At 69.5% G+C, this 56,644-nt stretch carries 50 protein-coding genes and 1 pseudogene (2 of these 51 cut by a window edge); 38 read left to right on the top strand and 13 right to left on the bottom strand.

Features of this window, described 5'->3' with window-relative positions; translation table 11 throughout:
* Both HUW53_RS12035 and HUW53_RS12030 read left to right on the top strand, forming a co-directional pair.
* Positions 1–62 carry the final stretch of an NrtA/SsuA/CpmA family ABC transporter substrate-binding protein gene (locus HUW53_RS12035; protein WP_237346003.1) on the top strand. Its footprint begins 940 nt before the window's first position, so only the last 62 of its 1,002 coding nucleotides appear in the window; its start codon lies beyond the left edge, outside the window; the stop codon is at positions 60–62.
* 38 nt (positions 63–100) lie between these two features.
* Positions 101–1,339: an acyl-CoA dehydrogenase family protein gene (locus HUW53_RS12030; RefSeq protein WP_237346002.1), complete on the top strand. Its 1,239-nt coding sequence runs from the start codon at positions 101–103 to the stop codon at positions 1,337–1,339.
* Between the two features lie 66 nt (positions 1,340–1,405).
* Here the strand turns inward: HUW53_RS12030 and HUW53_RS12025 are convergent, their stop codons facing one another.
* From HUW53_RS12025 to HUW53_RS11985, 9 genes are all read right to left on the bottom strand, one after another.
* The gene (locus HUW53_RS12025) at positions 1,406–2,008 is read right to left on the bottom strand and encodes a nitroreductase family protein (protein WP_237346001.1); all 603 of its coding nucleotides are present in this window, start codon (positions 2,006–2,008) and stop codon (positions 1,406–1,408) included.
* Between the two features lie 27 nt (positions 2,009–2,035).
* Positions 2,036–3,223, bottom strand: a complete 1,188-nt coding sequence (locus HUW53_RS12020) for an LLM class flavin-dependent oxidoreductase (protein ID WP_237346000.1) — start codon at positions 3,221–3,223, stop codon at positions 2,036–2,038.
* Between the two features lie 115 nt (positions 3,224–3,338).
* Positions 3,339–4,709, bottom strand: a complete 1,371-nt coding sequence (locus HUW53_RS12015; protein WP_237345999.1) for an LLM class flavin-dependent oxidoreductase — start codon at positions 4,707–4,709, stop codon at positions 3,339–3,341.
* A 53-nt stretch (positions 4,710–4,762) separates the two neighbouring features.
* Positions 4,763–5,884 carry an aldo/keto reductase gene (locus HUW53_RS12010; RefSeq protein WP_237345998.1) on the bottom strand — a complete coding sequence of 374 codons (1,122 nt, stop codon included), beginning with the start codon at positions 5,882–5,884 and terminating at the stop codon, positions 4,763–4,765.
* A gap of 11 nt (positions 5,885–5,895) precedes the next feature.
* Positions 5,896–6,846, bottom strand: a complete 951-nt coding sequence (locus HUW53_RS12005; protein ID WP_237345997.1) for an ABC transporter ATP-binding protein — start codon at positions 6,844–6,846, stop codon at positions 5,896–5,898.
* Positions 6,827–7,843 (bottom strand): ABC transporter ATP-binding protein, encoded by a 1,017-nt coding sequence (locus HUW53_RS12000; protein WP_237345996.1) that lies wholly within the window; start codon positions 7,841–7,843, stop codon positions 6,827–6,829. Before HUW53_RS12000 ends, HUW53_RS12005 begins: the two co-directional genes overlap by 20 nt.
* Positions 7,844–8,884, bottom strand: coding sequence for an ABC transporter permease (locus HUW53_RS11995; RefSeq protein WP_237345995.1), 1,041 nt, complete (start codon positions 8,882–8,884; stop codon positions 7,844–7,846).
* Entirely contained in the window at positions 8,884–9,876 is a 993-nt protein-coding gene (locus HUW53_RS11990) for an ABC transporter permease (protein ID WP_237345994.1), read from the bottom strand. The genes HUW53_RS11995 and HUW53_RS11990 overlap by 1 nt, the downstream gene beginning before the upstream one ends.
* Positions 9,873–11,513: an ABC transporter substrate-binding protein gene (locus HUW53_RS11985; RefSeq protein ID WP_237345993.1), complete on the bottom strand. Its 1,641-nt coding sequence runs from the start codon at positions 11,511–11,513 to the stop codon at positions 9,873–9,875. Before HUW53_RS11985 ends, HUW53_RS11990 begins: the two co-directional genes overlap by 4 nt.
* A 191-nt stretch (positions 11,514–11,704) precedes the next feature.
* Between HUW53_RS11985 and HUW53_RS11980 the strand changes: the two genes are divergently transcribed.
* The 12 genes and pseudogenes from HUW53_RS11980 (at position 11,705) to HUW53_RS11925 (ending at position 24,504) form a co-directional block, all read left to right on the top strand.
* Positions 11,705–12,679, top strand: coding sequence for a TauD/TfdA dioxygenase family protein (locus tag HUW53_RS11980; protein WP_237345992.1), 975 nt, complete (start codon positions 11,705–11,707; stop codon positions 12,677–12,679).
* An 89-nt stretch (positions 12,680–12,768) separates the two neighbouring features.
* Positions 12,769–13,113, top strand: a complete 345-nt coding sequence (locus HUW53_RS11975) for a DUF3088 domain-containing protein (RefSeq protein WP_024279056.1) — start codon at positions 12,769–12,771, stop codon at positions 13,111–13,113.
* Between the two features lie 60 nt (positions 13,114–13,173).
* A pseudogene (locus HUW53_RS11970) lies at positions 13,174–14,229 on the top strand (aldo/keto reductase).
* 173 nt (positions 14,230–14,402) lie between these two features.
* Complete coding sequence (locus HUW53_RS11965) at positions 14,403–15,755, top strand: LLM class flavin-dependent oxidoreductase (RefSeq protein WP_237345991.1); 1,353 nt, start codon at positions 14,403–14,405, stop codon at positions 15,753–15,755.
* Between the two features lie 31 nt (positions 15,756–15,786).
* Complete coding sequence (locus tag HUW53_RS11960) at positions 15,787–17,043, top strand: acyl-CoA dehydrogenase family protein (RefSeq protein WP_237345990.1); 1,257 nt, start codon at positions 15,787–15,789, stop codon at positions 17,041–17,043.
* A 29-nt stretch (positions 17,044–17,072) separates the two neighbouring features.
* Positions 17,073–18,530: an FAD-dependent oxidoreductase gene (locus HUW53_RS11955; protein WP_237345989.1), complete on the top strand. Its 1,458-nt coding sequence runs from the start codon at positions 17,073–17,075 to the stop codon at positions 18,528–18,530.
* A gap of 40 nt (positions 18,531–18,570) precedes the next feature.
* On the top strand, positions 18,571–19,461 hold the full coding sequence (locus HUW53_RS11950; RefSeq protein WP_237345988.1) for an ABC transporter permease: 891 nt from the start codon (positions 18,571–18,573) through the stop codon (positions 19,459–19,461).
* The gene (locus tag HUW53_RS11945; RefSeq protein ID WP_272904207.1) at positions 19,448–20,245 is read left to right on the top strand and encodes an ABC transporter ATP-binding protein; all 798 of its coding nucleotides are present in this window, start codon (positions 19,448–19,450) and stop codon (positions 20,243–20,245) included. The genes HUW53_RS11950 and HUW53_RS11945 overlap by 14 nt, the downstream gene beginning before the upstream one ends.
* Before the next feature lie 34 nt (positions 20,246–20,279).
* Positions 20,280–21,296: a PhnD/SsuA/transferrin family substrate-binding protein gene (locus HUW53_RS11940; RefSeq protein ID WP_237345987.1), complete on the top strand. Its 1,017-nt coding sequence runs from the start codon at positions 20,280–20,282 to the stop codon at positions 21,294–21,296.
* Positions 21,297–21,320: 24 nt separating this feature from the next.
* Complete coding sequence (locus HUW53_RS11935) at positions 21,321–22,340, top strand: type 2 periplasmic-binding domain-containing protein (RefSeq protein WP_237345986.1); 1,020 nt, start codon at positions 21,321–21,323, stop codon at positions 22,338–22,340.
* A gap of 17 nt (positions 22,341–22,357) precedes the next feature.
* Complete coding sequence (locus tag HUW53_RS11930; RefSeq protein ID WP_237345985.1) at positions 22,358–23,740, top strand: MmgE/PrpD family protein; 1,383 nt, start codon at positions 22,358–22,360, stop codon at positions 23,738–23,740.
* 38 nt (positions 23,741–23,778) lie between these two features.
* Complete coding sequence (locus HUW53_RS11925; RefSeq protein WP_237345984.1) at positions 23,779–24,504, top strand: SDR family NAD(P)-dependent oxidoreductase; 726 nt, start codon at positions 23,779–23,781, stop codon at positions 24,502–24,504.
* 59 nt (positions 24,505–24,563) lie between these two features.
* On the opposite strand, the gene HUW53_RS11920 is transcribed toward HUW53_RS11925, so the two are convergent.
* Complete coding sequence (locus tag HUW53_RS11920; RefSeq protein WP_237345983.1) at positions 24,564–26,201, bottom strand: rhodanese-like domain-containing protein; 1,638 nt, start codon at positions 26,199–26,201, stop codon at positions 24,564–24,566.
* Positions 26,202–26,334: 133 nt separating this feature from the next.
* On the opposite strand from HUW53_RS11920, the gene HUW53_RS11915 reads away from it, so the two are divergent.
* The 15 genes from HUW53_RS11915 (at position 26,335) to HUW53_RS11845 (ending at position 44,433) form a co-directional block, all read left to right on the top strand.
* Complete coding sequence (locus HUW53_RS11915) at positions 26,335–27,783, top strand: LLM class flavin-dependent oxidoreductase (protein ID WP_237345982.1); 1,449 nt, start codon at positions 26,335–26,337, stop codon at positions 27,781–27,783.
* A gap of 18 nt (positions 27,784–27,801) precedes the next feature.
* Positions 27,802–27,996 carry a hypothetical protein gene (locus HUW53_RS11910; protein WP_237345981.1) on the top strand — a complete coding sequence of 65 codons (195 nt, stop codon included), beginning with the start codon at positions 27,802–27,804 and terminating at the stop codon, positions 27,994–27,996.
* A gap of 17 nt (positions 27,997–28,013) precedes the next feature.
* Entirely contained in the window at positions 28,014–29,393 is a 1,380-nt protein-coding gene (locus HUW53_RS11905; RefSeq protein WP_237345980.1) for an LLM class flavin-dependent oxidoreductase, read from the top strand.
* 289 nt (positions 29,394–29,682) lie between these two features.
* Positions 29,683–30,627, top strand: a complete 945-nt coding sequence (gene epsC, locus HUW53_RS11900) for a serine O-acetyltransferase EpsC (RefSeq protein WP_237346030.1) — start codon at positions 29,683–29,685, stop codon at positions 30,625–30,627.
* Complete coding sequence (locus HUW53_RS11895; protein ID WP_169124038.1) at positions 30,620–31,567, top strand: family 2A encapsulin nanocompartment shell protein; 948 nt, start codon at positions 30,620–30,622, stop codon at positions 31,565–31,567. The genes epsC and HUW53_RS11895 overlap by 8 nt, the downstream gene beginning before the upstream one ends.
* Positions 31,542–33,536 carry a family 2A encapsulin nanocompartment cargo protein cysteine desulfurase gene (locus HUW53_RS11890; RefSeq protein WP_370877850.1) on the top strand — a complete coding sequence of 665 codons (1,995 nt, stop codon included), beginning with the start codon at positions 31,542–31,544 and terminating at the stop codon, positions 33,534–33,536. Before HUW53_RS11895 ends, HUW53_RS11890 begins: the two co-directional genes overlap by 26 nt.
* 409 nt (positions 33,537–33,945) lie before the next feature.
* Positions 33,946–35,187, top strand: coding sequence for an acyl-CoA dehydrogenase family protein (locus HUW53_RS11885; RefSeq protein WP_237345979.1), 1,242 nt, complete (start codon positions 33,946–33,948; stop codon positions 35,185–35,187).
* A 61-nt stretch (positions 35,188–35,248) separates the two neighbouring features.
* A complete protein-coding gene (locus tag HUW53_RS11880) occupies positions 35,249–36,862 on the top strand; it encodes an ABC transporter substrate-binding protein (protein ID WP_237345978.1) in 1,614 nt (537 codons plus the stop codon).
* A gap of 1 nt (position 36,863) precedes the next feature.
* Positions 36,864–37,865 (top strand): ABC transporter permease, encoded by a 1,002-nt coding sequence (locus tag HUW53_RS11875; protein WP_237345977.1) that lies wholly within the window; start codon positions 36,864–36,866, stop codon positions 37,863–37,865.
* Entirely contained in the window at positions 37,862–38,779 is a 918-nt protein-coding gene (locus HUW53_RS11870) for an ABC transporter permease (protein WP_237345976.1), read from the top strand. The genes HUW53_RS11875 and HUW53_RS11870 overlap by 4 nt, the downstream gene beginning before the upstream one ends.
* A complete protein-coding gene (locus tag HUW53_RS11865) occupies positions 38,776–39,798 on the top strand; it encodes an ABC transporter ATP-binding protein (protein WP_237345975.1) in 1,023 nt (340 codons plus the stop codon). Before HUW53_RS11870 ends, HUW53_RS11865 begins: the two co-directional genes overlap by 4 nt.
* Positions 39,795–40,805 carry an ABC transporter ATP-binding protein gene (locus HUW53_RS11860; RefSeq protein ID WP_237345974.1) on the top strand — a complete coding sequence of 337 codons (1,011 nt, stop codon included), beginning with the start codon at positions 39,795–39,797 and terminating at the stop codon, positions 40,803–40,805. The genes HUW53_RS11865 and HUW53_RS11860 overlap by 4 nt, the downstream gene beginning before the upstream one ends.
* Positions 40,806–40,854: 49 nt before the next feature.
* The gene (locus HUW53_RS11855; RefSeq protein WP_237345973.1) at positions 40,855–42,006 is read left to right on the top strand and encodes an LLM class flavin-dependent oxidoreductase; all 1,152 of its coding nucleotides are present in this window, start codon (positions 40,855–40,857) and stop codon (positions 42,004–42,006) included.
* Between the two features lie 29 nt (positions 42,007–42,035).
* Positions 42,036–43,646 carry an ABC transporter substrate-binding protein gene (locus HUW53_RS11850; RefSeq protein WP_237345972.1) on the top strand — a complete coding sequence of 537 codons (1,611 nt, stop codon included), beginning with the start codon at positions 42,036–42,038 and terminating at the stop codon, positions 43,644–43,646.
* A gap of 55 nt (positions 43,647–43,701) precedes the next feature.
* Positions 43,702–44,433: an SDR family oxidoreductase gene (locus HUW53_RS11845; RefSeq protein ID WP_237345971.1), complete on the top strand. Its 732-nt coding sequence runs from the start codon at positions 43,702–43,704 to the stop codon at positions 44,431–44,433.
* 116 nt (positions 44,434–44,549) lie between these two features.
* Here the strand turns inward: HUW53_RS11845 and HUW53_RS11840 are convergent, their stop codons facing one another.
* Positions 44,550–46,148 (bottom strand): rhodanese-like domain-containing protein, encoded by a 1,599-nt coding sequence (locus HUW53_RS11840; protein WP_237345970.1) that lies wholly within the window; start codon positions 46,146–46,148, stop codon positions 44,550–44,552.
* 58 nt (positions 46,149–46,206) lie between these two features.
* On the bottom strand, positions 46,207–47,034 hold the full coding sequence (locus HUW53_RS11835; protein WP_237345969.1) for a class II aldolase/adducin family protein: 828 nt from the start codon (positions 47,032–47,034) through the stop codon (positions 46,207–46,209).
* Positions 47,035–47,162: 128 nt separating this feature from the next.
* Between HUW53_RS11835 and HUW53_RS11830 the strand changes: the two genes are divergently transcribed.
* Positions 47,163–48,770: an ABC transporter substrate-binding protein gene (locus HUW53_RS11830; protein ID WP_237345968.1), complete on the top strand. Its 1,608-nt coding sequence runs from the start codon at positions 47,163–47,165 to the stop codon at positions 48,768–48,770.
* A gap of 159 nt (positions 48,771–48,929) precedes the next feature.
* Here HUW53_RS11830 and HUW53_RS11825 read toward each other — a convergent pair whose 3' ends face one another.
* Complete coding sequence (locus HUW53_RS11825; protein WP_237345967.1) at positions 48,930–49,187, bottom strand: hypothetical protein; 258 nt, start codon at positions 49,185–49,187, stop codon at positions 48,930–48,932.
* Positions 49,188–49,416: 229 nt separating this feature from the next.
* Here HUW53_RS11825 and HUW53_RS11820 point away from each other — a divergent pair, with 229 nt between their 5' ends.
* The 8 genes from HUW53_RS11820 to HUW53_RS11785 form a co-directional block, all read left to right on the top strand.
* The gene (locus tag HUW53_RS11820) at positions 49,417–49,863 is read left to right on the top strand and encodes an RrF2 family transcriptional regulator (protein WP_237345966.1); all 447 of its coding nucleotides are present in this window, start codon (positions 49,417–49,419) and stop codon (positions 49,861–49,863) included.
* A gap of 125 nt (positions 49,864–49,988) precedes the next feature.
* The gene (locus tag HUW53_RS11815; RefSeq protein ID WP_237345965.1) at positions 49,989–50,555 is read left to right on the top strand and encodes a carboxymuconolactone decarboxylase family protein; all 567 of its coding nucleotides are present in this window, start codon (positions 49,989–49,991) and stop codon (positions 50,553–50,555) included.
* Entirely contained in the window at positions 50,552–51,631 is a 1,080-nt protein-coding gene (locus tag HUW53_RS11810) for an acyl-CoA dehydrogenase family protein (protein ID WP_237345964.1), read from the top strand. Before HUW53_RS11815 ends, HUW53_RS11810 begins: the two co-directional genes overlap by 4 nt.
* Positions 51,628–52,395, top strand: a complete 768-nt coding sequence (locus tag HUW53_RS11805; protein ID WP_237345963.1) for an ABC transporter ATP-binding protein — start codon at positions 51,628–51,630, stop codon at positions 52,393–52,395. The genes HUW53_RS11810 and HUW53_RS11805 overlap by 4 nt, the downstream gene beginning before the upstream one ends.
* Before the next feature lie 24 nt (positions 52,396–52,419).
* Entirely contained in the window at positions 52,420–53,622 is a 1,203-nt protein-coding gene (locus HUW53_RS11800; RefSeq protein ID WP_237345962.1) for an ABC transporter substrate-binding protein, read from the top strand.
* Positions 53,619–54,446 (top strand): ABC transporter permease, encoded by an 828-nt coding sequence (locus tag HUW53_RS11795; protein ID WP_237345961.1) that lies wholly within the window; start codon positions 53,619–53,621, stop codon positions 54,444–54,446. The genes HUW53_RS11800 and HUW53_RS11795 overlap by 4 nt, the downstream gene beginning before the upstream one ends.
* A gap of 255 nt (positions 54,447–54,701) precedes the next feature.
* Complete coding sequence (locus tag HUW53_RS11790) at positions 54,702–55,919, top strand: acyl-CoA dehydrogenase family protein (RefSeq protein ID WP_237345960.1); 1,218 nt, start codon at positions 54,702–54,704, stop codon at positions 55,917–55,919.
* A gap of 30 nt (positions 55,920–55,949) precedes the next feature.
* Positions 55,950–56,644, top strand: partial view of an ABC transporter permease gene (locus HUW53_RS11785; RefSeq protein ID WP_237345959.1) — the 5' portion only. 163 nt of this gene lie beyond the right edge of the window; only the first 695 of its 858 coding nucleotides appear in the window; it begins with the start codon at positions 55,950–55,952; its stop codon lies beyond the right edge, outside the window.

Raw genomic sequence — 56,644 nt, 5'->3', positions numbered from 1 at the left:
TCGCGGCACGCAAGATCCTGCCCGAGAAGATCATCGTCGCCGATCATCTCGCCCAATATTGATCCGCCCAAGACGTACGCGCCACATCCCGAGGATTGCCATGAACAAGCCTGTCATCCCCTTGCCCGCTGAGACCGCCGGCGCGCCCGCCACCCGGCGCTCGGCCGACCCTGCCGACTGGCGCGCGCTGTTCGAACAGATCGGCGCCGGCTCCAGCGAGCGGGAGCGCGACCGCGTGCTCCCGTTCGAGGCGATCGGCCTGCTGAAGGAGGCGGGCTTCGGCGCGCTCCGGCTCGCGCAGGCGGATGGCGGGGCGGGCGCGACCTTCCGCCAGACCTACAAGCTGGCGCTGGACCTCGCCGCGGCCGACGCCAATGTGGCGCACATCTTCCGCAACCATTTCACGGTCGCCGAGCAATACGCGCGGCGCCCCTCTGATGAAAAGAGCCGGGCCTGGCAGGCCGAGGTGGCGGCGGGCGCCATTTTCGGCCTTGCCTCCACCGAGGCCGGCTCCAACCCCGCCGGCGGCTTCGCCCCCGACACGAAGCTCGATGCGGACGGCGATGGCTTCCGCCTGAACGGGGTGAAATATTACAGCACGGGCACCCTGTTCGCCGATTCCATGCTGGTGCGGGCGGCCGCCGCCGACGGGCGGGTGGCCGCGGTCATCATCCCCACCCGCCGCGCGGGCATCGAGATCGTCGACGACTGGGACGGCGCCGGCCAGCGCCTCACCGCCTCGGGCACCACGCGCTTCCACAACGTGCGGGTCGAGGCGGACGAGGCGGTGTTCGACAGCCCCGAGCGGGGCTATGGCCTCGCTTATTCCAACACCCAGGCGCAGCTCTTCCTCACCACCGTGGTGGCCGGCATCACGCGCGGCGCGCTGGAGGATGCCATCGCGCTGGTCAAGCGGCGCAAGCGCAGCTTCTATTACGCCCCGGTGCCCACCCCCGCCGACGATCCCTTCCTGCACCAGGCCGTGGGCCAGCTCGCGGCCAATGCCTTCGCGGCCGAGGCGGTGATCCTCGCGGCGGCCGCGACCCTCGACCGCGCGAGCGATGCCCGTGACCGGGGGGAAGACGCGGAGCCGCTCGCCGCCGAGGCGGCGAAGGCGGCGGCGCAGGCGAAACTGGTGGTGGACGAGCTCGCGCTGAAGTCCGGCTCGCTTCTGTTCGAGACCGGCGGCGCCTCGGCCACCGAGCGCGCCGTCAACCTCGACCGCCACTGGCGCAACGCCCGCACCATCGCCTCGCACAATCCGGCGAGCTACAAGGCCCAGGCCATCGGCGAGCTGCTGGTGAAGGGCACGCCGCTGCCGGCGAAAGGCTTCTTCTGAAGCTCGTTTCTTCACGGATCGATCACATGATGGCCCCGCCCCCGGCGGGGCCATCGCTTTTGGCGGTCACGCGGCCGGGAAGCCGCCCTCGAACACGCTCTCGCCGAGCGGGCGGCGGCCGCTCGGGGTCTCGCCCTTGTGGAAGCTCTCCGGCAGCAGGGACTTGTCGCCGCGACGGCCCAGCGCGATGGCGATCTCCACCTCGTAATCGTCCGGCACCTTCAGCTCCGTGCGGGCCTTCTCCGCGTCGAAGCCGCCCATGCCGTGGGCGTGCCAGCCGAGCTTCGTCGCCTGCAAGGCGAGGTTCGCCCAGGCCGCGCCGGCATCGAAGGAATGGCTGCGCGCCGGCACCGCTTCGCTCGTTCCCGGCCGCACGAAGCTGCGGGCCGAAACGACGAAGACGAGGACCGCCGCATTCTGCGCCCACTGCTGGTTGAACGGCACGAGCAGGCTCAGGAAGATGTCGAACGCGGGCGTGCCGCGGCGGGCATAGAGGAAGCGCCACGGCTGGGAATTGAAGCTGGAGGGCGCCCAGCGCGCCGCCTCGAAGATGGAGTTGAGTTCGCCCTGCGGAATCTCCTCGCCGGTGAAGGCGCGGGGCGACCAGCGCTCCAGGAACAGTGGCTCGACGGGGTGCTCGCTCTGGCGGGGGGCAACGGCAACGGTCATGGGGCAAATCCTCGGGTGCGGAATGGTTCACAGCCTCAGGCCGGCCTGCTTCAGCAACGGCAGGATATCCGTGGCGAAATGGTCGAGGTCAGCGGCGAAGTCATAGAAGTTGAGCTGCACGCCGTCGATGCCGGTCTTCTTCAACGCGGCGAGCTGCTCCACCACCTCCTCCGGCGAGCCGATGATCTCGATGTTGCCGCCGAGATTGAGCCCCTGCTTGTGCGTCGCATCGCGCCGGCCGAGCCAAGCCACCGCGTCGCTGTCATAGCCGCGATGGCCGAAGGAGGTGTGGGTCGGCGCCGGCACGCCGGCGGCGATGGCGCGGGCGTAGTCGTGCGCCTCGGCCGAGGTGGGGCGACTGACGATGATGGGGTTGATGATGGCTTTCACCTCCCGCCCCTTCGCCCGCGCCCGCCCCTTGATGGCCGCGATATGGGCCGGCAGCGTCTCCAGCGCGCTGTCGATATGCGCACCGCCCGGCGAGGTGAGGAAGACGAGGTCCGAATGGCCCGCCGCGAAGTCGATGCCGGCTTCTGAGCCCGTCGCGGTGACGAGGATGGGACGGCCATAGAGCGGCTTCGGCGTGATGTAACCGTTGACGATCTTCCACGGGTTCAGCCGGCCCTCGACCGAATAATTCTCCGGATCGCTCCACAGGCGGTGGAGCACGTCGAACAGTTCGCCCGTCATGTCGTAGCGGCGGTCGTGCTCGATGCGGTTCCAGCCGAACATCTCGTGCTCGATGGCGCGGTGCCCGGTGACGATGTTGATGCCCCAGCGCCCCTTGGAGATGTGGTCGAAGGTGGCGCCGATCTTGGCGATGTGCAGCGGGTGCCACGGGCCGTAGAGCACATGCAGAGTGGAGATGAGGAGGATGTTCTTCGTGGTCGCCGCCATGGCGCCCAGCGCCACGAAGCTGTCCAGCGAGGCCTCCCCGTCATAACCGCCCTTGGGCAGCCACTGGGTGCGCGAGAAGGCGATGTCGAAGCCGAGCGCGTCCGCCTTCTGCACGAGGGCGGAATTATAGTCGTAGGTCCAGCTGTTGCTGGTGGGATGGTCGGAGAACTGGATGTCCTGAAGGTTCAGGAACAAGCCCAGCATCAGCGGCTGGCGGGCCGAGCGGGAGAGCGGGCTGTCGGGGAAGTCCAGCGGGCCGCGCAGGAGGGGAGCGTCGGCGGGGACAGCGGACACGAGAGCGGATACTGGTGCGGACATGGCAGACCTCGCGGGAGGACGGAAATAGCCCCGGCCTCTTCCTCGAGCGACCGGGGAAGAGGCCGGATCCGTGTCGCCGCCTGGGGAGCGCCGGCACGAAGGGATGGGGAAGGCCTCAGGCGGTGGCGCGCGCCGCCTCGGCGAACTGGCTCTGCGGCCGCGGCAGGCCGTAATGCTCGCGCAGGGTCCGGCCGGTGTACTCCTCGCGGAACAGCCCGCGCTTGCGCAGGATGGGCACCACCTGCGAGGCGAAGAGGTCGAAGCCGGCGGCGTACCAGGGCGGCATCACGTTGAAGCCGTCCGCCGCGCCGCTCTCGAACCAATGCTGGATCTCGTCGGCGATCTTCTCCGGCGTGCCCACCACCACGTAATGGCCGCGCGCCCCGGCGAGTCGGTCGATGAGCTGGCGCAGCGTCGGCTTCTCCCGCCGCACGATGTCCACCACCAGTTGGAAGCGGCTGGCCACGAGCTTTGCCGGGCCGGCATCCTTGAAGGCGTCCAGCTCCACCACCGCATTGAGGGGGTGGCCGGAGAAGTCCACGCCGGTGATCTGCCTCAGCTGCGAGAAGGAATATTCCGGCTGGATGAGGTCGCTGAACGCCTCGTGCAGCTGGCGCGCTTCCGCCTCGGTGGAGCCGATATAGGGGCTGATGCCGGGCAGGATCTTCACATGGTCCGGATTGCGGCCGAGCCCCGCCGCCTGCTTCTTGATGTCGGCGTAGAAGGCCTTCGCGCTTTCCACCGTCTGGTGCGCGGTGAAGATGGCTTCGGCATAGCGCGCGGCAAACGAGCGCCCGTCGTCGGAGGAGCCCGCCTGCACATAGACCGGACGGCCCTGCGGCGCGCGCGGGGTGTTGAGCGCGCCCTTCACCCGGAAGTGCCGGCCCACATGCTCGATGGGGTGGATCTTGGCATCGTCCGCGAACAGGCCGGAGACGGGATCGGCGACGAGGGCGTCGTCCTCCCAGCTGTCCCAAAGCTTGGTCACCACGTCCACGAACTCCGCCGCGCGGGCATAGCGCTCGGCATGGCCAGGGGTCTCGGCGAGGCCGAAATTGGCGGACGCCTGGGGTACGGCGGTGGTGACGATGTTCCAGCCCGCGCGCCCGCCGGAGAGATGATCCAGCGAGGCATAGAGGCGGGCGAGGTTGTACGGCTCGTAATAGGTGGTGGAGGCCGTGCCGATGAGGCCGATATGGGTGGTCGCGGCGGCGATGGCGGAGAGCCAGGTGAGCGGCTCCAGGCGGAAGCGCGAGGCGTAGCGGATGTTGTCCACCTGCGCCGGCCCGTCGGCGAAGAACACCGCATCGAGCTTCGCCGCCTCGGCCGAGCGGGCGAGGTCCTGGTAGAAGGTGATGTCGAGCAGCCGCTCCGGCCGCGCGCCGGGATAGCGCCAGCCGGCCTCGTGATGTCCACCGGGATAGATGAACAGGTTGAGGACGAGCTGCCGCCGGGCCTGCGCGGCTTGGGTCGATGCAAATGCCATGGGATATCTCCTTTGATCGCTCAAGGCGTGAAGGGGCAGAACATTCGGTTGGCTCAGCCGACGCGGGCGACCACACGCGCTTCCGCGCGCTCCTGAACGCGGGCGGCCGCATCGGCCCCGCCTGTGTGGGGCACGCGGCCTTCCACCGGGTGGCTGGGGTCGGTGTAGAATTTCGTGGAGACGTGCCCGTCCGGCACGAGGGAGGCCACCAGCGCCTCGTCGGCGGCGGTGAAGCCGTAATCGAGGGCGGCGACGTAGTCGTCCCACTGGGCTTCCGTGCGTGGCCCGGCGATGGCCGAGGTGACGAGGCTGTTGTTCAGCACCCAGGACAGCGCGAAGGTCGCCGCCGGAATGCCGGCCTCGGCCGCATGGCGGGCGATGGCCTCGGCAATGTCGATGGATTCCGCCCGCCACTCAGTCTCCAGAATGCGCCGGTCGCCGCGCCCTGCCCGGCTGTCGGCCGCAGGGGCCGCGCCGGGCGCGTATTTGCCGGTGAGCACGCCGCGCGCCAGCGGCGAATAGGTGACCACGCCGAGGCCGTAATGGTGGGCGGCGGGCAGTTGCTCCACCTCCGCCGTGCGGTCCACGATATTGTAGAGAGGCTGGCTGGCGACGGGCCGGTCGATGCCGAACTCATCGGCGAGATGCGCCACCTCGGCGATGCGCCAGCCGCGGAAGTTGGAGACGCCGAAATAGCGCACCTTCCCCGCCTTCACGAGGTCCGCCACCGCCCGCACCGCCTCGCCCAGAGGCGCGTCAAAGATGGCGCGGTGGAAATAGAGAATGTCGATATAATCGGTGCCGAGCCGCCTCAGGCTCGCCTCCGCCGCCTCGATGATCCACTTGCGGGAGATGCCCTGCCGGTTCGGCCCCCTGCCGCCGGGATTGGCGAACTTGGTGGCCAGCACATAGGCGACGCGGTCGCCCTTCACCGCGCGCCCGACGATCTCCTCGGTGCGCCCGTTCTGGTAGGCGTCCGCCGTATCGAGGAAGAAGAAGCCCTGCTCCCTCGCCTTGTGGATGATGCGGTGGGACGTGGCCTCGTCGGTCGGCCCGCCGAACATCATGGTGCCCAGAGCCAGCTTCGGCACCTTCAGGCCGCTCTTGCCGAGATAGCGATAGTCCGGCGGCGTCAGCGGGTTCACCTGGGCCTTGGGGTGGGCATGCACGGTCATGGGCGAAGTCCTCAGTGAAGCGCCTCTTCGGGCGCGTGATGGCAGGCGACGGCGCGGCCGGCCCCGAGGGGGCGCAGCGCGGGGTCGGATTGGGTGCAGAGGGGCGTCGCTAGCAGGCAGCGCGGATGGAAGCGGCAGCCTGGCGGCACGTTGCGCGCGCTCGGCAGGTCGCCGGAGAGCGGGGCGGCATGGCGCCGCCGGCCGGGGGTCGGCACGGCCTCGATCAGCGCACGGGTGTAGGGGTGGAGCGGGCGGGCGAAGATGGACTGCCAGGAGCCCGTCTCCACGATGCGGCCGAGATACATCACCAGCACCCGGTCGGCGAAATAGCGCACCACCGAAAGGTCGTGGGAGATGAAGAGATAGGAGAGCCCCAGCTCCGCCTTCAGCCGCGCCAGCAGGTTCAGGATCTGCGCCTGGATTGAGAGGTCGAGGGCCGACACCGGCTCGTCGCAGATGACGAGGCGCGGGGAAAGGATGAGCGCGCGGGCGATGCCCAGGCGCTGGCGCTGGCCGCCGGAGAATTCGTGCGGATAGCGCGTCAGCGCCTCGCGCGGCAGGCCCACCCGCTCCAGCGCATCCCCCGCCGCCGTGAGCCGCTCGCCACGCGGCACGAGGCCGTGCACCGCCAGAGGCGCGGTGAGGATTTCGGCGATGGACTGGCGCGGGTTGAGCGAGGCGAACGGGTCCTGAAACACGATCTGCGCCTGCCGGCGATAGGCCTTCAGCGGCGCGCCTTGAAGGCCGCCCACGTCCACCCCGTCGAACACCACCCGGCCCGAGGCGGGGGAGACGAGGCGCATGATGACCTTGGCGAGGGAGGACTTGCCGCAGCCGCTCTCCCCCACGAGGCCCACCGTCTCCCCCGGCTCCACGGCGAAGGACACGCCATCCACCGCGCGCAGCAGGCGCCCGCCCGATTCATAGCCGGCATGCAGGTTCTCAACCGAAAGCAAGGGCATGACGCGCCTCCCTTTGCGCTGTCGCCGTGGTGACGGGGCAGGCGACGAGATGGCCGGGCGCTACGACCTCCACCGCCGGCACGGCGGCGCGGCACAGCGCCCGCGCGTTCGGGCAGCGCGGGGCGAAGGCGCAGCCCTCCTCCCCCGCCGCCGAGGCGATGGAGCCCTGGATCTCCGCCAGCGCGCCGGCCGAATAATGCTGGCTGGCGTCGAGCCGGGGCGAGGCGGCGAGCAGGCCGCGCGTGTAGGGATGGAGCGGCGCGCCGAACAAGGTTTCGAACGGCGCGTCCTCCACCTTGCGGCCGGCATACATCACCGCCACCCGGTCGGCCCATTCGGCCACCACGCCGAGATCGTGGGTGATGAGCAGGAGGCCCATGGAGAGGTCGCGCCGCAGGGCGTCGAGCAGGTCCAGCACCTGCGCCTGGATGGTCACATCCAGCGCCGTGGTGGGCTCGTCGGCGATGAGCAGGCGCGGCGCGCAGGCGACCGCGATGGCGATCATCACCCGCTGGCGCATGCCGCCGGAGAGTTCGTGCGGATAGTCCCCCACCCGCCGCCGAGGCTCGGGGATACGGACGAGATCGAGCAATTCCACCGCGCGGGCAAAGGCAGCGCGGCGGGACAGGCCCTCGTGCAGGCGCACCACCTCGGCCACCTGCTGGCCCACGGAGAGCACCGGGTTCAGCGAGGTCATGGGCTCCTGGAACACCATGGCGATGTCCCGCCCGCGCACCCGGCGCAGGGTGCGATCCTCCAGCCGGGCGAGGTCGGTGACGCCGCCATCGCGGCCCCGGAACAGGATCTCTCCGGAGGCGATGCGCGCCGCGTCGGGCAGCAGGCGCATCAAGGCGAGGGCGGTGAGCGACTTGCCGGACCCGCTCTCCCCCACCAGCGCCACCGTCTCCCCCGCCTCCACCGTGAGGGAGAGGCCGCGCACCGGGGTGGCGCGCGGGAAGGCGATGGAGAGGTCGCGCACGTCGATGAGCGGCGCCATTCACCCCTCCCCGCCGAGGCGCGGATTGAGCGCCTCGTTGAGCCCGTCGCCGATGAGGTTCAGCGACAGCACGGTGAGCACGATGGCGACGCCCGGCACGGCGCTGAGATACCAAGCCGTGCGCAGCAGATCGCGGCCGGTGCCGATCATGGAGCCCCAGCTCACCACGTTGGGATCGCCCAGCCCCATGAAGGAGAGCGCGCTTTCCATGAGGATGGCCGTGGCCACCGTGACCGAGGCCAGCACGATCACCGGTGGCAGGGCATTGGGCAGGATCTCGCGGAAGATGATGCGCCCATGCCCGAAGCCCAGCGCCCGCGCGGCGGCGACGAAATCCTTCTCCTTGATGGCGCGGAACTGCGCCCGCACGAGGCGCGCCACCTGCGGCCACGACACCGCCGCGATGGCGAGCGCGATGGCCGGCACCGAGGGCTGGGTGATGGCCACCAGCACGATGAGCAGGATGAAGCCCGGCACCGTCTGGAAGATCTCGATGAGCTTGGTGAGCACATCGTCCACCACGCCGCCGAAATAGCCCGCGGTGGCGCCCACCAGGATGCCGGCGAGGAGCCCCGCCAATGTCGCGGAGGCCCCCACCAGCAGGCTCACCCGCGCACCGTGGACAAGGCCGGCCAGCACGTCGCGTCCCAGTGCGTCTGTGCCCAGCGGAAAGCGCGGGTTCTGGCCCGGCCACTGGAGCGGCCGCCCCGCCATCTCCAGCGGATCGTCGGGGAAGAGCATGGGGGCGGCCAGCGCCGCCCCCACCACGACGGCGAGGATGAGGAGGCCCGCCACCGCCGTGGGATTGGACAGGAAGACGAGGAGCGCATGGCGCCGGCCCACGGGCGCCAGCCGCGCCACGTCCGCCGTCACGGTGCGCGCGGCATCCGGCGCATGCACGTTGGGCCAGAACTCCGGCTCGGTCGGCGTAGCGGGCGAACGCTCGGCGCCCAGCGCCGCGGCCGCCGCGCGGTCCTCGGCCTCGGTTGCCAGGGATTTTGTCGCGCGGGCGCCGGTGGGGAAGGTGTCGGTGCCGTGCATCAGCGCACCTCGATGCGCGGGTCGAGCCACGCCTGAAGGATGTCGATGGCCGCGTTCACCGCCACCACCAGCAGCGACGACAGGAGCAGGATGCCGAGCAGGACATGGAAGTCCCGCCCCATCACCGCCTCGTAGGCGAGCCGGCCGAGGCCGGGCCAGCTGAACACCGTCTCCACCACCACCGCCCCGCCCATCAGCCCGGCGAGGTGGATGCCGGCCATGGTGGTGACGGGGATGAGCGCGTTGCGCAGCACATGGTCGCGGGTGACGGCGAAGGGCGAGAGGCCCTTGGCGCGGGCGGTGCGCACGTGGTCCTGCGTGCGCACCTCGATCATGTCGTCGCGGGTGAGGCGGGCGTAGATGGCCACGTAGAAGAGGGCGAGGGAGAGCGCAGGCAGGATCTGGTAGCGGGCTCGGTCCAGCACCGCCTCCCATCCGGTGAGGTTCGCGCCGATGGTCTCGGCCCCGCCGGTGGGCAGCCAGCCGAGCTTCACCGAGAACAGGACGATGAGCATCAGCCCGATCCAGAAGCTCGGGATGGAATAGAACAGCAGCGCGACGACGCTCAGCACCCGGTCCGTGGGCCGCCCGGCGAAGCTGGCCATCAGCGCGCCCAGCGTGATGCCGATGACGAGCGCGAAGACGAGGGCGAGGCCCATCAGGCTCAGCGTGTTGGGCAGCCGCGCGGCGATCAGCTCCGCCACCGGCTGGTTGTAGCGCGGCGAGACGCCGAGGCTGAAATGGGCGAGGTTGGAGAGATAGCCGCCGAGCTGTTCCAGCACCGGCAGGTCCAGCCCGAACTTGGATTTCAGCGCGGCGAGCGTCTCCACCGTCGCCGCCCCCGCCTCGCCCGCCAGAGCGTCGGCGGCATCGCCCGGGGTCAGGCGCAGCAGGAAGAAGTTGAGGATGAGGATGCCGATGACGGTCGGCACCGCCTGCAGCGCGGTGCGCCGTACGGCTTTCAGGATGCGGGGCAGACGGCGCGTGGTCATTTCTCGATCCACACGTCGGCGAAGGAGGCATCGACGCCGGTGACGCCGATGGTGTGGTTCTTCACCTTCCTGTTGAAGATGGTGACGCCATCGGTGGCAATCAGGCCGAGGGCGGCGACGTCCGCATAGACCACCTTCTGGAAATCAAGCCACAGCTGGCGGCGCTTGGCCGGGTCCGGCTCGATGGCCGCCGCCTCCAGCAGCCGGTCCACTTCCGGATTGGCGTAGTGGGAGGCATTGGAGAAGGGCAGGCCCACGCGGAAGTTCTTCGACCACAGGGTGCGCTGCACGCCGAGGGTGGGATCGAACAGATTCTGCAAGGATTCGAGCGTGAGATCGAAGTCACGGCCGGTATAGGCCTTCTGGATATAGGTGGAGAAATCGAAGAACTGGAAGTCCACCGCGATGCCGACCTTGGCCAGCGCCTGCTTCACGAAATCGCCCGACGCCTGGGTGTTGAACGGGTTGGCATAAAGCTTCAGCGCGAAGCGCGTGCCGTCCGCCTTGCGCGGATAGCCGGCCTCGTCCAACAGGCGGTTGGCCGCCTTCAGGTCGAAGCCGTAGGGCTCGAGGGACGGATCGAAGAAGGCCTTCAGCTTCGGGCTGATGACCGAGGGCGCGACCTTGCCGTAGCCGTAATAGACCACGTCCAGCAGCTTCTGCTGGTCGATGGCGTGGGCGATGGCGAGCCGCACACGCTTGTCCTGCAAGATGGGCCGCTCGAAGTTGAAATAGAGCTGGGTCATCCGCCCGGCATATTCATAGCCGCGCGTCTCGGCGCCGATCCCCGGCAGGGCCGAGACGCGGGCAAGGTCCGCATAGGGCACGGGCGGGCCGCCGGCGAGATCGAGCTCGCCCGCCTCGAACGCCGCCGAGCGCGCGCTCTGGTCAGCGATGAAGCGCACCACGATCCGGTCGAGATAGGGCTTGCCGTTGTCCCAGTAATCGGGATTGCGCTCCAGGATGATGTGGCTGCCCCGCACCCATTCCTTGAAGATGAACGGGCCGGTGCCGATGGGCGCCGCGCCGTTCTTGTTGGTGAGCGGATCGGTGCCCTCGTAGATGTGCTTCGCCACGATGGGGGATTCGTTGGCGTCGAGGGCGGTGAGGAGATAGGGCGCCGGCTTCGACAGGCGGATGATGGCCGTGTGCGGATCGGGCGTCTCCACCGCCGTCACCGAGGCGAAGGTGCCGCGGCCGCGCGGGTGGCCTTCCTTCAGGAGCTGGATGGAATAGGCCACGTCATCGGCGGTGAAATCCCGCCCGTCGTGCCACTTCACGCCCTCGCGCAGCTTGAAGGTGTAGGTCAGCCCGTCCGGGCTTACGCTCCATTCCGTCGCCAGCGCGGGCTTCGGATTGAAGTCGAGGTCGTAGGTGAGGAGGCCCTCCGTCACCTTGGGCGAGACACGCTGGGTCGGGCCGGCGGTGTGAGCGATGGTCACCAGAGTCGAGGGCTCGTGCTCCACCAGGAAGCGCAGCACGCCGCCTCGCACCGGCTGGGGCGCGGGCTGAGGATCCGCCGCCCATGCCGGTGCTCCGCCCGCCGCTCCCAGCACGCATGCCACCGCCAGAAGCCCCTTCAGCGCCGCCCGGCGCGATGCGAGGGAAGGGAATGTGTCAGTGGTCGGCAGGGCCATGCCAGGTCTCCTTCGATGCGGGGGATCGCTAGGCCCAAAGATATGGCCCGGCTCCGGAGCGTCAATTATCTTTTGATAAAATCTATAAAAAAACTAGAATAATGTCGGAACGGGTGCGCCGGAGGATCTTCCAGAGCACCCGCCCGCGCCACAATCGGGCGCCACAACCGCCTGCCACGAAAGGAAAACAGATGCCGAGCGCCGCGCCCGTCTCCTCCAGCGAAACCGGATTCGCCGACCTGTCGCCGCGCCATATCGCCGTGCATCCGCTCACCGGCCATATTGGCGCGGAGATCGAGGCGCCGGACCTGTCCCGCCCGCTGGCGCCGGAGGTGGTGGACGAGATCCGCGCCGCGCTTCTCAAATGGAAGGTGGTGTTCTTCCGCGACCAGCCGCTGAGCCATGCCGAGCACGTGGCGCTGGCCTCGGCCTTCGGCGCGCCCACCATCGGCCATCCCGTGTTCGGATTCGTCGAGGGCTACCCGCAGGTCTATTCCATCGGCCGCGACCGCTTCGCCACCCGCCACACCGGCGAGCCGCTGATCCGCCCCTGGACCGGCTGGCACACGGACGTGACCGCCGCGGTGAACCCGCCCGCCGCCTCCATCCTGCGCGGCGTCACCATCCCGCCCTATGGCGGAGATACCTTCTGGACCAACCTCGCTGTGGCCTATGAGGCGCTTTCGCCGACCTTGCGCGGCTTCGTCGATACGCTGCGCGGCATCCACGCCTTCGCCCCGCCCGAGGGGCAGGCCGGCACCGACGAATTCAGGGAGAAAAACAAGCGCCGGCCGCTGGTGAGCGAGCATCCCCTCGTGCGCGTCATCCCGGAGACGGGGGAGCGGGTGCTGTTCGTCAGCCCCTCCTTTCTGAAGAGCATCACCGGCCTCACCCCGCGCGAGAGCCAGCAGCTGCTGGAATTGCTGTTCGAGCACATCACCCGGCCGGAATTCACCGTGCGCTTCCGTTGGCGGCCCGGCTCCATCGCCTTCTGGGACAACCGCGCCACCGCCCACCTCGCCCCGCGCGACATCTATGCGCTCGACTTCGACCGCCAGCTCTACCGCATCACGCTCAAGGGCGACGTGCCAGTGGGGGTGGACGGGCGCCCCTCCGCCATCATCGAGGGCGAGCCGCTGGAGGCCTTCACCGCCGGCACCGCCTGACCGCCCGTCTTTCTTTTCCTTCCCGCCTTCCGGGCCTGCGCGACACCCGCGCGGGCCCGCCTTTTTCATCAGCCCGGACGCCCAAACCCATGAGCCGCGACTTCCTCATCCTCCTCGCCCCCGGTTTCACCGATCCACAGAAGCCCGGCCGGCGCTATTTCTGCCCCGACTGCAACCAGATCGAGGGAGTGCTCGCGAGCAATCCGGGCCTCGCCAGCCGCATCACCGTGAAGCGCGTGTCCTTCCTGCGGCCGCGGGCCGAGGTGGTGGCGCTGCTCGGGCCGGACAATCAGGGCCTGCCCGTCCTCATCCTCGGCGACGCGGCGCCCCTCCCGGCGGATGCGCAGGCCTATGGCACCTACCGTTTCGTCACCGACACCCGCCGCATCCTGGAGCTGATCGCCGAGCGCCACGGCGTCCCCTTCCCGCATTGACGCGCCCATCCGGCGCGGTCACCCTCCGCGCCGTTCCCTCCTCCGGATTTCCATTTCCCCATGCTTGATTATCGCCCCCTCGGGCGCACCGGCATCTCGGTGTCGTCCATCGCGCTCGGCACCATGACCTTCGGCCAGCAGAACACCGAGGCCGAGGGCCACGCCCAGCTCGACGTCGCCCGCGACCGCGGCATCAATCTCATCGACGCCGCCGAGCTTTATCCCATCCCGCCCAGGGCCGAGACGCAGGGCGCCACCGAGCGCATCATCGGCTCCTGGCTGAAGGCGCGGGGCGGCCGCGACAAGGTGGTGATCGCCACCAAGGTGGTGGGCCGCTCGGACGCTACCTATTTCCGCGCCGACGGCAGCACCACGCGGCTCGATGCGAAGAACATCAACGAGGCCGTCGAGGGCTCGCTGAAGCGCCTCGGCACCGATTATATCGACCTCTACCAGCTCCACTGGCCCGATCGCGCCGTGCCCCTGTTCGGCCAGCACGCCACCACCCGCGCCCGGGGCGGCGGCGACGACCCGGAGGTGGCGATCGAGGAGACGCTGGCGGCCCTCGATGCGTTGGTGAAGGCCGGGAAGGTGCGCCACATCGGCCTCTCCAACGAGACCGCCTGGGGCCTGTCCGCCTTCCTCGCCGGGGCGGAACAGGGCATCGGCCCGCGCGTCGCCTCGGTGCAGAACGCCTACAACCTCGTGAACCGCACCTACGAGACCGGCCTCGCCGAATTCCACCAGCGCGAGGATGTGGGCCTGCTCGCCTAATCGCCGCTGGCGCAGGGCTTTCTCACCGGCAAGTATCTCGACGGCGCCCTGCCCGCCGGCGCCCGCAAGACGCTGTTCAACCGCACCCCGCGCTACGAAAAGCCGGGCACGGAAGAGGCGGTGCGCGCGTATGTGGCGCTTGCGCGGGATGTGGGCCTGAGCCCGGCGCAGCTCGCCCTCGCCTTCGTCACCAGCCGGCCGTTCGTGACCTCCAACATCATCGGCGCCACCACCCTCGCGCAGCTCGAGGAGGATCTCGGCTCGCTCGACGTGACCCTGACGCCGGAGATCGAGGACCGCATCGGCCCCCTGCACCAGTTGCACGGAAACCCTGCGCCCTGAACGGCCCGCACCGCCGGCCCGGCAACGGCCGACGGTGCATTCAGCCCGGCGGCACGATATTTTCTATTAAATTGATAGACAAACTTATTTGTGATCGTAGAGTAGCCGGCACCGATTGGCCGGCCCCCGTTTCCAACGCGAGTCACCGGCCTCCGCCCTTCGGGAGAGACGCCATGGCCCCGCGCCAGCTGCACCTGAACGTCAACACCCTCAATGCCGGCTTCTACAGCTCGGCCTGGCGTGCGCCCTCGTCCGATCCCCGCGCCTATGCCGACATCGCCCATTATGTGAAGGTCGCCCAGATCGCCGAGCGCGGCACCTTAGACGCCATCTTCCTGGCCGACGTGCCGGCCTTTTCCGACCGGCCGGACCTGCGCCCCTTCCAGGCGCTGGAGCCCACCATCGTGCTGGCGCACGTCGCCGCCGCCACCGAGCATCTGGGGCTGATCGGCACCGCCTCCACCAGCTTCAACGACCCCTACAATCTCGCCCGCCGCTTCGCCTCCCTCGACATCGCCAGCAACGGCCGGGTGGGCTGGAACATCGTCACCACCGCAGATGCATCAGCCGCGCGCAATTTCGGCACCGACGAGCTGGAGGCCCATGCCAATCGCTACGAGCGGGCCGACGAATTCGCCGACGTGGTGACGGCCCTGTGGGACAGCTGGGAGGACGACGCCTTCGTCGGCGACAAGGCCACCGGCCGCTTCATCGACACCGCCAAGGTCCACCCTATCGACCATCGCGGCCGGCACTTCTCGGTGCGCGGGCCGCTCAACGTGCCGCGCTCGGTGCAGGGCCGGCCGGTGCTGGTGCAGGCGGGCGGATCGGCAGACGGCATCCGCCTCGCCGCACGGCATGCGGAAGCCATCTTCTCCGTCGCCCACACACTGGAGGGGGCGCTGGCCTTCGCCGGCACCGTGCGTACCCAAGCCCGCACCTTCGGCCGCAGCGGCGACGACATCGTGATCCTGCCCGGTCTCGCCACCATCATCGGCTCCACCGAGGCCGAGGCGCGCCGCCGCGAGGAGGAATTGTGGGCGCTCACCCCCGGCGATTACGGGCTGCGCCGCGTCGCTGGCATCCTCAAGGTGGACCCCTCATCCCTCGACCTCGACGGCCCGCTGCCTGAGGTGGCGCGCCCGGTGGACGGGATGCAGACCTTCTTCGACGCGCTGGTGGGCGCGGCGGACCGCGAGAAGCTCACCGTCCGCCAACTCATCCGCCGCTTCGGTGGCTCCACCGGCCACCGGGTCATCGTCGGCACGCCGGAGGCCATCGCCGACAACATCGCGGCCTGGTTCACCGCCGGGGCGGTAGACGGCTTCAATTTGATGCCGGACGTGCTGCCCGAGGGCCTCGAAGTCTTTGTCGATCACGTGGTGCCCCTGCTGCGCAAGCGCGGGCTGTTCCGCACCCATTATTCCGGCCGGACGCTGCGGGAGCATTTCGGCCTGCCCCGCCCCGCCAGCCGCTTCGCCCCCGGCACGGCGGTCTCAGCACCGCGCGTCGCCGCCGGCCGCTGAGCTGCCCTTCATCCCGAGGATCCATCCGTCCATGAGCCAGATCGAAGACGCCTGGGGCGCCGGCCCCACCGACCGCTACGAGGAACTCGCCAGCCGGTTCCGCCCCATCTTCCGCGACATCCGCGACAGCGCGGTGGAGCGCGAGCAGACCCACCGCCTGCCCCGCGCAGAGATCGCCGCCCTGAAGGAGGCTGGCTTCACCACCCTGCGCCTGCCCAAGGACGAAGGCGGCTTCGGCGCCACCTTGCCCGAGCTGTTCAACCTGCTGATCGAGTTGTCCGAGGCCGACAGCAACGTCACCAATGCGCTCCGCGCCCATTTCGGCTTCACTGAGGAGGTGCTGAACTCGCCCTTCAAGGACTATCGCGACCGCTGGGTGAAGCGCATCGCGGCCAAGGAGACCTCGGGCAGCGGCTTCACCGAGGGGGCGGACAATGCGGTCGGCCACTTCAACACCCGCATCGTGCGCGACGGCGATCGGCTGCGCCTCGACGGCCAGAAATTCTACACCACCGGCTCCCTCTTCGCCGACTGGATCAATCTCGGCGCCGAGGACGAGGAGGGCAATTTCATCCTCGCCCAGGTGCCCACCGGCGCGCCCGGCGTGAGCATCGTGGACGACTGGGACGGCTTCGGCCAGCAGCTCACCGCCTCGGGCACGGCGAAGTTCGACAACGTGACCCTCTCCGACGACCTCATCAATCCGCAGCGCAAGCGCTTCCGCTATTCGGTCGCCTTCTACCAGCTCGTCCACCTCGCCACCCTCGCCGGCATCGGCCGGGCGGCGGCGGGCGACGTGGCGCGGCTCGTCTCGGTGCGCAAGCGGGTGTTCAGCCACGGCAATGCCGACCGCGCGGGAGCCGATCCGCAGATCCTCCAGATCGTCGGCAAGGTGCGCTCCAGCGCCTACGGGGCCGGCGCGGTGGTGCTCAAGGCGGCCGAGGCGCTGCAGCGCGCCTATGACACCCGCGAGCGGGAGACCTCCGAGGGACAAGACAACTCGGGGCAGGACCTTTCGGTGGCAGTGGCGGACCTCGAGGTGAACCAGGGCGTCACGGTGGTGACCTCCCTCATCCTCGATGCCACCTCCCACCTGTTCGACGCGCTGGGCGCCTCCTCGGCGCGGCGCGGAGTGGGCCTCGACCGCCACTGGCGCAACGCCCGCACCCTCTCCTCCCACAATCCGCGCGTCTACCGCGAGCGCATCGTCGGTGACTTCGCGGTGAACGGCACCTGGCCCCCCGGCCCCTACCGCGTCGGCGACGGCAACGCCGCCAAGGCCGGCTGACCGCTCCTCCTCCGCCACGGGACAAGACCATGACCGCGCCCGCCACCCCCGACATCAACGCCCTCGCCCGCCTTGCCGCGCAGGCTCAGGCCGATCTCGCCCGCATCGGCGAGACCGGCACGGACTGGGTGCCTCCAGCCGAGGGCATCGACCACAATGTGGTGGTGGTAGGCGCGGGCCAGAGCGGCCTTTCCGCCGCCTTCGGCCTCCGGCGCGCCGGTATCGGCCGCGTCAACGTCGTCGATGCCGCGCCGGCAGGCCAAGAGGGCATCTGGCGCGGCCCCGCGCGCATGACCATCCTGCGCACCCCCAAGGTGCCGCCGGGTCCGGAGTTGGGCCTGCCCAGCCTGTCATTCCAGGCCTGGTACGAGGCCGCCTACGGCGCCGAGGCCTATGCGGCGCTGCCGACCGTGCCGCGCGAGATCTGGGCGGACTATGTGGCGTGGTTCCGCTCGGCGTCCGGCGTCGAGGTGCGCAATGGCGTCACCCTGGCGCGGGTGGAGCCGCAGGAGGGGCGCCTGCGGCTCCACTTCACGGCGGAGGGGAAGACCTTCACCGAGACCACCCGCAAGCTGGTGCTGGCCACCGGCATCGCCGGCGCGGGCGGACCGTTCATTCCCGATGTGGTGGCGAACCTGCCTGGCCACCTCTATGCCCACACCCACGCCTTCGACCCGAAGGCCCTCGCCGGCCGGCGCGTGGCCATCCTCGGCTCGGCCGCCTCCGCCTTCGATGCGGCGGGCGCGCTGCTGGAGGCCGGCGCGGGGACGGTGGACCTGTTCTCGCGCGGCGCAGACCTCGCCCGCGGCTCGGCCATGAAGCCGTTCGGCTTCTTCGGCGCGTGGGAGCATTTCCACGCTTTGCCCGATGCCGACCGCTGGGCGGTGATGGCCCATTTCCGCCGCCGCGCCTCCTTCCCGCCACCGGCGGCGGTGAAGCGAGCGGTGGCCCATGCCAACTTCCGCATCCACCTCGACGCCGGCTGGCGCGCGGCCACGCCCCACGGGGAGGGCGTGCGCATCACGCTGAATTCGGGCGCCACCCTCGACGCCGATTTCATCCTGCTCGGCACCGGCTATCAGGCCGATGCACGCCTCTATCCGCCCTTCGCCGATTTCGCCCCGGCCATCGCCCGCTGGTCGGACAAGGTGGCGGTGGACGCGGCCGACGTCGCGCTCGCCAGCGCGCCCTATCTCGGCCCGGCCTTCGAGCTGGTGGAGCGCGAGCCGGATGCCGCGCCCTTCCTCGCCGACATCCACTTCCTCGCCTTCTCGGCCATGACCAGCACCGGGCGCCCGGTGGGCGACATTGCGAGCCTGCGCCACAACATCCCGCGCGCGGTGGCCGCCATCGGCCGCGACCTGTTCGTCGCCGACCGTGCCAAGCACCTCGCCCGCTTCCTCGCGCCGGTGGGCGCCGATGACCTGCCGCGCGACCTCTATGCCGGCGCCATCGCCGCCGGCGACACCCTGGCCGCCGCCGAATGAGCCGCCACCTGGCCTCACCCATTCGCTCCGGGAAACCGAGATGACCGTCCAGCAGCCCGCGCCCACGTTCCTCGCCTCCGGCGCCGGCCAGCCGCCTCGGGGCGTCACGCTCGATCTGGTGGACCTAAGCCCGCGTGCCGGGCAAACGCCCGCCCGCTCGCGCTTCGGCAAGACCGCGCGCTTCGCCTCCCGTGCGCTGGTCCCGGCGCTGCTGCTCGCCGTCTGGCAGGCGAGCTCGAACCTGGGCTTCGTTGCGCCGGAGGTGCTGTCCTCCCCGGGCGAGATCATCGCCGCCTATGCCGAGCTGATCCGCACCGGCGAACTGCAGGCGGCCATTCCCACCTCGCTGGCCCGCGCGCTGACCGGGCTGGCGCTGGGCGCGACCGTCGGCCTCGTGCTCGGCCTCTTCGCCGGCCTGTGGCGGGTGGGCGAGGAACTTTTCGACGCGCCTTTGCAGATGCTTCGCACCATCCCGTTCATCGCCATGATCCCGCTGTTCATCATCTGGTTCGGCATCGGCGAGCAGGCGAAGATCGCGCTCATCTTGGGCGCCACCATCTTCCCGGTCTATCTCAACACCTATTCCGGCGTGCGCGGGGTGGACCAGAAGCTGATCGAGGCGGCGCGGGTGTTCGGCCTCTCCCACGGACGCATCGCCACCCGCGTCATCATCCCAACCGCTTTGCCGTCCATCCTCGTCGGGCTGCGCTTCGCCGCCGGCGTGTCGCTGCTGGCGCTGGTGGCGGCGGAGCAGATCAACGCGCGCTCAGGCATCGGCTTCATCCTCATCAACGCCAACCAGAACCAGCGCACCGACATCATCATCGCCGGCATCATCGTCTACGCCCTGCTCGGCATCGCCATCGACCTCGTGATGCGTGTTGTGGAACGCCTCGCACTGCCCTGGAGGCCAAGCCTTGTCCTTGCATAGCTCCTCTCCCACCGAGGCCGTCGCCCTCGCCGGCCTCGACCTCGCCGCTCCCAAAACGCCGGCCCAGCCCGTGGCCGTGCGCCTCGAAGGCGTGCGCCGGGTGTTCGGCTCCCGCGCGGTGCTGGACGGCATCGACCTCGAGGTCCGGCGCGGCGAGTTCGTCTCCTTGCTCGGTCCCTCCGGCACCGGCAAGACCACGCTCCTGCGCATCCTCGCCGGGCTCGACCGGGCCGATGGCGGGCGCGTGGAAGTCGCCTCCGCCCGCTCCGTCGTGTTCCAGGAACCGCGGCTCGTGCCCGCCAAGCGAGTCTGGCAGAACGTGGTGCTTGGCCATGTGCAGAACCGCGTCACCCGCCGCCTCGCCACCGCTGCGCTGGAGGAGGTCGGCCTCGGCCGCCATGTGGACGTGTGGCCCAAGACACTCTCCGGCGGCGAGGCGCAGCGCGTGGCCCTCGCCCGCGCACTGGCCGGCGAACCGAACCTCCTGCTGCTCGACGAACCCTTCGCCGCGCTCGATGCGCTCACCCGCATCCGCATGCATGATCTCGTCGCCCAGCTGTGGCGGCGGCACCTGCCGGCGGTGGTGCTCGTCACCCATGACGTGGACGAGGCCATCCTCATGTCCGACCGGGTGATCGTCCTGTCGGGCGGCGGCATCCGCTTTGATGCCCGCGTGCCGCTGGAGCGGCCGCGCAAGCGCGGCGACGCGGGTTTCGCCGCGCTGCGCGCCCGACTCCTCGCCGAGCTGGGCGTCGCCTCGCCCGAGGCCGGCGGCCACGCCTGAGCCCTTCCCCATTTCCGATCCGGAGCTTTTTGCCGTGACCTCTTCCCTGCGTCCCACCCGTCGCCATCTGCTTGCCGCCGGCGCCGCCTTCGTCGCCTTCCTTGCCGCCTCCGCCGCGTCCGCTGAGGAACGCGTGAAGCTGCTGATCGGCTACCAGGACCTCACCGTGCCCTCCACCGTCACCGCTTCCAAGGTGCTCGAGGGCGCGCCCTATGACGTGGAATGGGTGATCCTGCCCGGCCCGGCGGCCCAGCTCTCGGCGCTCTATTCCAAGAACATCGATGTGGGCCACATGGGCGACACCTCGCTCATCATCGAGCAGGGCAAGGCCAAGGACGAGTGGGTGGAGGGCAATCCCCCGCTGCAGATCATCGCCGGCTGGCGCGCCAATGACGGCAAGTATCCGCCCATCGTCACCGTGGTGCGCACGGACGCCAAGATCGACACGCTGGCCGACCTGCGCGGCAAGAAGTGGTCGTACAATTTCGGCGGCTTCAACTATCTGCAATATGTGCTGACCGGCCTGAAGGCAGGGCTCACGCCTAAGGATTACGAGGCAGTGCAGCTCGGCGACCAGAATGCCTCCGCCGCCGCCTTCAACTCCGGCCGGGTGGACGCCTTTTCCGGCTCCATCGCGCCCGTGGGTGAATCCATCGAGAAGGGCACGGCCCGCGTCCTCATCACCAGCGACGAGCTGGAGATCCCCGCCCTCAACGTCTTCACCGCCCGCGGCGACGTGCTGAAGGATCCGGCCAAGCGCGCCGCCCTGGCCGATTTCCTTGCCCGCGTGCGCACCCACTGGACCTGGTATGCGGACCATCTCGACGAGGTGCAGAAGCTCTATGAGGAGAAGGTGAAGCAGACCCCGGCGCGGGCGAAGCTCACCACCCTCTACCAGAAGGCCACTTTCCAGCCCCTCGACGACAAGCTGGTCGCCCGCGAGCAGAAGATCGCCGACATCCTCACCGAGGCGGGCGGCATCCCGAAGAAGATCAACGTGAACGTTGAGTTCTACCGCGGCTTCAATTCCTCCACCGCCGGCGGCAACTGAGTGGCGAGGAACGGGAGACGACACATGGCAGCCTCTCCTCCGCCCGCCGTCGGCCGGCTCTCGCGGCGAACCCTTCTCGCCGCCACCGGCGCGCTCCTCCTCCCCGGCCTGGGTGCCGGTCGGGCGGGCGCGGCGGATGCCAGCCTCAAGGTCGGCTATCAGGACTCGACCCTGCCCGAGCTCGCCCGCGCCTCTGGCGTGTTCGAGGGGGCGCCCTACAAGGTGGAATGGGTCGTGCTGCCCGGCCCCGCCGCGCAACTCACCGCCACCTATTCGAAGGCCATCGACCTCGCCCATCTCGGCGACACCTCGCTCATCATCGAGCAGGGCAGGTCCGCCGATGGCTGGGCGGGCGGGCCGCCGCTCCAGATCATCGCCGGCTGGCGTAATCTCGACGCGCGCTATCCGCGCATCGTCACCGCCGTGCGCTCCCGCACCGGCGCGAAGACGGCGGCCGAGCTGAAGGGCCTCAAATGGGGCTTCAATTTCGGCGGCCTCAACTATGTGCAGTACCTCCTCGCCCGCCGGGCCGGCGGCCTCACCACCGCCGACATCGACCCCATCCAGTTCGGCGATGGCAATGCCGCCGCCACCGCCTTCAATGCCGACCATGTGGACGTCTATTCCGGCCTCGGCGCGCTGGTGGGCGAGGCGGTGGAGAAGGGCCAGGCGCGGATCGTGCTCACCAGCGACGATCTGGACATTCCCGCGCTCGGCGTGTTCGCCGCCCGCACGGACGCCATCGCCGATCCCGCCCGCCGCGCCGTACTGCAGGATTTCGTCGGCCGGCTGGCCCGCTATTTCGCATGGTATGCGGACAATCTGGATGCCGCCGAGCGCATCTACATCGACAGGGTGAAGCAGAGCCCCGCCCGCGCCCGCTATTACGTGGAATTCGGCAAGGCCCGGCTGCGCCCCATCGATGCCGAGCTGATCCGCCGCGAGCAGAAGATCGCCGACGCGCTGCTGGAGGCCGGCGCCATTCCACGCGCCATCGATGTCTCGTCCGAGTTCAACACCACCTTCAACGCCGCCGTGAACTGAACGGCGCCGGAGGGACCATGAACGTCTCCGTCAGCCCGAAGGCGGCCGCAGTGCGTGCCGACGTCACCGCCGCCGTGGTGCAGGCGACCCAGCGCATCCGGTTCGACGATATCCCCGCGCGCACCATCGCCACCACCAAGCGCGTGCTGCTCGATACGCTGGCGGTTGCCTGGGCGGCGGCGGATGCGGCCGGCGTCAATGCGGCGCGGGCGCTCGCGCTGCGCGGCGCGCCGGGCCATGCCAGCCTGTGGGGTGAGGGCGAGACCCGGCGGGAGCCCTCCGCCGCCGCCTTCTACAACGGCACGCTCGCGGCGGCGCTCGACTTCGACAGCCTCGCCGGATTCGTCCATGCGGACATCATCGTGGCGCCCGCCACGCTCGCCGTCGCCGAGCAGCAGCGTCGCAACGGGCGCGAGCTTCTCGCCGCCCTCACCCTCGGCAACGAATTGGTGGTGCGGCTGGCGGCAGCGACGCGCACCAACCGGGGCTTTTTCCACACCTCCATCGCCGGCGTGTTCGGCGCCGCGCTCGCCGCCGCCCGCCTGCGCGGGCTGGATGCGGACCGCACCCACAATGCCCTCGGCATCGCCTTGTGCCACGCCGGCGGGACCCAGCAGAGCCATGTGGAGCAGCGTCTCACCAAGCGTCTGCAATCGGCCTTCGCCGCACGCGACGGCATCATTTCCGCCGATCTCGCGGCGCTCGGCACCACCGGCCCAAGTGCCGCCTTCGAAGGGCCGTTCGGCCTGTTCGCCTTGTTTGAGGACGGTCGGCCGGAAGAGGTGCTGGACGGCCTCGGCCGCCGCTTCCTGGTGGAAGAGACCGCGCTCAAGCGCTTTCCCGCCTGCGGCTGCAGCCATGCGGCGCTTGCCGCGGCGCTGGAGATCGTCGCCCGCCAGGGCATCACCGGAGCGGATGTGGCGCGGGGCGAGATCGTGCTGACGCCCTATATGGCGCGCCTTGTCGGTGGCGCCTTCGCGCCCGAGGCCAATCCGCAGGTTACGGGCCAGTTCAACGTGCGCTACGGCGTCGCCGCTGTCCTCGCGCGCGGCGGCTTCGGCCTCTCCGACATCGAGCCGGCGGCGGTGCTCGACCCCGCCATCCGGCCGCTGGTGGAGCGCCTCACCGTACGGGTGGACGAGAGCCGCGCCGGCACCTTTGCCCCTGCCGACGTGACCATCGAGACCCGCGACGGCCGCCGCCTGCATCACCGCGTGGAGGCCGTGCCCGGAAGCCCCGAGGCACCGCTCTCCGAAGACGAGATCCACGCCAAGCTGGTCGCGGCGTTCGGCTACGGCCGCAACGCGCTGCCGCCGGCCCGCATCGAGGCACTGGTGCAGCGCATCCACCGGCTGGAGGGGGTAGACGATATTTCCACCCTCTTCGACCAGGTGCTGTGAGCGGCGACCCTTTTCAAGTCACTTCGCACGAGGCCTCCATGGCGCATGATTTCAACGACCGGGTCATCTGGATCACCGGCGCCGGCGGCGCCCTCGGCCGGGCCAGCGCCGAGACGCTGGCCGCGCAGGGCGCGACCGTCATCGCCTCCGGCCGGCGGGCAGAGACGCTGCCCTCGGCCGCACGCATCGTGCCGCTGGCCGTGGACATCACCGATGCCGCCGCCGTCGATGCCGCCGCGGCAGAGATCGTAAAGCGCTTCGGCCGGCTGGACGGGGTGGTGACCTCCACCAACCTGCCCATCTTCGGCGACTTCCTGACGCTCGAGGATGCCGACTGGCTAAAGGTGATCGACGCCAAGCTGCTCGGCACCGTGCGCGTGGTGCGCGCGGCGCTGCCGCATCTCATCGCCTCCGGCAAGGGGAGCGTGGTGGTGTTGAGCGGACGCGGCGGCATCGAGCCTTCGCCGCAGCATCTGCCGGGCTCCAGCGTGAACGCGGCGCTGATCCTGCTGGTGCGGGGACTGGGCACGGTCTACGGGCCGCAGGGCGTGCGGGTGAATGCCGTGTCGCCCGGCCCCATCAAGTCGCCCCGGCTGGATGCGCTGAACGCCGCCGGCACCGGCGCGCCGCCCGACACCGCCCTCCCCGGCCCCGGGCTTCCCGCGGACGTGGCCAACGCCGTGGCGTTCCTTCTGTCCGACGAGGCGCGCTACATCACCGGCTCGAACGTGTTCGTGGACGGCGGCGGCCGCGCCCTCGCCTGATCCGATTGCGCCGCAAAAAGCAGAAGGCCACCGGATCGTGGTCCGGCGGCCTTCTCGCGTCAGGGATAGACCTTGAAGGCGATGGTGTCGTCGCGCTCGATCTGGCGGATCAGGTCGATCTCCCAGTCGAGATAGCGGCGGAAGGCGGCATGGCGGTCGCCGGCCTCCTGGTAGGGCGAGCGCCAGACGTCATCGGCGGCATGGAGCAGGGCGGTCTCGCCGGTTTCCAGCGGCAGGCCGATGGCCTTCCAGGCCGCCGTTCCGCCCTCCAGCACCGAGACCTGCCGGCCGGACCCCGCCAGTTCCGCCGCCGCCAGCGCCGCAAGCTTGCCGTCCGACGAGGTCAGCACCAGCGGTCGCGGCGGCAGCGTGTCGAGCTCCTCGGGCAGGCGGGCGCGCACCGCGAAGCGGGCGCCGGGAATGTGGCCGGCCGCATAGGCCAGACTCGTGTCGAGATCGAGCACCACCACCGCATCCCGGGCGATGAGCCGCTCCATCCCCGCCACCTGCGTCACCGCCACGGTGGGGGTGCGGCCGAGCACGACCTGCGGCTCCGGGCCCTGCTCCAGCCGGTCGGCGGCATCGAGGCCCAGCACATAGACCTCGCCGACACCGAGCTGGATGAGCCACGAGGCGGTGATGGCGGCGCGAACGCCGTCGGCGTCGTCCACCAGCACGATGCGGGCGTTGCGGGTGCCCACCCAGCGGTCGGTGGCCTGCACCAACTGGCCGCCTTCCGCCCAGAACGATCCCGGCAGGTGGCCGGCCTCGTACTCGGCGCGGGTGCGCACATCCAGCACATAGAGGGTGCGCGCATCGCGCTCCGCCTCGAAGCGGGCAAGGCCCTCGCGATCCAGCGTGCGGATGCCGAAGCGCCGGGTGAGGCGGGCGACGCTGGCGCGCGCCTTCTCCAGCTCGGCGGGACCTGGGGCGGGCACTTCCGCGCGATCGCCATGGGCGAGGTCGTAGCCCTCGAACAGCCACGCCATGGTGCCGTTCTCCAGCGCCACCACGGTGTTGCGAATGCCGGCATTGATGAGCGCCTGCGCGCCGATGATGGAGCGGGTGCGGCCCGCGCAGTTCACCACCACCAGCGTCTCGTCGGAGGGCACGAGGCCATGGACGCGGAACGGCAGCTCCGCGTTGGGCACCGCATGGGCGCCGGGAATGTGGAAATTCTCGAATTCCTGGAAGGTCCGCCCGTCGAGGATCACGATGTCCTCCCCTCGATCAAGCCGCTCCTTGACCTCGCGGGCCGGCAGGCGGGGCGTGCCATAGGCGTGCTCCACGAATTCGCCGAACGCCTTGGAGAGCACGTTCGAGCCGGTATAGGCGATGCCCCCCGCCGCCTCCCAGGCGGCCACGCCGCCATCGAGCACGGACACGTCGGAATAGCCGAGTTCGGAGAGCCTGCGCGCCGCGCGGGTGGCAAGGTCGCCGGCGCCGCCGTCCGTCACCACCACCGGCGCGCCGAAGCGCGGCAGGAGGGCGGCGGCGCGCAGCTCGATCTGGCTCAGGGGCAGCGGAACGGACTGGAGGATGTGACCGTCGCGGGAGCGCACGCCCTCCTCGCGGGCATCCACCAGCGCGACTTCTCCGCCGCCGGCCAGACGGTTTCGCAAATCCTCGACGGTGATGAGTTGGTAGGGCTCCGCCAGTGCGGCGGGCGGGGTCTGGAGCGCGGCGGTCGCGGTCATGGGCGGTCTCCGGGAAGGGGTGGGCAGCCATCCTCTCTGTCTTTTTCTATAAATTCAATTGAATTTATTGACTAACATAAGAGGTGCTGATTTTCTGCGGTCACGCCGCCCGAACGGAACCGGAAACCGACCCATGACGCAGACGCCCGCCTCGGACAGCACCGGCCCCGCCGCCGGTTCAAATAAGGAAATCCGCGTCAACGCCTTCGCCATGGCGACGCCGGTGCATCACTCGCCCGGTCTGTGGCGGCATCCCGAAGACCGTTCGCTCGACTACACGACGCTCGGCTACTGGACCGACCTTGCCCGCATGCTGGAGGACGGCGGCTTCGACGCGCTATTCGTCGCCGACAGCATGGCCTCCAACGATGTCTATGGCGGCTCCTACCATGCGGCGCTGAAGGTGGGCGCGCAGATCCCCAAGCTCGACCCCATCGTGGCGGTGTCGGCCATGGCCCGGGTGACGCGGCATCTCGGCTTCGGCATCACCAGCAATGCGCTCTACGAGCCGCCCTACCCCTTCGCCCGCCGCATGTCGACGCTGGATCACCTCACCAAGGGGCGCATCGGCTGGAACATCGTCACCGGCCACACCAGCTCCGGCTCCCGCGCCGTGGGCGAGAAGGCACTGACGCCCCACGACGCGCGCTACGACATCGCCGACGAATATCTCGATGCGGTCTACGCCCTCTGGGAAGGCAGCTGGGATGACGACGCGGCGGTGCGCGACCGCGCGAACCGCGTTTTCGCCGACCCGGCGAAGGTGCGCCCCATCGTCCATCGCGGCCAGCATTTCCAGGTGGAGGCGATCCACCTCTCCGAGCCGTCTCCCCAGCGCACGCCCGTGCTGTTCCAGGCCGGCGCCTCCACGCGCGGCCGGGCCTTCGCCGCGCGCCATGCGGAATGCATCTTCGTGAGCGGGCCGACGCCCAACGTCATCGCGCCTGTGGTGGCCGACACCCGCGCCCGCGCGGCGGCGCTGGGTCGCGACCCGAAGGAAATCATGTTCTTCTCCATGGCCACCACCATTGTCGGCGCCACGGAGGAAGAGGCGCGCGAGAAGCTGGAAAGCTACCGCCGCTTCCTCAATCCGGAAGCCGCGCTGATCCTGTTCTCGGGCTGGACCGGCATCGACTTCTCCAAGCACGACCTCGACGCCCCCATCCGTTTCGACGACCGCTCGCAGGGCCTCGTCTCTGCGTTGGAAGCCTTCTCCATCGCCGATCCGAACCGGGTGTGGACGGTGCGCGAACTCGCCGAGCACAACGCCATCGGCGGGCGCGGCCCGGTCTTCATCGGCTCGGCCGCGCAGGTCGCGGACCAGATCGAGGCCTGGGTGGAGGCCACCGACGTGGACGGCCTCAATCTGAGCTACGCGGTGACGCCCGGCGGCTATGCGGATTTCGGCGCGCTGGTGGTGCCCGAGCTGCGCCGCCGCGGCCGCTTCAAGGCCGACTACGCCGCCGGCACGCTCCGCGAGAAGCTCTATGGCCCCGGCCGCAGCCGCCTGCCGCAGAGCCACCCCGCCGCCGCCTTCCGCCCCGCCGCTGCACCCGTCGCCGCCGCGCGCGCGGCGGTCTGACTTCCCGGGAGAAAGCGCATGTCCGCCGATGCCTTCGGAGCCATGGCCCTCATGTTCGGAGCCGTCTGCCCCGGCGAAACCCGGCCCGCGCTGGCTCCAGCGCCTCGCAATGATCTGCGCCTGAGCACGGCGCCCCGCGCATCCGGGGCCACGGCACCCGTCCTGCGACAGGTCTCGCTCGGCGCGACCCTCGCGTCTCTGCTCCAGCGCTGACCCCGGAAAGGCCCGCCATGACACGCCAGATCCGCCTCAACGGCTTCATCGGTTTCAGCCCGGTGCATCTCTCGCCCGGCCTGTGGGCCCACCCCGCGAGCCGGGGCGCCGATTACAACACGCTCGATTACTGGGTGGACATCGCCAAGGTGCTGGAGCGTGGCAAGTTCGATGCCCTGTTCATCGCCGACGGCATCGGCGTGCATGACGTCTATGGCGGCAACGCGGACGCGGCGATCCGCTCCGGCGCGCAATTCCCCAAGCTCGATCCGCTGATGCTGGTATCCGCCCTTGCCCACGAGACCAAGGACCTCGGCTTCGGCATTACGGCCTCCACCAGCCACGAGTTGCCCGCCGTGCTCGCCCGGCGCTTCTCGTCGCTGGACCATTTCACGCAAGGCCGCATCGGCTGGAACATCGTGACCGGCTATTCCGACAGCGGAGCCCGCGCCGTGGGGCGCGAGAAGGTGATCGCCCACGACACGCGCTATGATCGCGCCGACGAATTCCTCGAGGTCGCCTACAAGCTGTGGGAAAGCTCGTGGGAGGACGCCGCCGTGGTGCGCGACCGCGCCTCCGGCACCTTCGCCGATCCCTCCCGGGTCCACCGCGTGCGGCATGAAGGCCGGCACTTCGACATCGACACCATCCACCTCACCGAGCCCTCGCTCCAGCGCACGCCCTATCTGTTCCAGGCCGGAGCCTCGCCACGCGGGCGGGCGTTCGCGGCGCGGCACGCGGAGGCGGTGTTCGTGGGCGGGCCGACCCCGGCAAGCATCGCACCGGGCATCGCCGACATCCGGGCGCGGGCGGCGGCGCTGGGGCGCGATCCGCGCGACATTGCCGTCTTCACCCTCGCCACCGCCATCCCCGCCCGCAGCCGGGCGGAGGCGGATGACAAGCTCGCCGACTATCGCCGCTACACCGACCCCGACGGTGTGCTGGCGCTGTTCTCCGGCTGGACCGGCATCGATTTTTCCGCCTTCGACCTCGACGCTCCGCTGACCCTCAGCGAAGTCAAGGAGAATGCCGTGCAATCTCTGCTCGAGACCTTCACGGTGGCGGAGCCGGACCGGGTGTGGACGCTGCGCGAGATCATCGCCCACAACGGCATCGGCGGGCGCGGCCCGCTCTTCGCCGGCACGCCGGCCGACATCGCCGACGAGCTGGAAGCCTGGGTGGCGGCGGCGGACGTGGACGGATTCAACCTCTCCCACGCCTTCTTCCCGGATACTTTCACCGACGTGGTGGACCTGCTGGTGCCGGAGTTGCAACGCCGGGGCCTCTACAAGCAGGACTACGAGACCGGCACCCTGCGCGGAAAGCTCTCCGGCTCCGACCGGCTGAAGGAGACCCATGCCGGCGCCGCCTATCGCAGGCTCAGCGAGGCCGCGTGAGTGGCCAAAAGGGTCGCGCAATCTGTAGCTCGGCTAATGTCTATTAATTCGCGTGATTAACTGGACAATACAGCTTGGCCGTGTCATCCATGGTGCATCGGCGCGCAAGAGGGGGCATCCGGTGACGGCCAAGGGACGCGACGGCCAGATACGAGAAGGCCAGATACGCGATGGCTACGGGGTGTTCGATCGTGCCGAACCGGTCGGCGGCGTCGCTTTCCACGATGGTGATCGGAGCGATGGGGGCGCGGGCGGCAACCCTCCACCCTCGGGCTGGAACCTCGCCCCGGTGGTCGCGGCGCTGAAGCTGTCGCGGGATGTGCAGCACAACATCCGCCATCGCGGCCTGCTGCGCCCGCCACCCTCCCGCGAGGCCATCGTTTCCGCCCTGCAGGGGCTCGCCGCGGCGTTGTTCCCGGCCCATTATGGACCGCCGGGGCTCGCCGCCGAGACCATCGACTATTTCGTCGGCGCCACCCTCAACGACGCGCTCACCACCCTCGCGGAGCAGACCCGGCGCAGCCTGCCCTTCTCCACCCGGGAGGCGCGCTCCGAGGCGGTGTTCGAGCGCGACGCCATCGACATCGTCCGCGCCTTCGCCCAGCAATTGCCGCAGATCCGCGCCCTCCTCGTCAGCGACATCCGCGCGGCCTATGAGAACGATCCGGCGGCCACGGGCTTCGCCGAGATCCTGCTGGTCTATCCCGGGCTCACGGCGGTGGTGCATCACCGCATCGCCCATGCGCTCTACGGGCTCGGCGCCGGCTTCCTCGCCCGCCTCATCTCCGACATCGCCCATTCGCGCACCGGCATCGACATCCACCCCGGCGCCGCCATCGGCGGCAGCTTCTTCATCGATCACGGCACCGGCGTCGTCATCGGCGAGACCACCATCATCGGCGAGCGGGTGCGCCTCTATCAGGCGGTGACGCTGGGCGCGCGCAATTTCCCGACGGACGCCTCGGGCGCCATAATCAAGGGCGCTCCGCGTCATCCCATCATCGAGGACGACGTGGTGATCTATTCCGGCGCCACCGTACTCGGGCGCATCACCATCGGTCGTGGTTCGAGCATCGGCGGCAATGTCTGGCTCACCCATTCGGTGCCGCCGGGCAGCCATCTCACGCAGGCGCAGAACCGCTCGGTGGGCGGCGCGGGAGACCCCGCGCCCCTATCGCCCGCGAGCAACGGGGCGCGCCACACCAGCCTTTCAACGGGGAACCCGAATGACTGAAGAGCCTGCCATCAGAAGGACATTGAACGAGGCCGCCGCCCGGCAGCTCGCCAATGCCACGAAGACCCGCGCGCAATGGTCCGGCATCACGCCGCGCTGGCTCGTTTCCTTCCTGCCGTGGACACCGGTGGAAGCCGGCATCTACCGCCTCAACCGCGTCAAGGAAGCCAACGGCGAGATCGCCGCCGACGTGGAATGCTCGCCCCGCCGCGACCAGGACCCGGACCTGCCGGAGACCTTCGTGGACTATGACGAGGCGCCGCGGGAATATTCCCTCAATGCGGTGACCACCATCCTCGACGTGCAGACCCGCGTCTCGGACCTCTATTCCCACCCCTACGACCAGATCCAGGAGCAGCTGCGCCTCCTCATCGAGAAGGTGAAGGAGAAGCAGGAGGCCGAGCTCATCAACAATGCCGAGTACGGCCTTCTGACCAACGCGGCGCCCTCACAGAAGATTGCCACCCGCACCGGCGCGCCGACGCCGGACGATCTCGACGAACTCATCACCAAGGTGTGGAAGGAGCCGGCCTTCTTCCTCGCCCATCCGCGCGCCATCGCCGCCTTCGGCCGCGAATGCACCCGCCGCGGCGTGCCGCCGCCCACGGTGACCCTGTTCGGCACCCCGTTCCTCACCTGGCGGGGCCTGCCGCTGGTGCCGTCCGACAAGCTCTATGTGGACGAGAACGGCAAGACCAACATCCTGCTGCTGCGCACCGGCGAGAAGAAGCAGGGCGTGATCGGCCTGTTCCAGCCGGGCGTTCCCGGCGAGGTGGCGCCGAGCCTGTCGGTGCGCTTCATGGGCATCAACCGCAAGGCCATCGCCTCCTATCTGGTCTCGCTCTACTGCTCGGCCGCCGTGCTCACCCACGATGCGCTGGCGGTGCTCACCGATGTCGAGGTCGGCAAGTATCATGCCTATCCTGACACCTACGCCTGAACCGGGGGGGCCCGAAGGGGTGGCGGATTTCGGCCCGGACGATTTCGGCGCGGCGGCAAACGCTGCGCCGGCATCGCCGCCGCCGGGCTGGCCCGACCCGCAGGTGCTGCAGCAGATCGCCAACGCCCTGTTCCAGGCAGGGCCGCTGCCCGGTTCCGGTACGGCTGATGCCGCGCCGCACCTCGTGACGCTGCCGTCCGCGCCGCCGAACCCGACCGACGTGCCGGGCCTGCCCGCCACCACGCTGGCTGCCCAGCATTTGCCGTCGCGGCCCCCCTTCGCCGCGCCGGACCTGCCGCCCGTGACCATCCCCTCGGTGGTGCCGACGCCCAACATCCCTGCGCCGCCGGCACCGGCGGCGGTGGCCGTTCCCGGCCTTCCCGGCTTGCCCCAGCCGGGTGGCTCACCCGCGCTGTCGCTTCCGGGCCTCGCCAGCGGCTTCAGCGCCGGGCAGGTGCCGGCGGGCCTCGGCAGCGTCATCGCTCTCGACAGCCGGCGTCCGCCCGCGCCTTCGACGGCCCCGGGGGATTTCGGCGGAGAGGCGGGCGGCCTCTACTTTCTGGACGAGGCGCGCGCCCACTCGCCCCTTCCCGCCTCTGCGTCCCTGCCGGCGGAACCCGCCCTGCCGTCAGCGCCCGCCCTCCCCGCCCTCCCGGCCGCGCCGGCGCAGGCCCCGGACTTCGGCGGGATCTCCTCGGCGCTGAGCCCGGAGCTGGTGCCGGACCTCGGCCCGCAGACGCGCCCGTTCGATCCGCACGCGATCAAGCGGGACTTCCCCATCCTGCAGCAGAGCGTGCACGGCAAGCCGCTGATCTGGCTCGACAATGCCGCGACCACGCAGAAACCGCAGGCGGTCATCGACCGCCTGACGCACTTCTACGAGCACGAGAATTCCAACATCCACCGTGCCGCCCACGCCCTCGCGGCGCGGGCGACCGACGCCTATGAGGCGGCCCGCGAGAAGGTGCGGCGCTTCCTCAATGCCGGGTCGGTGAAGGACATCATCTTCGTGCGCGGGGCCACCGAGGGCATCAACCTCGTCGCCCAGACCTATGGCCGGCGGCATGTGAAGGAGGGCGACGAGATCGTCGTCACCCATCTGGAGCACCACGCCAACATCGTGCCGTGGCAGCAGCTCGCCGCCGAGAAGGGCGCGCGGCTGCGCGTCGCGCCGGTGGACGACACGGGGCAGGTGATCCTCGAGGAATACGAGAAGCTGCTCAATCCCCGCACCCGCATCGTCGCGTTGGCGCAGGTGTCCAACGCGCTGGGCACGGTGGTTCCAGTGAAGGAGATGGTGGCCATCGCCCACCGCCACGGCGTCTGCGCGCTGGTGGACGGGGCGCAGTCCGTCTCGCACATGGCGGTGGACGTGCAGACGCTGGACGCCGACTTCTTCGTCTTCTCCGGCCACAAGGTGTTCGGCCCCACCGGCATCGGCGTGGTCTACGGCAAGAAGGACGTGCTCGCCCATCTGCCGCCGTGGCAGGGCGGCGGCAACATGATCGCCGACGTGACCTTCGAGAAGACCATCTACAATGGTCCGCCCGAGCGGTTCGAGGCCGGCACCGGCAACATCGCCGATGCGGTGGGCCTCGGCGCGGCCATCGACTATGTCGAAAGCATCGGCATGGAGGTGATCGCCCGCTACGAGCATGAGCTGCTGGTCTACGCGACGCAGCGGCTTCTGACCGTGCCCGGCCTGAAGCTCGTCGGCACGGCGGCGGAAAAAGCGAGCGTGCTCTCCTTCGTGCTCGATGGCTGCCGCACGCAGGACGTGGGCGCGGCGCTGGATCGCGAGGGAATCGCCGTGAGGGCCGGCCACCATTGCGCCCAGCCCATCCTGCGACGGTTCGGGCTGGAGAGCACGGTGCGGCCCTCCCTCGCCTTCTACAACACGACCGACGACGTGGACGCGCTGGAAACCGCCCTCAAGCGCATCCAGAGCAGCCGCGGCTACCGGCTCTGACCCCTCCCCGCCCCGGCCCCATCGCCGGGGCGGGAGAGGCCGGGCGCCAAGCCCGACGAACGTTGAGAATTCAGCCGCACTTCTGCGGCCCCGGCACGCCCCCCAAGAAACCCCTGCTCCGCCAGAGACCGCAGAAGGGGATTTCTCGTCAGCTTTCCCATCGAGCCGACGCCCTGCGCAGGGCCGCACGGCCATTCCACGTCCAACTCGTGGACATTTAATTACATTAAAACGATCGACAAACTAAGTTTAAGGGATATGCTGACCGTCTCTTCGCCCATGCGTCGCGCCGGACCGGAATTCCGGTGTTGAGCCTGACCTGCGAAGCGCTCCGCTCGAAGCGCGCCGGGTGCCCCTCCGGCCCTTTCCAACGCTCCTTTCCGTCGGACCCGCCACTTCGGACCCAGCCATGAACGAAATCGTCGTCCCCTCCGCCGCCGCGACCCTTCTCGGCGGACCGCTGCGCCCGGACGCGCCGGCGCTTGATGCCCTGTTCGACACCATCGCGGCGGGCTCTGCCCAGCGCGAGTACGAGCGCATCCTGCCGCACGAGCCGCTGGGACTGATCCGCTCTACGAAGCTCGGCGCCCTGCGCCTGCCGGTCGAGGCGGGCGGAGCCGGTGTCTCGTTCCGCGAGCTGTTCGGGGTCGTGCTGCGTCTCGCCACGGCGGACGCCAACGTGGCGCACATCCTGCGCAATCATTTCACCTTCGTGGAGCGCTACGCGCGCACCCCGCGCAATGCCGCGGAAGAGGGATGGCGCCGCGCCGTGGCGGAAGGGGCCATCGTCGGCCTCGCCAATACGGAGAGCGACGCCAAGGTGGTGGGCGGCTCCCCATTCGCCACCGTTCTGCGCCCGGACGGCGACGGCTGGCGCATCAGCGGCCGCAAATACTATTCCACCGGCACCATCTTCTCCGATCTCGTGCTGGTGCGGGTGGCGACGCCGGAGGGCGGCAACGCCTCCCTCATCCTGCCGGTGAAGCGCGAGGGCATCGAGATCGTCGATGACTGGGACGGCATCGGCCAGCGCCTCACCGGGTCGGGCACCACCATCTTCAACGACGTGCGCGTCGAGCCGGACGAAGTGGTGCCGGACGGCACCAGCGTCGGCTACGGTACGGCCTATTCCAGCACCCTGCCACAGCTTTACCTCACCACGGTCAACGCCGGCATCCTCGCCGCCGTGCTGCGGGATGCGACGGCCCTGCTCAAGAGCCGCAAGCACACCTATTTCTTCGCGCCGACGGCCGTCGCCACGGAAGATCCCATCCTCCAGCAGGCGCTCGGCGAAATCTCGGCGGCGGCCTATGCGGCGGAAGCACTGGTGCTCGCCACCGCCGATGCGCTCGATGCCGCCGATGCGCTGCGCGCGTCCGGCGCGTCTTCGGAAGAGGTGAACGCGGCGGCCCACGGGGCGGCGCTCAAGGCGGCGCGGGCCAAGGTCATCATCGATGATCTCACCCTGCGCTCGGCCAGCCAGCTGTTCGATGTGGGCGGCGCCTCGGCGGCCCACCGCGCAGTCAATCTGGACCGCCACTGGCGCAATGCCCGCACCCTCGCCTCGCACAATCCGCGGTCCTACAAGGCGCGCCTGCTCGGGCTCCACGCCATCGACGGCACGCCCCTGCCGCCCTCGAGCTTCTTCTGAGCCAGGGGCCGGCGTGGTCCGGCCCCTCAGCGCCCAACCCCATCCGAGACCCGAAAGCCCGATGACGTCCCCCTTCGAGACCCTAGCCCTGTCCCGTCGCACGCTCCTTGCCGGCGCCGGCGCCTCCCTCCTCCTGCCGGCAGCCGCGCGCCGGGCGGGCGCAGCCCCGGCCGCCGGAGGCACCCTCGTTGCCGTGCTCGATCCCGAGCCGGCAGGCCTCGTCGCCGGCCTCACCATCTCCGCGCCGGCGGTGGCGGTCTCGGCCAACATCTTCGACGGGCTCGTGGAGTATGACGAGGGCTTCAAGCTCAAGCCGAGCCTCGCCACGTCCTGGGAGACCTCGGCGAACGGCACCGTCATCACCTTCCGCCTCCGCAACGACGTGACCTGGCATGACGGCACGCCCTTCACCTCGGCGGACGTCGCCTATTCCCTCCTCGAAGTGACGAAGAAGGTGCACCCGCGCGGCAATGCGGTGTTCGCCAATCTCACCGCCGTGGACACGCCCGATCCGCACACGGCGGTGCTGCGCTTCTCGCGCCCCTCGCCAGTGGTGTGGGCGGCCTTCAACGGCACCGAGACGCAGATCCTGCCTAAGCATCTCTACGAAGGGACCAACCCCCTCACCAATCCCCTGAACGGCAAGCCCATCGGCACCGGCGCCTTTGTCTTCAAGGAGTGGGTGAAGGGCGAGCGCATCGTTCTGGAACGCAATCCCAATTACTGGGACAAGGGCCGGCCGTATCTCGACCGGGTGGTGTTCCGCATCATCCGCGATCCTGCCTCCCGCGCGGCGGCGCTGGAAACCGGAGAGGCGCAATACATCCCGCTCAATCCCGTGCCGCTTTCGGACGTGGCACGCATCAAGGCGTCCAAAGACCTCGTGGTGGAGACGCGCGGCTTCGAGGGGCCGGCGCCCATGTATTTCTTCGACTTCAACCTGCGCCGTGAGCCGTTCGGCGACATCCGGGTGCGGCAGGCCTTCGCCCACGCGCTGAACCGCAAGGCGCTGGCCGAAACCGTGTTCTACGGCCTCGCCAAGCCCGCCGCCGGGCCCGTGCCGAGCTACCAGACCCAGTTCTTCGCGCCCGATCTTCCGCAATATGACTACAACATCGCCAAGGCCGAGGCGCTGCTGGATGCCGCCGGGCTGAAGAAAGGCGCGGACGGCGTACGCCTGCGCATCGACCACATCCCCTCCGCCTATGGCGAGGATTACCGGCGGGCGGGCGAATACTTCAAGCAGGCGCTGAAGCGCATCGGCGTCGAAGTCACGCTGCGCAACTACGATCTGCCCACTTACATCAAGGTGGTCTTCACCGAATACGATTTCGACACCCACAGCGCCTGGTATTCCGCCTATCCCGATCCGCAGATCGGCGTGCAGCGGCGCTATTGGAGCCAGGCGATCAAGAAAGGTACGCCCTCGTCCAACGCCTCGGGGATCGCCGACCCGGAGATCGACGCGGTCATCGAGCGCATCCAGACCGAGGGCGACGTGGAGAAGCGCAACGCCGACATCCGCGAATTGCAGCGCCTCGCGCAGGTGAAGCTGCCCTCCGTGAATCTGCTGGAGCTCACCTTCTACCGCGCCTATTCGGCGAAGCTCTCGGGCATCGATCTCGCTCCGTTCGGCGGCTACCAGTCGCTGAAGACCGTGTGGGTGGGGGCCTGAGATGGCGCGCGCCCTTCAGCTGCCCGAGGGGCGGGTGCTGCGCTATCTCGGCCTGCGCGTGGTGCAGGTGGTGCCCACCATCCTCGCCATCGTGGTGCTGAACTTCTTCTTCCTGCGCCTCGCCCCCGGCGACCTCGCCGAGGTGATGGCCGGGGAGGCGGGCTCCGCGACGCCCGAATACATGGCCATGCTGCGCCAGCAGTTCGGGCTCGACGAGCCGCTGCTGGTGCAGTTCCTCAAATATATGGGCCAGCTATTCCAGCTCAATCTCGGCTATTCGTTCCGCAATTCCATGCCGGTGCTGGACCTCATCCTGACCCGCGCGCCCAACACCGCGCTGCTCATGCTCTCCAGCCTCGTGCTGGCGGTGGCGCTCGGCATACTGTTCGGCGCCATCAGCGCGCAATGGCGCGGGCGCTGGCCGGACGGCGTGCTCTCCGCCTTCTCCACCATTGGCTTCGCCACGCCGCTCTTCTGGGTGGGGCTGATGCTGATCGTGCTGTTCTCGGTGGAGCTGCGCTGGCTGCCGGCGGGCGGCATGCGCGACCTGCAGCAGGTCCATACCGGGCTTGCGGCGGTCGGCGACGTGGCGCTGCACATGGTGCTGCCGGTGCTGTCGCTGGCCTTCTTCTACATCGCCATCTACACGCGCCTCACCCGCTCGGCCATGCTGGAAGTGCAGGAACTGGACTTCGTGCGCACCGCCCGCGCCAAGGGCATCGCACCTTTGCCCATCGCCGTGCGCCACGTGCTGCGCAATGCGCTCCTGCCCATCGTCACCATGACCGGCCTGCAGCTCGGCACGCTGCTCTCGGGGTCGGTGGTGATCGAAACCGTGTTCGCCTGGCCCGGCATGGGCCGGCTAGCCTTCGATGCGGTGTTCCAGCGCGACATCAACCTGCTGCTGGGGGTGCTGTTCTTCTCCTCCTTCCTGGTGATCGTCTCGAACCTCGCGACCGATCTCGTCTACGCCCTGCTCGACCCGAGGATCGACGTGCGATGAGCCTCGACGCCACCGACATCCTTCCCCGCGCCGCCGCGGCTTCGGCCCCCGCCGCGCCGAAGCCGCGCCGCGCGGTGCGCACCTCCTCCTTCGGCTATCGCTTCCTGCGCAGCCGCACCGCCCTTGCCGGCAGCATTGGCCTCGCCTTGGTGGCCGGCGCCGCGCTGTTCGCGGGGCAGATCTTCCCCGGCGATCCGCTGGACATGGTGGCCCGACCGTTCATGTGGCCCTTAACCTCGGCGGAATACCCGCTCGGCACGGACATGCTGGGCCGGGACATCCTCGTCGGCCTCGTCTATGCGGCGCGCGTCTCGCTGGCGGTCGGCCTCGCCGCCGCCGGGCTCGCGGTGGCGCTGGGCGTCGTGTTCGGCGCGCTGTCGGGCTATTTCGGCGGCTGGGTGGACCAGGTGCTCACCCGCATCACCGAAGTGTTCCAGACCATGCCGCCGCTCGTGTTCGTGGTGGTGGTGGTGGCGATCCTTACCCCCTCGGTCTCGTCCATCGTGCTCGGCATCGCCGTGACCTCCTGGCCGCAGGTCGCCCGGCTGGTACGGGCCGAGGCGCTGCGGCTGCGCGATGCGGAATTCGTGCAGGCGGCGCGGGTGATGGGCATGGGACATTTCCGCATCATCCTCACCCACATATTGCCCAATGCCATCTCGCCGGTGGTGGTGGCGGGCTCGATCCTCGTCGCCTCCGCCATCCTCACGGAGGCGGCGCTCTCGTTCCTCGGCCTCGGTGATCCCAACCTCATCTCCTGGGGCAGCATGATCGGCTCCGGCCGCGAGGTGCTGCGCACCGCTTGGTACATGACCGCTTTGCCCGGCCTTGCCATCTCGCTCACCGTCATGGCGCTGAACCTGCTCGGCAACGGCCTCAACGACGTGCTCAACCCGCGGGTGTCGCTGACATGACGCGCCCTGCCCTTCTCGACGTCAAAGACCTCACCGTCCGCTTCCGCACCCCGGCCGGCCGGCTGACGGCGGTGGATCGCCTCTCCTTCAACATCGCGGCCGGCGAGACGCTCGCCATCGTCGGCGAGAGCGGCTGCGGCAAGTCGGTAACGGCCATGGCGCTACTGCGCCTGCTCCGGTCGCCGCCGGCGGAGATTTCGGGAAGCCATGTGCGGTTCGAGGGCACGGACCTGCTGGCCCTCTCCGAGCGCGCCATGCGTGACGTGCGCGGCAACCGCATCGCCATGATCTTTCAGGACCCGCTCTCCGCGCTGAACCCGGTGCGCACGGTGGCCGACCAGATCATCGAGAGCCTGAAGCGCCACACGAGCCTGCGCGGCCCCGCTCTGCACCGGCGCGCGGTGGAGCTGCTCGACCTCGTCCGCATTCCCGAGCCCCATCGTCGGGCGGACGACTATCCGCACCATTTCTCCGGTGGCATGCGCCAGAGGGTGATGATCGCCATCGCCATCGCCGCCAATCCGCGCCTGCTGATCGCCGACGAGCCCACCACCGCCCTCGATGTCACCGTGCAGGCGCAGATCCTGAAGCTCATCGTCTCGCTCCAGAAGGAGTTCGGCATGAGCCTCCTGCTCATCAGCCACGACCTCGGCGTGGTGGCGGAGACGGCGGACCGCGTGCTGGTCATGTATGCCGGCCGCAAGGTGGAAGAGCGTCCGGTGGCCGACCTGTTCGCCCGTCCGCTCCATCCCTACACCCGGGCCTTGATGCGCGCCCGCCCCACGCCCGGCCTGCGGCGCGCGCTGCTGGACGAAATCCCCGGCATCGTGCCCTCCCTGGCCGACCTGCCGCCCGGCTGCGCCTTCGCGCCGCGCTGCGCCCATGCGGACGAGACCTGCGCGCGGCTCCAGCCGGTTCTGGAAGGCGTGGGCGGTGGCGGCAGCGTCGCCTGCCTCCACCTCGATCGCCTCGCGGGGGAGAAGCCCCGCGCGCCCGTCCTGGAAGGCGTGCCGGCATGAGCGCGCCCGTGCAGACGCCCGCTTTGGAAGTGCGCGACCTCGTGGTCTCCTACCGCACCGGCCGGGGGCCCCTCTCGGCGGTGGACGGCGTTTCCTTCGCCATCCGCCCCGGCGAGACGCTGGGGCTGGTGGGGGAATCCGGCTGCGGCAAGTCCTCCCTCGCCAAGGCCATCGTGCAGTTGGTCGAGCCCACGTCCGGCGCGCTGAAGGTGGAGGGGCACGACATCACCGGGCTCAACGCCCGCGAGCGGCGGGCGCTTCGGCCCAAGGTGCAGATGGTGTTTCAGGACCCCATGGGCGCCCTCGACCCCCGCCAGCGGGCCGGCACGATCCTCGAAACCCCGCTCAAGCTCAACGGCGTGCGCGGCAAGGCCGAGCGGCGAGCCCGGGTGGCGAGCCTCATGGAGGCGGTGGGGCTGAGGCCCGAATTCATCGACCGGCTGCCGCATGAATTCTCCGGCGGCCAGCGCCAGCGCATCGGCATCGCCCGCGCGCTTGCCCTCGATCCCGCGGTGATCGTCTGCGACGAGCCGGTGTCGGCGCTGGATGTGTCGCTGCAGGCGCAGGTGCTGAACCTCCTGCGCAAGGTGCAGCGTGAAACCTCCGTCGCCTATCTCTTCATCAGCCACGATCTCTCGGTGGTGGAGCACATCGCCGACCGGGTGGCCATCATGTATCTGGGCCGCATCGTCGAGCTTGCCCCGCGCGAGACGCTGTGGCGCGCGCCGCTCCATCCCTACACCCGCGCGCTCATAGAGGCGCTGCCGCGCATGGACCCCGGCGTGAGCCGTATCGCCGACAAGACCATCGTCGGCGGCGACCTGCCGAGCCCCTTCGCGCCGCCCAAGGGCTGCCGCTTCCACACCCGATGCCCCATCGCCGTCGCGCGCTGCGCCATTGATGCGCCGGCCCTGAGCGATGCGGGCGACGGCCACCTCGTGGCCTGCCATCTCGCATCCGGCGCCGTGCCCGCGCCAAACGCCAGCGCTGCGTTGCAGCCGGCCTGACCCCCTGCCTGCCCGTCCGGCGCCGCAGCGCCGATCCGGAGACCCGACCATGACCGCACGCATCACAATCTCGCCCGCGGACTATCCCGAAAGTCCCCTCGCGCAGGCGCTGAAGCAGCCGCTGCTGCTCGGCCTGTTCCTGCCCATCCAGAGCGGCGGCTGGTCACCCTCGACCCTGCCGCGCAGCACCGACTGGACCTTCGACTACAACAAGGCGCTCACCCTCAAGGCCGAGGAACTGGGCTTCGACCTCGCCTTCGGCCTTGCCCAGTGGATCGGCAAGGACGGCTACGGCGGCGACCTGAAGTATCGCGAGCAGGCCATCGACCCGTTCGTGACCGTGGCGGCCCTGTCCTCGGTGACGAAGAGGATCATCCTCATCTCCACCATCCACATCCTCTACGGGCCGTGGCACCCGCTGCACCTCGCCAAGTTCGCGGCGACGCTGGACCACATTTCGGGCGGGCGCTTCGGCATCAACATGGTCACCGGCTACGCCCCGCGCGAGCCGAAGATGTTCGGCACCACCCAGATCGAGCATGACGCGCGCTATGCGCGGGCGGCCGAGTTCATCGGCATCGTCGAACGGCTATGGGCCTCCAGCGAGAACTTCACCATCGACGGCGAATTCTGGAAGCTGGAGGAGGCTTACGTCTCGCCGCGGCCCAGATATGGCCGTCCGATCCTCGTCAACGCCACCGGCTCGCCCGCCGGCTTCGACTATGCCGCCCAGCATTCCGACCTCGTCTTCATCACCAGCCCGGCCGGGGCGGAGATCGAGGCGGCGCTCGCCGCGTTGCCGGACCACGTGGCAAACCTCAAGGCCCGCGCCAAGGCTGCCGGGCGCGAGGTGCGCGCCATCATCAACCCGATGATCGTCTGCCGGCCGACCGAGCAGGAGGCGAAGGCGTATCACGCCGCCATCCTCGCTCATGCCGATACCGGGGCGGTGCAGGGCTTCCTCGCCCACCACGCCGCCGGCGACAGCCAGGCCTGGAAGAACCACAAGGGCGAGCACCGGGTGCTCGGCGGCAACATCCAGATCATCGGCTCGCCCGAGCAGGTGGCGGACAAGCTCATCCGCCTGAAGCAGGCCGGCATCGACGGCGTTCAGCTCGCCTTCTTCGACTTCAAGCCAGACCTCGATTTCTTCGGCGAAGCGGTGCTGCCGCTGCTGAAGCAGGCCGGGCTGCGCATCTGATCCCCACACGACCGAAACGGAGGCTGCCCATGCTGAACCGTCGCGACATCCTGCGCCTTGCTGCGGCCGGCGCCTCCCTTGCGGCCGTGCCGATGGCGCACGCTGCGGACGGCTCGCCCGTCCGCGGCGGGCACCTCGTCTCCATCGTGGTGCCGGAGCCGCAGACCCTCGGGCTCACGGTGTCCAACCCCACCATCGTCATCGCCATCAACGTGTACGATGGCCTCGTCACCTATGACGGGACGGGCGCGCCGCGTCCGCAGCTCGCCGAGAGCTACGAGCAGGCACCCGACGGCCGCTCCATCACCTTCCGCCTGCGCAAGGGCGTGACTTGGCACGACGGCGTGCCCTTCACTGCCGCCGACGTGAAGTATTCGATCCTGGAGGTGGTGAAGAAGACCCACCCGCGCGGCATCGGCACCTATTCGCAGCTTCAGGACATCGAGACGCCTGACGACCACACCGTCATCCTGCGGCTGGCGAAGCCCTCGCCGGTGATCTGGGCCGCGCTCAATTCCAGCGAGACGCAGATCCTGCCCAAGCACCTTTATGAGGGCACCGATCCGCTCACCAATCCCTGGAATACGAAGCCCATTGGCACGGGTCCCTTCATCTTCAAGGAATGGGTGCGCGGCAGCCACGTGACGCTGGAGCGCAACCCCAACTACTGGGATGCCGGCAAGCCCTATCTCGACCGGCTCACCTTCCGCTTCGTGCCCGATGCCGGCGCCCGCGCCGCGGCGCTGGAGACCGGAGAGGCGCAATATGTGCCGCTCAGCCCGGTGCCCCTCTCGGACGTGGAGCGGCTCGCCAAGCGGCCGGACCTCGTGGTGGAAACGCGTGGCTGGGAGGCGGTGGCGCCGGTCTTCTTCCTCGACTTCAATATGCGCCGTCCGCAGTTCCAGGATGTGCGGGTGCGCCGGGCCATCGCCCTCGCCATCGACAAGAAGGCGCTGGCGCGAACGGTCTGGTACGGCTTCGCCGAGCCCGCCACCGGCCCGGTGCCGGCATTCCAGACCGCGTTCGCGGCCACCGGACTGCCCCAGTACGACTATGATCCGAAGAAGGCCGAGGCGCTGCTCGACGAGGCCGGCCTCAAGCGCGGGCCGGACGGCGTGCGGCTGCGCTTCAACCACGCCAGCATCCCCTATGGCGACGACTTCAAGCGCTCGGGCGAGTTCATTCGCCAGCAATTGAAGAAGGTCGGCATCGAGGTGGAACTGCTGAATTACGATCTGCCGACCTTCCTGCGGAAGATCTACACCGAATACGACTTCGACACGCTGAACGCCTATTACGCCGCCTTCGCCGATCCGCAGATCGGCGTGCAGCGCCGCTTCTGGTCGCAGACCATCCGGCCGGGGTCGGCGTGGTCCAACGCATCCGGCTATTCCAACCCCAGGGTGGATGCATTGCTGGAGGCCGCGGCGGTGGAGCCGGACCCGCAGAAGCGCAAGGCGCTGCTCGGCGAGTTCCAGCTGATCGTGCAGACCGAGCTGCCCTCCATCTCCATCTTGGAGCTGAAGCAGTTCCGCGTGTGGTCGAGCCGGTTGAAGGGCGTGAATGTCGGCCCAATCGGGGTCTATTCCTCCTTCGCGGATGCCTGGCTGGAGCCGGCGCCCGGAGCCGTTCGGGGCTGAGCGCCGGACGTCCGCCTGTCCCGAACCCTGTCCAAGCCGCCACAAGGGATGCGTCATGTCTCAGGTTCCGCCGCGCAACTCCGCCCTCGCCGACCGGCGCGTCGTCGTCATCGGCGGCACCAAGGGCATCGGCTTTGCCACGGCAGAGGCGGCGGTGGCGGAGGGGGCCGAGGTGGTGGTGGCGAGCCGGGACGCGGCGCGTGTCGCCGGAGCGGTGGAGCGCCTGGGCGCCAAGGCGTCCGGCGCCAGCCTCGACGTCGCCGATGCCGAAGCGGTGGCGCGCTTCTTCGGGCAAATAGGGCCGTTCGACCACCTCGTGACGACGGCGGCGCATGTGGTGCGCAAGCCGCTTCTGGAGGCGGACCTCAATGAGGCCCGCGCCTCCTTCGATTCCAAGTTCTGGGGGCAGGTGAATGCCGTGCGCTCCGGTGCGCCGCTGATCCGGGCGGGCGGCTCCATCGTCCTAGTGTCGGGCATCTCCAGCCGCCGGGGCATCGGCACCATGGCCTTCCCTGCCGCCATCAACGGCGCCGTCGAGGCGCTGGCGCGCAGCCTTGCCGTCTCGCTGGCGCCCATCCGCGTGAATGCGGTTTCGCCGGGCTATATCGATACGCCCGGCCATGGCGGGCCGGAGCGGGCGGCGACGCTGGCCCGGGTCGCGGCTGCCATTCCCGCCGGACGGCCGGGGCGGCCGGAGGAGGTGGCGCAGGCCATCCTCTATCTCCTCACCAACCCCTTCTCCACCGGCACCGTGCTCGACATCGACGGCGGCCACCTCGCATCGTGAGAGGGCCGGGTTTTACGTTGCGTCCGCTCAAACGCCGCGCTGGCTGTTTCGGCTTGTCTACGCTCGGGCGCCGCGCGGGCTTTGGGGCCGGCGAAGGCCTCCGCCGGCCGGCCGCCTCACACCACCAGCCGGAAGCCGGCGCCGCCTTCCGCCGCCACTTGTCCGGGAAGCTGCTCCTCCCAGCCGAGATAGGTGCGCATGGCGTCCGGATTGCCGTCGTGGCGGTCGTGCGCCCAGAATAGGTAATCGATGCGCTCGGCATCCGGCGGGCTGGCAGGGCTCGCCTCCACCGGCAGGCCCACCGCCCGCCACGCCGCAAGGCCTCCTTCCACCGCGACGATCCGCGCCGCGGTGAGGCCGGCGAGATCGAGCGCGGCGAGATCGGCAACGCCGGGATCGGCGGCAAACAGGACAATGGCGGGCGCTGCCAGCACATCCGCTGGGAGCGCCGCAAGGCGCGGCCGGATGGTCCACAGCGCCCCGGCCGCATGGCCCGCGCGATAGGCGGCACTGGCATCGAGCGAAAGCGCCCGCGCGCCGTCCTTCAGCAAGGCCGCCGCCTCCTGAGGGGAGACACGGGGAAGGGCCGGGATCGCCGCCTTCGCCGCATCGACCACCCGGGCAATGTCGTCCGGCTTTCCATCGAACACGTGCACATCCTCGCCGAGCTGGATCAGCCAGTGGGCGGTGAGGCACGCGCGGACGCCATCGGCGTCGATCAGCACGATGCGCGCGTGCTGCACGCCCACCCATTTGTCGAGCGACTGCACCAACTGGCCGCCCGGTGCGGCCACCGCGCCCGGCACCGGCAGAGCGGTGCGGTCGGCGGCATCCCGCAGGTCGAAGAGGAAGGTGGTGCGCGCACCGGCCTCCGCGCCGCGCCAGCGGGCGAGGGTCGCGGCATCCACCAGGGGCACGCCGAACCGCGTGCGGACGGCTTCGGCGCGGGCACGGGCAGCGGGGATATCCAGAACCGGCGCGACCGGGACGACACCGGATTCCAGCGCCAGCCCGGCGAGGCGCCAGCCCTGCGTGCCGCCCTTCAGCGCTACCACGCGATTGGGCACCTGCGCATCGATCAGGCTCTGCGCACCGATGATGCCCCGCGTGCGCCCGGCGCAGGAGACGACCACCAGCTGCTCCGGCGCGCGGACGAAGGCGTCGAACTTCTCCACCAGTTCCGCCCCCGGGCAGCTGATGGCGCCGGGCACATGGAAGCGCGCGAATTCCTCGGGGGTGCGGCTGTCGAGGATCACGAGGTCCGCGCCCTCGCCCTTCAAGCGGGCGAGTTCGGCGGCCTCGATGGCCGGGGTATGGAAGGCATGCTCCACCACCTCGGCGAAAGCCTTCAAGCGGCTGTTGACGCTCTTGTAAATCTCATAACCGGCCGCCACCCACGCCGCGACGCCGCCCTCCACGGCGGCAAGGTCGCTGTAGCCCAGCGCCGCCAGCCGCTGCGCGGCCTTCACCGCGAGGCCATCGCCCTCGTCCAGCAGAACGACCGGGGTCGCAAGGCGCGGAACCAGCGCGCCGATGTCCAGCTCCAGCCGGCTGTAGGGCGCGTTGACGGCGAAGAAGGGGTGGCCCTCGCCGAACTGACCCTCCTCGCGCACGTCGAGGAAGGCGATCTCCCCGGTCCCGCGCAGGGCCGCCTGCACGTCTTGGGGGGACAGGAGGCGGACAGCGGCGGACGGCGTGACGGCGGAAAAGGTCATCGGCAGGTTCCTGGGGGCGCCGGTTGGCGCGAGATGCGGGAAGGGCTCGCGGGGACGGTCAGTCGCGATAGTCCGGCTCGCGCCGGTCGAGCAGGCGGCGCAAGGCGGCGAAATGCAGCTCCGCGCCGTGGGGCTTCTGGCCGGGCGCGGCGGTCTTCTGGCTGGCCTGCAACAGCCCGGCGCGATACTGGGCCTGCGCCTTCTCCACGAGGGGAGCCGGCACCTGCTTCAGCGGGCGGCCGGTCCACAAGGCGTAGAGCTGCACCTGGCAGGCGCGTTCCAGCGCGAACAACCGGTCATAGGCCTCCGCCGTGGTGCGGCCGGTGACGATGACGCCGTGATGGGCGAGGAACAGGATCTTCTTGTCCGGCCCCAGCAAGGCCGCCAGCCGCTCGCCCTCCTCCGGCTCGCGGGCAAGGCCGGTATAGGCGTCGTCATAGACGATCTCGTCGATGAGCAGGATCTCGGTCTGGCCCACCGGCAACAGGCGGTTGTCTTCCAGCCGGGTCAGCGCCGTCGCGTAGGGCATGTGGGTGTGCAGCACCACCTGGTGCTCGCGGTGGAGGCGATGGATCGGCGCGTGGATGCAATAGGCCGAGCGCTGGATCTCCCCCTCGCCTGCGATCAGCCGCCCGTCATAGCCCACGGTGAGCAGCCCGCTCGCCGTCACCTCCGACCAGTGCAGGCCGAACGGCGGGAGCAGGAACGCATCGTCCCGCCCCGGCACCGCGACGGTGAGGTGATTGTAGATGCCCTGGTCGAAGCCATGCCAGACGGCGAGCCGGTGGGCGGCGGCCAGATCCTCGCGGGCGGCCAGTTCCTCAGGGGAAAATTGGGGCGTGGCAACGCGTTGCGCGGCGACGGGGGAGCGTGCGGGAGCGGGCATGGAATTTCTTATTGATAATTTCGATAGACAAAATCAGTATCATGGCAATCGGCCTCATGGAAGGTCCGCTCGGCAGAATGGCGCGCGGCACCGGCCGGCCTCTCCTCCCCCATCCACAAGGCAGGGTCATGCGCTCAGGTGCCCTCAAGCTGTTTGCCGTCGCGGCTGCTTTCATCGGCTTGCTTCCCGCGACGGTCCTCGCCCAGACAGGCCCATCCGAAAGGACGCCGAAGCGCGGCGGCACGCTCGTCACCATCATCCAGCCCGAGCCGACGGTGCTGACCACCACCGTGAACAACCAGTTCTCCAACGGTGCCGTCTCGGTGAACATCTATGACGGCCTCGTCGCCTATGACGACAATCTCGGGCTGAAGCCGGCGCTGGCGGAAAGCTGGGAGATCTCGCCGGACAAGCTGACCCTCACCTTCCATCTCAGGCACGACGTGAAGTGGCACGACGGCGCCCCCTTCACGTCAGCAGATGTGCGCTTCAGCGCGCTGGAAATCTGGAAGAAGGTGCATTCACGCGGCCGCCTCACCTTCGCCGAACTGGAGGATGTGGAGACGCCCGACGCCTATACCGCCATCTTCCGCTTTCGCGCCCCTTCCCTCGTCGTGCTGTCGGCGCTCAACGCCTGGGAAGGGCAGGTGCTGCCGAAGCATCTCTATGAAAACACCGACATCCTGAAGAACCCGCACAATGTGGAGCCGGTCGGCACCGGGCCTTTCAAGTTCAAGTCCTGGACCAAGGGCGAGGCCATCGAGTTGGAGCGCAATGCGGACTATTGGGATGCCGGCAAGCCCTATCTCGACCGGGTGATCTACCGCTTCATTCCGGACGGCGGCGCGCGGGCGGCGGCGATCGAGATCGGCGACGTGGGCTATGCCGCCTTCGATCCCGTGCCATTCGCCGACATCGAGCGGGTGCGCAAGCTGCCCAATCTGAAGGTGGAATCGCGCGGCTACGAGTGGAACGCCAAATACTATTTCCTCGAATTCAACCTCAGGAACCCGATCCTGGCCGACATCCGCGTGCGGCGCGCCTTCGCCCATGCCATCGACCGGCAGGGGCTCGCCGACACCGTGTGGTTCGGGCTCGTGACCCCGGCCACCGGGCCGATCCCCTCCTTCACCAAGGCTTTCTACACGGCGGACGTTCCGACCTATGCCTTCGACCCCAAGGAGGCCGAGCGGCTTCTGGACGAGGCCGGCTACAAGCGCGGCGCCAATGGCGTGCGCTTTTCCATCAATCAGGACTTCCAGCCCTTCAACGAGAATTTCCGCAAGACTGCCGAATACATCCGCCAGAACCTGAAGCGCGTGGGCGTCGAGGTGAATGTGCGCTCGCAGGATCTCGGCGCCTTCGTGCGGCGCGTCTACGGCTCCTATGACTTCGACATCAATACGGGGCAGTTCTCCGTGTTCATCGATCCCGAGCTGGGGTTGCTGCGGCAGTTCTGGTCGAAATCCATCGCGCCCGGCATCCCCTGGACCAATGCGTCCAGCTATGCGGACCCCGGCACGGACAAGGTGATCGAGGGCATCAAGAGCGCCGCCGATCCGGAGCAGCGCGTGGCGCTGTTCCACGAGTTGCAGCGCCGCGTGCAGCGCGACTTGCCGGTGCTGCCGCTGCTCGAGCTGAAGCAGTTCACCGTCTACAACACCAACGTCCGCGGCGTTTCGGTGCGGCCGGACGGGGCCATGTCCTCGCTGAAGGACATCTGGCTCGCCGAATAGAAGCGGCAGGCAGAACGAAAAAATCCCCGGCGGGTCGCGAGGGACCCCCGGGGATAAGTTGCGGGAGAACTCTGGAAGCAGCGGCCGCAGGGGGCCGCCGGATGCCGGACCATCTCGCCGGGGCCAGGAACCCCGGCGGCGGAAACCCGGCGCGAGAGGTCACCCGGGCCAGGGCCTGAGCGCGCGTGGGCTCAGCCGTTCGAGAGAGGCGAGGCATCGCGCGGCGATCCGCATGTCGCCGATGGAGGAGAACAGGCGGCCGTCGATGTCGTTGAACAGGTGATCGCAGGCGTGGAAGAGAAAACCCTCGGAATGGCGCGAGGCGAGCCCGGCGCGCCGGCCTGCGACGGACAAGACGAGGATGCCGGCGGAAGCCTGGGCACTCGATGGGTCGCTCGATCTGTCTGCGTCGGCCATGATCGCCCTCCGGGCTTTGCGCGCCGCTCCGGTATTCCCGCCTGAAAGGGGAGACCGGTCGGGCGGCGCATTTTAAATTTACTAATTCTATCGATTCGATCAATTATAAAATGAATCGCAGCAGGGCCGCTGCGTTTTTTTCCTCGCTGGAGCGCGTCATGATCGAGCCGATCCGCACCTGGGATCTCCCGAACCTTCCTGGTCCACTCGCGCGGGCCGCCTGAGCGCCATGCTGACCAAGAAGGGCAAGTATGGCCTCAAGGCCGCGGTCTTCCTCGCGCACCAGCCCGAGGGCAAGGCGCTTCAGGTGGCCGAGATCGCCGACGCCAACCACATCCCGAAGAAATTCCTGGACGTGATCCTCGGCGAGATGCGCCACGCCGGCTTCCTCCTGAGCCGCAAGGGCAAGAGCGGCGGCTATCGGCTGGCGCGGGGGGCAGACCAGATCAATGTGGGAGCCCTCATCCGCGCCCTCGACGGCCCGCTCGCGCCCCTGCCCTGCGTCGGCGGTCCGGACTATCTGCCGTGCCCGGATTGCGATGGCCCGAACTGCACCATCCGCTTGCTGATGGCCAAGGCCTATGCCGCCATCCGGGAGGTGATGGACGACTGCTCCCTCGCGGACCTGCGCGACATTTCCGGGGATCGTCTCCAGGCCTTCGTCGACTACATCTGAGAGCGCCCCGCTCCCACGCGACAGGCGCGGACGCGCCGGCGGGTCTGCTCATATCGTAGGCACAACGCCGCCATATTGCGCATCAGAATAAAATACATAAACTGACTCGAAATTAGGAGAGTCCCATGTCGCGCCTGCCCCTTCGCTCGTTGAATGATGCCCCCACTGAGGCGAAGGACCTGCTGGCGGCGGCTGAGGCGCGCAACGGCTTCCTGCCGAATCTCCTGCGCGTCCTCGCCAATGCGCCCACCGCGCTCGAGACCTATCTGACCGTTTCCGGCATCAACGCCCGCGGCTCCCTCTCCCTCGCGGAGCGCGAGGCGGTGCAGATCACCGCGGCGGCGGAGCATGGCTGCGGCTTCTGCGTCGCCGGCCATACGGCCATCGTCACCAAGGCGGGGCTGGACCCGGCGATCATCGCCGCGCTGCGCGAGCGGGGGCATGTGCCGGATGCGCGGCTGGAGGCGGTCGCCCGCTTCACCAGGGCCGTCATCGCCAGCCGTGGCCGGGTGGAGGATGCCGACCTCGCCAATTTCCGCGCCGCCGGCTTCGACGACAAGGCGGCGCTGGAGGTGGTGCTGGGGGTGAGCCTCGCCACCCTCTGCAACTTCGCCAACAATCTGGGCGCCCCGCCCCTCAATCCGCAGCTCGAGCCGTTCCGCTGGGACGCGCCCCGCGAGAGCGCCGCATGATGGCGGACGCGCTCGATTCCTCGCTCGCCACCTGGCTGGAAGATAACGCCCCTCGGCTCGATGCCGATGTGAGCGCCGCCGCCGATGTCCTGCCGCGCCTCGCCGCTGCCAACGCCTTCGCCATCGGCGTGCCGGTGGCGGCCGGCGGCGTGGGCGGGCCCCCCATCGACGTGGTGGAGGCGATCGCCGACGTCTCTGCGCATTCGCTGGCCGCCGGCTTCGTCTTCTGGGGCCACCGGACCTATGTGGAATACCTGCTCCAGAGCCCCAACACGGCCCTGGCCGGGCGACTCTTGCCGGATCTGCTGCACGGGCGCGTCGCCGGCGCGACCGGGCTGTCCAATGCCATGAAGTTCCTCGCCGGCCTGGAAGACCTTCAGGTGACGGCGCGCCGCGAAGGCGAGGGCTTCCGCCTCGACGGCAGGCTGCCGTGGGTGACGAACCTTGCGCCCGACGCCTTCCATCTCGCCGCTGCGGTCGCCCATGCGGACCGTCCCGGCGCGTTCGTCGCGTCCCTCGCGGCGGAGGATGCGGGCATCGAACGCTCGGCCGACCTCGACCTCATCGGCCTGCGCGCCACCAACACGGCGGCGGTGGCGCTCACGGGCGTTCGCATCGATCCGGATCGGGTGATCGCGGCGGATGCCCACGCCTGGCTGCCCAAGGTGCGCCCGGCCTTCCTCACCTTCCAGTGCGGCATGTCCATCGGCCTCGCGCGCCGGTCCATCGCGGCGGCGCGGGAAGCCGCCGGCGCCGGCCGCCACATCCTTGCCGAGCCGCTCGCCGTACTCGGGGCCGCATTGCGCAACCAGGAGCGCGCGCTGGCCGAGGGGCTGGAGACGGGGGCCTTCGAGACCCAGCCGGCGGCCCTGTTCCGCATCCGCATCGCCCTCGCCGAGATCGTGGCGGAAGCCATCGGCCTCGAATTGCAGGCGACGGGCGGGCGGGCCTATCTCACCGCCGCCGGTGCCGCTTTCGCCCGCCGCTGGCGGGAGGCGGCCTTCGTGCCCGTCATCACGCCCAGCCTCGTGCAGCTGAAGACGGCGCTCGCGGCGCAGCGCCAGAGCGCGGCATGAGCGTTCCGGTCCTGTCGGCTGAGGGCATCGCGCTCAGCTATCCCGGCGCGCCCGCGCCCGTGCTGGAAGGGTTCGACCTCGCCATCCAGCCGGGAGAGGTGGTGGCCATCCTCGGACCCAGCGGGGCCGGCAAATCGAGCCTGCTGCGCGTCCTCGGCGGGCTCCAGCGGCCGAGCGCCGGCACCGTCCGCATGGGCGGCACCGTGCTGGAGGACGTGCATCCGCGCCTTGCCGTCGCCTTTCAGGACCCCTGCCTGCTGCCGTGGCTGACGCTGGAGGCCAACGTCGCCTTCGGGCTGGATTTCAAGCGCCAGCCTCCCGTTTCTCCGGCGGAGCGCCGCTTGCGCGTCGATGCCGCCATTGCCGAAGTGGGGCTCGGCCACGCCCGCCACCTGCCGCCCTCCGCCTTGTCCGGCGGCATGGCCCAGCGCACCGCGCTCGCCCGCTGCCTCGCCCGCAAGCCGCAGGTGCTGCTGCTCGACGAGCCCTTCGGCGCCCTCGACGAGGTGACCCGGGCCGAGATGCAGGACCTGCTGCTGAAGGTGGTCGCCGATTTCGGCACGGCCGCCCTGCTCGTCACCCACGACATCGACGAGGCGCTGCTGGTTGCCGACCGGGTGGTGCTCATCGGCGGCGCGCCGGCCCGGCAGGTCGCCAGTTGGACCCTGGACCTGCCCCGCCCGCGCCGGGACGAGGTCGCGACCCTCGGCGCCCTGCGCATCGACATTCTGAAGGCGCTGCGTGGCGCCGTCCGCCGCCACTGACGCCCGCCGACGAGGAGACCCACCATGTGCATCGCCTGCCTTCCCCGCGGCGGCTTTTCCCGCCGCGAGATGCTGAAGCTGTCCGCCCTTTTCACCGCCGCCGGCGCCCTGCCTTTGCTCCGCGCCGCCGAGGCCCGCGCGCAGGAGCCGGACGCCCCGGTGCGCATCGGCTACCTGCCCATCACCGATGCCACGCCGCTGCTGGTCGCCCATGCCAATGGCCTGTTCGAGGCCGAGGGCCTGAAGGCAGAGAAGCCCGTCTTGCTGCGCAGCTGGGCGCAGGTGATCGAGGCCTTCATCTCCGGTCAGGTGAACGTCATCCACCTGCTGTCGCCCATGACCGTCTGGGCGCGCTTCGGCTCCGGCGCCCCGGCCCGGGTCGTGGCCTGGAACCATGTGAGCGGCTCTGCCCTCACCGTCAGCCCCGACATTTCGAGCGTGGCCGATCTGGGCGGAAAGACCGTGGCGGTGCCGTTCTGGTACTCGATCCACAATGTGGTGGTGCAGAACCTGCTGCGGGAAAACGGCCTCACCCCCGTGACCAAGAAGACCGGCACGCCCGCCGCCAACGAGGTCAACCTCGTGGTGATGGCCCCGGCCGACATGCCGCCCGCCCTCGCCACCCGTCAGGTGGCCGGCTACATCGTCGCCGAGCCGTTCAACGCGGTGGCGGAAGCGCAGGGCATCGGCAAGATCCTCCGCTTCACCGGCGATGTGTGGAAGGACCACGCCTGCTGCGTGGTGTTCATGCATGAGCGAGATCTCGACGGGCGGCCGGAGTGGTCGCAGAAGGTGGTGAATGCCATCGTGAAGGCGCAGCTGTGGACCCGCGCCAACCGCGCCGAGACAGCGCGCCTCCTCTCCAAGGAAGGGCCGAACCGCTACACGCCCCATGCCCAGGCGGTGCTCGACAAGGTGCTCTCCCCGCCCGAGGCCGACACCGAGGCCTATCTGAAGTCCGGCGCCATCCGCCATGCCGATTGGAAGGAGAAGCGCATCGACTTCCAGCCCTATCCGTTCCCGAGCTACACCGAGGAACTGGTCCGGCGCCTCAAGGGCACGTTGATCGAGGGCGACGGTGCCTTCCTCGCCAAGCTCGACCCCGCGACGGCCGCGAAGGAGCTGGTGGACGACCGCTTCGTCAAGGCGGCGCTGGCGGCCAACGGCGGCCTGCCGGCGTTCGGCTTCCCCGACACATTCACCCGCACCGAGGTGATCGCGCCTTGAATGCGGAGCCGCAGCAGAGGTCTTTCACCGCCGGAGCCAATCCGACGAACGACGCGCGCCCGAAAGGCGCCGCGCGGGGCGGCGGACTTTCGCGGCCGCTTCTCGGGATTGCCGGCCTGCTCGTCCTGTTGGCCCTGTGGTGGCTCGGCACGGATGTGCTTGCCGCCCCCGGCAGCTTCGCGCGGCGTTTCTCGCCGGCGAGCGCGTTCGCGAGCCTCGGCGGCCTGCTGCTGCACTCGGACCTGCCGATCCATGTCTATGTCAGCCTCCAGCGCATCTTCATCGGCCTCGGCTTCGCGCTGGCCATCGGCGTGCCGCTGGGGCTCGCGGTGGGCACGTTCGGCGCGCTGGAAGCGGCGACCACGCCGGCCTTCCAGTTCCTGCGCATGATCTCGCCGCTCTCCTGGATGCCGCTGGCGGTGATGGTGTTCGGCGTGGGCGACCGGCCCATCTATTTCCTGCTGGCCTTCGCCGCCGTGTGGCCGATCCTCCTGTCCACTGCTGCCGGCGTGCGCCAGCTGGACCCGCGCTGGCTGCTGCTGGCGCGCAGCCTCGCCTCGACGCGGTGGGAGATGCTCTCGCGGGTGATCCTGCCGGGGGTGACGGGACACATCCTGACCGGCGTGCGCCTCGCCATCGGCATCCTGTGGATCGTGCTGGTGCCGTGCGAGATGCTGGGCGTCTCCGCCGGGCTCGGCTATTTCATCCTCGATACACGCGACCGGCTGGCCTATTCCGAGCTGATGGCCATGGTGCTGCTCATCGGCGTGCTCGGCTTCGCCCTCGATGCCCTCGCCCGGGCGCTGTGCCGCCGCTGGGCCTGAGGCGGAAGACATCTCCGGAATGAAGGTGGACCCGCCCGGTGCCAGACGGCACCGGCGCGGCGCGGCTTCGTGCGGCTCTGAGCGGAAGAAGAACTGGGCGCATCGCTATTGTCTATTATTTCGATATAATTTATATGAAATTGATTGGAGCCCGTCGATCCTCCGTCGGAGTGATCGCGCGCCAAGGGCTTTGCCCGCCTGCCGGCGCGGCTTTGGACGGCTCCGCCCCTTTCCTGAAGACCGAGAAGCTTCGCCATGACAATCGCGCAGAAAATCGTCGCAGCGCCGGCCGCATCCCCGTTCGGCGTCGCGGAGCTGGAACCGGTCATCGCGCGCATCGCGGCCAGGGCCGAGGCTCCGGGGCGCCGCGCCGAGGATGTGCGAGCCGACGTCGAAAGTCTCCGCTCCGCAGGTTTCGGGGCGTTCCGACTGCCGAAGGCCGAGGGGGGCGCCGGGGCCAAAGTACCCGACCTGATCGGCGTGGTGATCGCCCTTGCCGAGGTGGATTCGAACCTGCCGCACGTGCTGCGCAACCACTTCCTGTTCGTGGAGAAAGCCCAGCGGTCCAAGGCCAGCCCGAAGTTCACCCGATGGCTCGACGAGGTGCGGGCCGGACGCCTGTTCGGCCTCGGCGCCAGCGAGACGGGCATCCAGAACATCGGCGCCGGGAGCGGCAATACGGTGGTGCGGCCCGAGGGCTCCGGCTTCGTCCTGGACGGGGTGAAATACTACAGCACGGGCAATGCCTTCACCGACTACATCTACGTCAATGCCCGCACGCCCGAGGGCGTGCCGGTGGCCGCCGTCGTGCCGCGCCAGCGCGAGGGCGTCAGCGTCCTCGACGACTGGGACGGCATCGGCCAGGAACTGACCGCCTCCGGGACCACCACCTTCTCCGGCGTGAAACTCTCGGCTGACGAGGTGATCGTACAGGCGGAGGAAGAGGCGCCGGTCCCGCACGACGCCACCCTCGCCCAGCTCTATCTCACCTCTATCGTCACCGGCATCCTCAAGGCGGTGGCGCGCGATGCGTCAGGATTGATCCGCTCCCGCGACCGCAACTTCTACCACGCCACGGCGGCCCGGCCGGCGGAAGACCCGCAGTTGCAGGAAGCGCTCGGCCGCATCGCCAGCGCCGCTTATGTGGCGGAAGCCGCCGTGCTGCGCGCGGCCGAAGCCCTGGACGGCGCCATAGAGACCGCCCGCGCAGGTGCACCCGACGCGGCATTGTTCGAGGAGGCTGCGCGCCGGGCGGCGCAGTCCAAGGTGGTGCTGGACGGGCTCGCCCTCGACGCCGCCAGCCGCCTTTTCGATGTGGGCGGCGCCTCCGCCGCCACCCGACGCGCGGGGCTCGACCGGCACTGGCGCAACATCCGGACCCTCGCCTCGCACAATCCGGTTGCCTACAAGGCCCGCGCCCTCGGCCGTCAGCTGCTCGACGGGACGCCCCTGCCCGCGGCCGCCTTCTTCTGAGGCCGGCGCAGCGCGACGGAAGGACGCCCCATGACACACGCAGCGCCTGCCTCCATCTTCCCCGCCGCCGGGAAGATCGCACTGAAACGCACACCCCGGCAGCGCGAGAGCCGGCTCAGGCTTGCCGGCGCCGATGCCGCCCGCCTGGTGCTGCCGCTCGTCCTTCTTGGGATCTGGCAGGGGGCCTGCTCCTTCGGCTTCATCAGTCCCCGCACTCTGGAATCGCCGGTCGCGGTGGTCGGCGCGCTGGTGGAGCTGACCGTATCGGGCGTGTTGTGGGAGAGCCTCGTCGCCTCATTCAAGCGCGCCTCCGCCGGCTTCCTCGTCGGCGGCGGGCTGGGGCTGGTGCTCGGCATCGTCGCTGGCCTCTGGCGCACCGGAGAGCGCGCCTATGACGCGCTGCTGCAGATGCTTCGCATGGTGCCGTTCCTTGCCGTCATCCCGCTGTTCGTCATCTGGTTCGGGGTGGACGAGGAGCCGAAGGTCCTCCTGATCGCCCTCGCCTGCATCTTCCCCGTCTACCTCAACACCTTCTCGGGCGTGCGCAACGTGGACCCGAAGATCATCGAGGCGGCGACCGTCTTCGGCATGAGCCGAGCGGCCATCGCCACCGAGATCGTCGCGCCGCTGGCGCTGCCCTCCATCATGGTGGGCGTGCGCTATGCCATGGGGGTGGCGCTTCTTTCGCTGGTGGCGGCCGAGCAGGTGAACGCCACGTCCGGCAT

This window comes from Xanthobacter agilis, from assembly GCF_021730435.1.
Taxonomy (GTDB): Bacteria; Pseudomonadota; Alphaproteobacteria; order Rhizobiales; family Xanthobacteraceae; genus Xanthobacter; species Xanthobacter agilis.
This window is presented reverse-complemented; position numbering and strand designations above follow the sequence as displayed.

Bases quoted from the DNA above. Each gene is read 5' to 3' on its own strand.
- HUW53_RS12030 (WP_237346002.1), top strand. From the start codon at position 101: ATGAACAAGCCTGTCATCCCCTTGCCCGCTGAGACCGCCGGCGCGCCC.
- HUW53_RS12025 (WP_237346001.1), bottom strand. From the start codon at position 2,008: ATGACCGTTGCCGTTGCCCCCCGCCAGAGCGAGCACCCCGTCGAGCCA.
- HUW53_RS12020 (WP_237346000.1), bottom strand. From the start codon at position 3,223: ATGTCCGCACCAGTATCCGCTCTCGTGTCCGCTGTCCCCGCCGACGCT.
- HUW53_RS12015 (WP_237345999.1), bottom strand. From the start codon at position 4,709: ATGGCATTTGCATCGACCCAAGCCGCGCAGGCCCGGCGGCAGCTCGTC.
- HUW53_RS12010 (WP_237345998.1), bottom strand. From the start codon at position 5,884: ATGACCGTGCATGCCCACCCCAAGGCCCAGGTGAACCCGCTGACGCCG.
- HUW53_RS12005 (WP_237345997.1), bottom strand. From the start codon at position 6,846: ATGCCCTTGCTTTCGGTTGAGAACCTGCATGCCGGCTATGAATCGGGC.
- HUW53_RS12000 (WP_237345996.1), bottom strand. From the start codon at position 7,843: ATGGCGCCGCTCATCGACGTGCGCGACCTCTCCATCGCCTTCCCGCGC.
- HUW53_RS11995 (WP_237345995.1), bottom strand. From the start codon at position 8,884: ATGCACGGCACCGACACCTTCCCCACCGGCGCCCGCGCGACAAAATCC.
- HUW53_RS11990 (WP_237345994.1), bottom strand. From the start codon at position 9,876: ATGACCACGCGCCGTCTGCCCCGCATCCTGAAAGCCGTACGGCGCACC.
- HUW53_RS11985 (WP_237345993.1), bottom strand. From the start codon at position 11,513: ATGGCCCTGCCGACCACTGACACATTCCCTTCCCTCGCATCGCGCCGG.
- HUW53_RS11980 (WP_237345992.1), top strand. From the start codon at position 11,705: ATGCCGAGCGCCGCGCCCGTCTCCTCCAGCGAAACCGGATTCGCCGAC.
- HUW53_RS11975 (WP_024279056.1), top strand. From the start codon at position 12,769: ATGAGCCGCGACTTCCTCATCCTCCTCGCCCCCGGTTTCACCGATCCA.
- HUW53_RS11965 (WP_237345991.1), top strand. From the start codon at position 14,403: ATGGCCCCGCGCCAGCTGCACCTGAACGTCAACACCCTCAATGCCGGC.
- HUW53_RS11960 (WP_237345990.1), top strand. From the start codon at position 15,787: ATGAGCCAGATCGAAGACGCCTGGGGCGCCGGCCCCACCGACCGCTAC.
- HUW53_RS11955 (WP_237345989.1), top strand. From the start codon at position 17,073: ATGACCGCGCCCGCCACCCCCGACATCAACGCCCTCGCCCGCCTTGCC.
- HUW53_RS11950 (WP_237345988.1), top strand. From the start codon at position 18,571: ATGACCGTCCAGCAGCCCGCGCCCACGTTCCTCGCCTCCGGCGCCGGC.
- HUW53_RS11935 (WP_237345986.1), top strand. From the start codon at position 21,321: ATGGCAGCCTCTCCTCCGCCCGCCGTCGGCCGGCTCTCGCGGCGAACC.
- HUW53_RS11930 (WP_237345985.1), top strand. From the start codon at position 22,358: ATGAACGTCTCCGTCAGCCCGAAGGCGGCCGCAGTGCGTGCCGACGTC.
- HUW53_RS11925 (WP_237345984.1), top strand. From the start codon at position 23,779: ATGGCGCATGATTTCAACGACCGGGTCATCTGGATCACCGGCGCCGGC.
- HUW53_RS11920 (WP_237345983.1), bottom strand. From the start codon at position 26,201: ATGACCGCGACCGCCGCGCTCCAGACCCCGCCCGCCGCACTGGCGGAG.
- HUW53_RS11915 (WP_237345982.1), top strand. From the start codon at position 26,335: ATGACGCAGACGCCCGCCTCGGACAGCACCGGCCCCGCCGCCGGTTCA.
- HUW53_RS11910 (WP_237345981.1), top strand. From the start codon at position 27,802: ATGTCCGCCGATGCCTTCGGAGCCATGGCCCTCATGTTCGGAGCCGTC.
- HUW53_RS11905 (WP_237345980.1), top strand. From the start codon at position 28,014: ATGACACGCCAGATCCGCCTCAACGGCTTCATCGGTTTCAGCCCGGTG.
- HUW53_RS11895 (WP_169124038.1), top strand. From the start codon at position 30,620: ATGACTGAAGAGCCTGCCATCAGAAGGACATTGAACGAGGCCGCCGCC.
- HUW53_RS11890 (WP_370877850.1), top strand. From the start codon at position 31,542: ATGCCTATCCTGACACCTACGCCTGAACCGGGGGGGCCCGAAGGGGTG.
- HUW53_RS11885 (WP_237345979.1), top strand. From the start codon at position 33,946: ATGAACGAAATCGTCGTCCCCTCCGCCGCCGCGACCCTTCTCGGCGGA.
- HUW53_RS11880 (WP_237345978.1), top strand. From the start codon at position 35,249: ATGACGTCCCCCTTCGAGACCCTAGCCCTGTCCCGTCGCACGCTCCTT.
- HUW53_RS11875 (WP_237345977.1), top strand. From the start codon at position 36,864: ATGGCGCGCGCCCTTCAGCTGCCCGAGGGGCGGGTGCTGCGCTATCTC.
- HUW53_RS11870 (WP_237345976.1), top strand. From the start codon at position 37,862: ATGAGCCTCGACGCCACCGACATCCTTCCCCGCGCCGCCGCGGCTTCG.
- HUW53_RS11865 (WP_237345975.1), top strand. From the start codon at position 38,776: ATGACGCGCCCTGCCCTTCTCGACGTCAAAGACCTCACCGTCCGCTTC.
- HUW53_RS11860 (WP_237345974.1), top strand. From the start codon at position 39,795: ATGAGCGCGCCCGTGCAGACGCCCGCTTTGGAAGTGCGCGACCTCGTG.
- HUW53_RS11855 (WP_237345973.1), top strand. From the start codon at position 40,855: ATGACCGCACGCATCACAATCTCGCCCGCGGACTATCCCGAAAGTCCC.
- HUW53_RS11850 (WP_237345972.1), top strand. From the start codon at position 42,036: ATGCTGAACCGTCGCGACATCCTGCGCCTTGCTGCGGCCGGCGCCTCC.
- HUW53_RS11845 (WP_237345971.1), top strand. From the start codon at position 43,702: ATGTCTCAGGTTCCGCCGCGCAACTCCGCCCTCGCCGACCGGCGCGTC.
- HUW53_RS11840 (WP_237345970.1), bottom strand. From the start codon at position 46,148: ATGACCTTTTCCGCCGTCACGCCGTCCGCCGCTGTCCGCCTCCTGTCC.
- HUW53_RS11835 (WP_237345969.1), bottom strand. From the start codon at position 47,034: ATGCCCGCTCCCGCACGCTCCCCCGTCGCCGCGCAACGCGTTGCCACG.
- HUW53_RS11830 (WP_237345968.1), top strand. From the start codon at position 47,163: ATGCGCTCAGGTGCCCTCAAGCTGTTTGCCGTCGCGGCTGCTTTCATC.
- HUW53_RS11825 (WP_237345967.1), bottom strand. From the start codon at position 49,187: ATGGCCGACGCAGACAGATCGAGCGACCCATCGAGTGCCCAGGCTTCC.
- HUW53_RS11820 (WP_237345966.1), top strand. From the start codon at position 49,417: ATGCTGACCAAGAAGGGCAAGTATGGCCTCAAGGCCGCGGTCTTCCTC.
- HUW53_RS11815 (WP_237345965.1), top strand. From the start codon at position 49,989: ATGTCGCGCCTGCCCCTTCGCTCGTTGAATGATGCCCCCACTGAGGCG.
- HUW53_RS11810 (WP_237345964.1), top strand. From the start codon at position 50,552: ATGATGGCGGACGCGCTCGATTCCTCGCTCGCCACCTGGCTGGAAGAT.
- HUW53_RS11805 (WP_237345963.1), top strand. From the start codon at position 51,628: ATGAGCGTTCCGGTCCTGTCGGCTGAGGGCATCGCGCTCAGCTATCCC.
- HUW53_RS11800 (WP_237345962.1), top strand. From the start codon at position 52,420: ATGTGCATCGCCTGCCTTCCCCGCGGCGGCTTTTCCCGCCGCGAGATG.
- HUW53_RS11790 (WP_237345960.1), top strand. From the start codon at position 54,702: ATGACAATCGCGCAGAAAATCGTCGCAGCGCCGGCCGCATCCCCGTTC.